This is a genomic window from Desulfohalobium retbaense DSM 5692, from assembly GCF_000024325.1.
Lineage (GTDB): Bacteria > Desulfobacterota > Desulfovibrionia > Desulfovibrionales > Desulfohalobiaceae > Desulfohalobium > Desulfohalobium retbaense.
The window spans coordinates 2,208,641-2,266,311 of the sequence record NC_013223.1 but is presented as its reverse complement, the minus strand read 5'-3'; the positions used below and the strand labels follow the sequence as shown (position 1 = coordinate 2,266,311).

General features: G+C 59.8%; 48 protein-coding genes and 1 tRNA gene (2 of these 49 running past the window's edge). 15 read left to right on the top strand and 34 right to left on the bottom strand.

All coding sequences use genetic code 11. The annotated features are described in order from the left end of the window. On the top strand, positions 1 to 2,680 hold the 3' portion of the coding sequence (locus DRET_RS09860) for a UvrD-helicase domain-containing protein (RefSeq protein WP_015752402.1). It extends 719 nt beyond the left edge of the window; only the last 2,680 of its 3,399 coding nucleotides appear in the window; the start codon falls outside the window, past its left edge; the stop codon is at positions 2,678 to 2,680. A gap of 6 nt (positions 2,681 to 2,686) precedes the next feature. On the opposite strand, the gene DRET_RS09855 is transcribed toward DRET_RS09860, so the two are convergent. The 4 genes from DRET_RS09855 to DRET_RS09840 form a co-directional block, all read right to left on the bottom strand. Beyond that, complete coding sequence (locus tag DRET_RS09855) at positions 2,687 to 3,241, bottom strand: HDIG domain-containing metalloprotein (RefSeq protein WP_015752401.1); 555 nt, start codon at positions 3,239 to 3,241, stop codon at positions 2,687 to 2,689. 22 nt (positions 3,242 to 3,263) lie between these two features. Continuing rightward, entirely contained in the window at positions 3,264 to 4,907 is a 1,644-nt protein-coding gene (locus tag DRET_RS09850; protein ID WP_015752400.1) for an ABC1 kinase family protein, read from the bottom strand. 8 nt (positions 4,908 to 4,915) lie between these two features. Then, positions 4,916 to 5,266: a phasin family protein gene (locus tag DRET_RS09845; RefSeq protein ID WP_015752399.1), complete on the bottom strand. Its 351-nt coding sequence runs from the start codon at positions 5,264 to 5,266 to the stop codon at positions 4,916 to 4,918. A 253-nt stretch (positions 5,267 to 5,519) separates the two neighbouring features. Further along, the gene (locus tag DRET_RS09840) at positions 5,520 to 6,284 is read right to left on the bottom strand and encodes an enoyl-ACP reductase FabI (RefSeq protein ID WP_015752398.1); all 765 of its coding nucleotides are present in this window, start codon (positions 6,282 to 6,284) and stop codon (positions 5,520 to 5,522) included. A 495-nt stretch (positions 6,285 to 6,779) separates the two neighbouring features. On the opposite strand from DRET_RS09840, the gene trkA reads away from it, so the two are divergent. The 9 genes from trkA to DRET_RS09795 all read left to right on the top strand — a co-directional run bounded on the left by trkA (position 6,780) and on the right by DRET_RS09795 (position 20,014). Beyond that, the gene (gene trkA, locus DRET_RS09835) at positions 6,780 to 8,141 is read left to right on the top strand and encodes a Trk system potassium transporter TrkA (protein ID WP_015752397.1); all 1,362 of its coding nucleotides are present in this window, start codon (positions 6,780 to 6,782) and stop codon (positions 8,139 to 8,141) included. Positions 8,142 to 8,143: 2 nt separating this feature from the next. Continuing rightward, complete coding sequence (locus DRET_RS09830; RefSeq protein ID WP_015752396.1) at positions 8,144 to 9,592, top strand: TrkH family potassium uptake protein; 1,449 nt, start codon at positions 8,144 to 8,146, stop codon at positions 9,590 to 9,592. Positions 9,593 to 10,044: 452 nt separating this feature from the next. Beyond that, positions 10,045 to 11,349: a sulfate adenylyltransferase gene (sat, locus tag DRET_RS09825; RefSeq protein ID WP_015752395.1), complete on the top strand. Its 1,305-nt coding sequence runs from the start codon at positions 10,045 to 10,047 to the stop codon at positions 11,347 to 11,349. 304 nt (positions 11,350 to 11,653) lie between these two features. Continuing rightward, complete coding sequence (aprB, locus tag DRET_RS09820; RefSeq protein WP_015752394.1) at positions 11,654 to 12,157, top strand: adenylyl-sulfate reductase subunit beta; 504 nt, start codon at positions 11,654 to 11,656, stop codon at positions 12,155 to 12,157. Positions 12,158 to 12,205: 48 nt separating this feature from the next. Beyond that, complete coding sequence (gene aprA, locus DRET_RS09815) at positions 12,206 to 14,209, top strand: adenylyl-sulfate reductase subunit alpha (protein ID WP_015752393.1); 2,004 nt, start codon at positions 12,206 to 12,208, stop codon at positions 14,207 to 14,209. A gap of 347 nt (positions 14,210 to 14,556) precedes the next feature. After that, the gene (locus DRET_RS09810; RefSeq protein ID WP_015752392.1) at positions 14,557 to 15,792 is read left to right on the top strand and encodes a CoB--CoM heterodisulfide reductase iron-sulfur subunit A family protein; all 1,236 of its coding nucleotides are present in this window, start codon (positions 14,557 to 14,559) and stop codon (positions 15,790 to 15,792) included. A gap of 4 nt (positions 15,793 to 15,796) precedes the next feature. Beyond that, positions 15,797 to 18,097 (top strand): hydrogenase iron-sulfur subunit, encoded by a 2,301-nt coding sequence (locus DRET_RS09805; protein ID WP_015752391.1) that lies wholly within the window; start codon positions 15,797 to 15,799, stop codon positions 18,095 to 18,097. A 12-nt stretch (positions 18,098 to 18,109) separates the two neighbouring features. Continuing rightward, positions 18,110 to 19,333: a quinone-interacting membrane-bound oxidoreductase complex subunit QmoC gene (gene qmoC / locus DRET_RS09800; RefSeq protein WP_015752390.1), complete on the top strand. Its 1,224-nt coding sequence runs from the start codon at positions 18,110 to 18,112 to the stop codon at positions 19,331 to 19,333. Between the two features lie 12 nt (positions 19,334 to 19,345). Continuing rightward, positions 19,346 to 20,014 (top strand): hypothetical protein, encoded by a 669-nt coding sequence (locus DRET_RS09795; RefSeq protein ID WP_015752389.1) that lies wholly within the window; start codon positions 19,346 to 19,348, stop codon positions 20,012 to 20,014. A gap of 415 nt (positions 20,015 to 20,429) precedes the next feature. On the opposite strand, the gene putP is transcribed toward DRET_RS09795, so the two are convergent. The 24 genes from putP to fusA all read right to left on the bottom strand — a co-directional run bounded on the left by putP (position 20,430) and on the right by fusA (position 47,046). Beyond that, positions 20,430 to 21,878, bottom strand: coding sequence for a sodium/proline symporter PutP (gene putP / locus DRET_RS09790; protein WP_015752388.1), 1,449 nt, complete (start codon positions 21,876 to 21,878; stop codon positions 20,430 to 20,432). Positions 21,879 to 22,070: 192 nt separating this feature from the next. Beyond that, on the bottom strand, positions 22,071 to 25,076 hold the full coding sequence (pruA, locus tag DRET_RS09785; protein ID WP_015752386.1) for an L-glutamate gamma-semialdehyde dehydrogenase: 3,006 nt from the start codon (positions 25,074 to 25,076) through the stop codon (positions 22,071 to 22,073). A gap of 40 nt (positions 25,077 to 25,116) precedes the next feature. After that, the gene (locus DRET_RS09780; RefSeq protein ID WP_015752385.1) at positions 25,117 to 25,584 is read right to left on the bottom strand and encodes an Lrp/AsnC family transcriptional regulator; all 468 of its coding nucleotides are present in this window, start codon (positions 25,582 to 25,584) and stop codon (positions 25,117 to 25,119) included. Between the two features lie 358 nt (positions 25,585 to 25,942). Beyond that, entirely contained in the window at positions 25,943 to 26,620 is a 678-nt protein-coding gene (rpe, locus tag DRET_RS09775) for a ribulose-phosphate 3-epimerase (protein WP_015752384.1), read from the bottom strand. Next, positions 26,617 to 27,114 carry a siroheme decarboxylase subunit alpha gene (ahbA, locus tag DRET_RS09770; RefSeq protein WP_015752383.1) on the bottom strand — a complete coding sequence of 166 codons (498 nt, stop codon included), beginning with the start codon at positions 27,112 to 27,114 and terminating at the stop codon, positions 26,617 to 26,619. Before ahbA ends, rpe begins: the two co-directional genes overlap by 4 nt. Positions 27,115 to 27,197: 83 nt before the next feature. Next, positions 27,198 to 28,289 (bottom strand): heme b synthase, encoded by a 1,092-nt coding sequence (gene ahbD, locus DRET_RS09765; RefSeq protein WP_015752382.1) that lies wholly within the window; start codon positions 28,287 to 28,289, stop codon positions 27,198 to 27,200. Between the two features lie 103 nt (positions 28,290 to 28,392). Further along, positions 28,393 to 29,370 (bottom strand): porphobilinogen synthase, encoded by a 978-nt coding sequence (gene hemB, locus DRET_RS09760; protein WP_015752381.1) that lies wholly within the window; start codon positions 29,368 to 29,370, stop codon positions 28,393 to 28,395. Between the two features lie 109 nt (positions 29,371 to 29,479). Continuing rightward, entirely contained in the window at positions 29,480 to 30,664 is a 1,185-nt protein-coding gene (gene ahbC / locus DRET_RS09755; protein WP_015752380.1) for a 12,18-didecarboxysiroheme deacetylase, read from the bottom strand. Between the two features lie 601 nt (positions 30,665 to 31,265). Then, the gene (locus DRET_RS09750) at positions 31,266 to 31,604 is read right to left on the bottom strand and encodes a hypothetical protein (RefSeq protein ID WP_015752379.1); all 339 of its coding nucleotides are present in this window, start codon (positions 31,602 to 31,604) and stop codon (positions 31,266 to 31,268) included. A gap of 10 nt (positions 31,605 to 31,614) precedes the next feature. After that, on the bottom strand, positions 31,615 to 32,580 hold the full coding sequence (locus DRET_RS09745) for a zinc-ribbon domain-containing protein (RefSeq protein ID WP_015752378.1): 966 nt from the start codon (positions 32,578 to 32,580) through the stop codon (positions 31,615 to 31,617). An 80-nt stretch (positions 32,581 to 32,660) separates the two neighbouring features. Beyond that, a complete protein-coding gene (locus DRET_RS09740; protein WP_015752377.1) occupies positions 32,661 to 33,167 on the bottom strand; it encodes a metal-dependent transcriptional regulator in 507 nt (168 codons plus the stop codon). A 161-nt stretch (positions 33,168 to 33,328) separates the two neighbouring features. Then, complete coding sequence (gene tsaB / locus DRET_RS09735; protein WP_015752376.1) at positions 33,329 to 34,090, bottom strand: tRNA (adenosine(37)-N6)-threonylcarbamoyltransferase complex dimerization subunit type 1 TsaB; 762 nt, start codon at positions 34,088 to 34,090, stop codon at positions 33,329 to 33,331. Next, complete coding sequence (rseP, locus tag DRET_RS09730) at positions 34,062 to 35,132, bottom strand: RIP metalloprotease RseP (protein ID WP_015752375.1); 1,071 nt, start codon at positions 35,130 to 35,132, stop codon at positions 34,062 to 34,064. The genes tsaB and rseP overlap by 29 nt, the downstream gene beginning before the upstream one ends. Before the next feature lie 9 nt (positions 35,133 to 35,141). After that, positions 35,142 to 36,371 carry a 1-deoxy-D-xylulose-5-phosphate reductoisomerase gene (locus DRET_RS09725; protein WP_015752374.1) on the bottom strand — a complete coding sequence of 410 codons (1,230 nt, stop codon included), beginning with the start codon at positions 36,369 to 36,371 and terminating at the stop codon, positions 35,142 to 35,144. Next, positions 36,368 to 37,219 (bottom strand): phosphatidate cytidylyltransferase, encoded by an 852-nt coding sequence (locus DRET_RS09720; protein ID WP_244147907.1) that lies wholly within the window; start codon positions 37,217 to 37,219, stop codon positions 36,368 to 36,370. The genes DRET_RS09725 and DRET_RS09720 overlap by 4 nt, the downstream gene beginning before the upstream one ends. Further along, complete coding sequence (uppS, locus tag DRET_RS09715; protein WP_015752372.1) at positions 37,176 to 37,871, bottom strand: polyprenyl diphosphate synthase; 696 nt, start codon at positions 37,869 to 37,871, stop codon at positions 37,176 to 37,178. The genes DRET_RS09720 and uppS overlap by 44 nt, the downstream gene beginning before the upstream one ends. Positions 37,872 to 38,074: 203 nt before the next feature. After that, a complete protein-coding gene (gene frr / locus DRET_RS09710; protein ID WP_015752371.1) occupies positions 38,075 to 38,629 on the bottom strand; it encodes a ribosome recycling factor in 555 nt (184 codons plus the stop codon). Between the two features lie 4 nt (positions 38,630 to 38,633). Next, positions 38,634 to 39,353, bottom strand: coding sequence for a UMP kinase (gene pyrH, locus DRET_RS09705; protein WP_015752370.1), 720 nt, complete (start codon positions 39,351 to 39,353; stop codon positions 38,634 to 38,636). Between the two features lie 47 nt (positions 39,354 to 39,400). Beyond that, a complete protein-coding gene (tsf, locus tag DRET_RS09700) occupies positions 39,401 to 40,261 on the bottom strand; it encodes a translation elongation factor Ts (protein ID WP_015752369.1) in 861 nt (286 codons plus the stop codon). A gap of 1 nt (position 40,262) precedes the next feature. Continuing rightward, positions 40,263 to 41,051: a 30S ribosomal protein S2 gene (gene rpsB, locus DRET_RS09695; protein ID WP_015752368.1), complete on the bottom strand. Its 789-nt coding sequence runs from the start codon at positions 41,049 to 41,051 to the stop codon at positions 40,263 to 40,265. Positions 41,052 to 41,243: 192 nt separating this feature from the next. After that, positions 41,244 to 41,993: a fumarylacetoacetate hydrolase family protein gene (locus tag DRET_RS09690; protein WP_015752367.1), complete on the bottom strand. Its 750-nt coding sequence runs from the start codon at positions 41,991 to 41,993 to the stop codon at positions 41,244 to 41,246. A 217-nt stretch (positions 41,994 to 42,210) separates the two neighbouring features. Next, complete coding sequence (locus DRET_RS09685; RefSeq protein WP_015752366.1) at positions 42,211 to 43,878, bottom strand: ribonuclease J; 1,668 nt, start codon at positions 43,876 to 43,878, stop codon at positions 42,211 to 42,213. Beyond that, on the bottom strand, positions 43,848 to 44,591 hold the full coding sequence (locus tag DRET_RS09680; RefSeq protein ID WP_015752365.1) for a lysophospholipid acyltransferase family protein: 744 nt from the start codon (positions 44,589 to 44,591) through the stop codon (positions 43,848 to 43,850). Before DRET_RS09680 ends, DRET_RS09685 begins: the two co-directional genes overlap by 31 nt. Positions 44,592 to 44,988: 397 nt before the next feature. Further along, positions 44,989 to 47,046 (bottom strand): elongation factor G, encoded by a 2,058-nt coding sequence (gene fusA / locus DRET_RS09675; protein WP_015752364.1) that lies wholly within the window; start codon positions 47,044 to 47,046, stop codon positions 44,989 to 44,991. Between the two features lie 295 nt (positions 47,047 to 47,341). On the opposite strand from fusA, the gene DRET_RS09670 reads away from it, so the two are divergent. From DRET_RS09670 to DRET_RS09660, 3 genes are all read left to right on the top strand, one after another. Further along, positions 47,342 to 48,319: a ParB N-terminal domain-containing protein gene (locus DRET_RS09670; protein ID WP_148214049.1), complete on the top strand. Its 978-nt coding sequence runs from the start codon at positions 47,342 to 47,344 to the stop codon at positions 48,317 to 48,319. Next, complete coding sequence (locus DRET_RS09665) at positions 48,316 to 49,443, top strand: SPL family radical SAM protein (protein WP_015752362.1); 1,128 nt, start codon at positions 48,316 to 48,318, stop codon at positions 49,441 to 49,443. Before DRET_RS09670 ends, DRET_RS09665 begins: the two co-directional genes overlap by 4 nt. A 159-nt stretch (positions 49,444 to 49,602) precedes the next feature. Continuing rightward, positions 49,603 to 50,487 carry an NAD(P)-dependent oxidoreductase gene (locus DRET_RS09660; RefSeq protein WP_015752361.1) on the top strand — a complete coding sequence of 295 codons (885 nt, stop codon included), beginning with the start codon at positions 49,603 to 49,605 and terminating at the stop codon, positions 50,485 to 50,487. A 767-nt stretch (positions 50,488 to 51,254) separates the two neighbouring features. On the opposite strand, the gene DRET_RS09650 is transcribed toward DRET_RS09660, so the two are convergent. The 6 genes from DRET_RS09650 to DRET_RS09625 form a co-directional block, all read right to left on the bottom strand. Then, complete coding sequence (locus DRET_RS09650) at positions 51,255 to 51,770, bottom strand: hypothetical protein (RefSeq protein WP_015752360.1); 516 nt, start codon at positions 51,768 to 51,770, stop codon at positions 51,255 to 51,257. Beyond that, a complete protein-coding gene (locus DRET_RS09645; RefSeq protein WP_425248166.1) occupies positions 51,767 to 52,636 on the bottom strand; it encodes an amidohydrolase family protein in 870 nt (289 codons plus the stop codon). Before DRET_RS09645 ends, DRET_RS09650 begins: the two co-directional genes overlap by 4 nt. Beyond that, positions 52,606 to 53,037, bottom strand: coding sequence for an acyl-CoA thioesterase (locus DRET_RS09640; RefSeq protein WP_015752358.1), 432 nt, complete (start codon positions 53,035 to 53,037; stop codon positions 52,606 to 52,608). Before DRET_RS09640 ends, DRET_RS09645 begins: the two co-directional genes overlap by 31 nt. Beyond that, positions 53,034 to 54,230, bottom strand: coding sequence for a 2,3-bisphosphoglycerate-independent phosphoglycerate mutase (gene apgM / locus DRET_RS09635; RefSeq protein ID WP_015752357.1), 1,197 nt, complete (start codon positions 54,228 to 54,230; stop codon positions 53,034 to 53,036). The genes DRET_RS09640 and apgM overlap by 4 nt, the downstream gene beginning before the upstream one ends. A 71-nt stretch (positions 54,231 to 54,301) precedes the next feature. Further along, the gene (locus tag DRET_RS09630; protein WP_015752356.1) at positions 54,302 to 55,594 is read right to left on the bottom strand and encodes a homoserine dehydrogenase; all 1,293 of its coding nucleotides are present in this window, start codon (positions 55,592 to 55,594) and stop codon (positions 54,302 to 54,304) included. Beyond that, positions 55,595 to 56,767 carry an aminotransferase class I/II-fold pyridoxal phosphate-dependent enzyme gene (locus tag DRET_RS09625; RefSeq protein WP_015752355.1) on the bottom strand — a complete coding sequence of 391 codons (1,173 nt, stop codon included), beginning with the start codon at positions 56,765 to 56,767 and terminating at the stop codon, positions 55,595 to 55,597. A gap of 380 nt (positions 56,768 to 57,147) precedes the next feature. Here DRET_RS09625 and DRET_RS09620 point away from each other — a divergent pair. Further along, positions 57,148 to 57,240, top strand: a tRNA-Ser gene (locus tag DRET_RS09620). Positions 57,241 to 57,349: 109 nt separating this feature from the next. Beyond that, positions 57,350 to 57,671, top strand: partial view of an ATP-binding cassette domain-containing protein gene (locus DRET_RS13090; RefSeq protein ID WP_015752354.1) — the 5' portion only. 1,103 nt of this gene lie beyond the right edge of the window; 322 of the gene's 1,425 nt are visible here — the first part of the coding sequence; it begins with the start codon at positions 57,350 to 57,352; its stop codon lies off the right edge, out of view.

The window sequence follows — 57,671 nt, the reverse complement described above, 5'->3', positions numbered from 1 at the left end:
CGAGGAACTGCTCGAACTGCTGCGGTACGCCGCCGCCAATCTCGAACGCGATGGGAAAACCTTGCTGGCAAATTGCCTGGGAGTTGAGGAATTTCCCGACCCGGATCCAGCCGCTTTGCCCTTTTGGCGTGACGTCTGTGATTTTCTGCTCACGGATAGCAACCAGTGGCGCAAATCGGTCACCAAAGGGCTCGGGTTTCCCGCCCCCAGCAGTGTTGGGACAGCGCAGAAGGCGCAAGCCAAGGACTCCAAGGAGCGGTGGCAGTCTCTGGTTGCGGATCTCGCCGATGAAGAGGGGCTTTTGGAGACCCTGCAGATGGTCCGGGGACTGCCGGAAGGCAACTACAGCGATGCACAATGGACCGTGCTCCAGGCCCTGTTGGCGGTCCTCAAACTCGCCACGGCCCAACTCCTGCTCGTTTTCCAGGGCGCCGGGGAAGTCGATTTTATCGAGATCGGGATGCAGGCCCGCCACGCCCTTGGCGAGCCCCAGGCTCCCACCGATCTGGCGTTGAGTCTGGACTACCGTATTCAGCATATCCTCATGGACGAATTCCAGGATACCTCCGTGACCCAATTCGAGCTTTTGGAGCGGCTCGTTGCCGGTTGGCAACCGGATGACGGGCGGACGTTTTTTGGGGTCGGCGATCCCATGCAGTCCATTTACCGCTTCCGCGAGGCCGAAGTCGGGCTGTTTTTGCAGGCCGCCCGCAACGGCATCGGCGATATCCCTTTGGAACCGCTGGTTCTCTCGGTCAACTTCCGTTCCCAGGCCGGGGTGGTCAACTGGGTCAACGCGGTCTTCCCGGACGTGATGCCGACCCAGCCGGAGGCGATGACCGGTGCGGTGCCGTACACCCCGTCGCAGACCATACGGGCAGCGAACGCGGAGCACGCCGTGTCCGTGCACCCCCGCCGCGCGGCAAATGAAGCGGCCGAGGCGGAGGAGGTGGCGGCCTCTATCCAGACAACCCTGGAGACGGTGCCCCAGCATGAGCGCATAGCTGTGCTGGCCCGGGCGGCAAATCATCTGGTCCCGATTGTCCAACGCTTGCGCCGCGACGGCATCCCGTTTCAGGCCGTGGATATCGATCCCGTGATCGAAAAGCCGGTTGTCAGCGATCTGCTCGCCTTGACCCGGGCCCTGGCCCGCCCGGCAGACCGTCTGGCCTGGCTCGCCGTGCTCAGGGCCCCGTGGTGCGGTCTCAGCGCAGGGGATCTCTGCACGGTGGCGCAGGAGTGTTCGGGGCCCTTGTGGCCGGCTCTCGAAGGGGCTGTTCAGGAGCAGACCGTTTCGGCCTCAGGGCAACACCGTCTGCAACGGGTTGTGGGGAGTCTGCGTCCTGTTTTGGAACAGCGCGAATACATCGCCTTCTACAAGGGGGTGGAGATGGCCTGGCACGCCCTTGGCGGGCCGGCGTGTTTGACAGATGCGGACGAGCAGGAAGCCGCGAGGGTGTTTTTTGAACTCCTCCGGCACCTCTCGACGGGCGGCAGAACCCCCTCCCCGGAGGAGGTGGAGGAAGGCCTCGCCAATCTGCGGGCCCGCCCGGAACCCGACGGGGCGGCACGGGTGCAATTGATGACCATCCACAAGGCCAAGGGGCTGGAATTCGAGACGGTGATCATCCCGGGACTTGGTCGCGGCACACCTCCGGTGGATCGGAGGCTGCTCATGTGGCAGGAGGTGCCGCGCGACACTGGCGGTGAGGACCTGCTGCTGGCACCGGTTCCGCCCACCGGCGGGAAACCCGAGGCGACATACAGGTATATCCAGCAATTGGAGAAGACCAAGACCCGTCTTGAGGAAGGGCGGGTGTTGTACGTGGCCGTGACCCGGGCCAGGGAGCGGCTGCATCTTTTCGGAGCTGCCAAACAGCGCGCCGACGGGACGCTTGCCCCCGTGTCCGGATCACTTCTGGAACTGCTCTGGCCTCATGTGAAGGACCGCTTTGAAGCGTGCCAAGGGGCGGCGGAGGACCAGGAGGGCGTTCAGCCGGAAGCCCAACAAGGGTATTGGCTCAGACGATTGCCCGCAAACTGGGAGGTGCCGGCAGTTCCGGTACGCGTGGGGGGCAGTGCGCGGGGAGTGGAGGGCCAGAGCCGGGTTGAACGCCCTGAGTTCGATTGGGCCGGCCGGACCGTGCGGCGGATCGGAACCGTGATCCATCGGTGGCTGATGCGGGTGGCCCAGGAAACGGAGCAGCATTGGCACGAGCGTTCTCTGGCCAGGTGTCGCGAGGCGTTCCGGCGCGATCTGGTCGGCGAAGGGGTCGTTGGTCCTGAGTTGAGCGCGGCGGTGGATCGGGTGGAGCAGGCCCTGGCGCAGATCCTGTCAGACCGGCGCGGGCAGTGGCTTCTTGCTTCCCACAGTGAGGCCCGCTGCGAGTATCCCTTGACCGGTGCCCTGGATGGAGAACTCCATTCAGTGGTCCTGGACCGCACCTTTGTCGATGGACAGGGGCAGCGCTGGATCGTGGATTACAAGGCGGGGAGGCACAGCGGCTCGGACCTGGAGGCATTCTTGGATCGTGAGCAGGAGCGCTACCGCGAGCAACTCGAAACCTACGCCCGCCTCGTGGCCTTGTGGGAAAAGCGGCCCATTCGTTTGGGGCTCTATTTTCCGCTTGTCCAGGGATGGCGGGAGTGGGCCTGGAAAGGGGAAGGGCAAGACACCTAACCGTTTTTATTCCAGTCCCACCTCAGGGGCGATCTCCTGGACCGCGGTGATCGCCAGCTGGAGGAAAGCCCCCTGTTCAAGGCCGATACGGTCGCATTCGGCGAGCCGTTCCCGACTGACATTGGCCGCGAAACTCTTGTCCTTGATTTTCTTTTTCAGACTCTTGGGTTTGAGCCCCTCCATTTTGTTCGGGCGCACCAGGGCGCTGGCCCGGACCAAGCCGGTCACCGTCTCGCCGCAGCGCAGGGCGAAGTCCAGGCGGGTCGTGGCGGCGACCCCGGTCATTTCGCTGTTGTGGGCCCGAATGGCCTGGAGGGCTTCGTCCGGCAGATGGTCCGCAACCATCTGCGCTCCGAGAACGCCGTGCTGCTCCGGCGTCTCTTTGGTCTGGGCGTAGTCGATGTCGTGGACCAGCCCGGTCAAACCCCATACGGTTTCATCTTCACCCAACTCCCGGGCGAGGTGGCGCATGACCGCTTCGGTTTCCAGGGCGTGGTGCAAAAGGTGTTCTTCTGAGGTGTGTTCCTTGAGCAGTGCCAAGGCCTGTTCCCGGTTGAACATGAGCGCTCCTTGATTGCTTGCGTCAATGGCGGCGGATGATGTCGATGATGAGCCAGAGCCCGAAGAGGGCGGAAAGAATGAAGCCGACGATCCCCAGGGCGGGGTATCCGAAAAGCAGGGGTTTGACGCCGGTGGTCACGATCATGGAGGACCCGATGATCATGGCTGCTGTCAGCAGGCCGAGGGTCAGCCGATTCGTGGCGGCCTGCAAGGTCTGCTGCAGCGAGGAGAGGTTTTCGTGGCGAAAGCGGATGGTGAAGGCGCCCTGTTCCATCTTCTCCAGGATGTTCCGGGTCTGGCGGGGCAGGTCCTTATACATGGCGCCGAAGTCGTGCATGCTCCGGCGCAGATTGCGCAGCAGCGTTCCTGGGCTGTACCGTTTGCGAAACAGCCGCTCCACAATGGGCCGAGCCTCGTTGATGATATTCAGGTCCGGGCAGATAAGGCGGGCGCTGCCTTCAGCAGTGACCATCGCCTTGACCATCATGGCCAGATCCGTGGTGATCTGGATGCGGTGCTGGCGCAAAAGGCCGGTCAATTCCATAAGGATTTGGCCGATCTGGATCTGGCCCAACGGAAGGCTGTGGTAGATATCGAGGATATCCAGAATCTCCCGTTCCAGGGCGTCCTTGTGCTCCAGCTCGCTGTGCCGGGCAAAGAGCAGCAGGGTTTCCAGGATACTGGAACTGTCCCGAGTGATGACCCCGCGGACCATGTCCAGGAGGCGCTGCCGGGTCAGCGGGGTTAACCGTCCGACCATGCCCCAGTCGAGCAGCGTAAAGTGGCCGTCGCGTTGGACGATGATATTGCCGGGGTGGGGATCGGCGTGGAAGAAGCCGTCCTGGAGCACCTGCTGCAGCGTGACCCGAATGCCTTGGCGGGCGAGCTGGTGGCGCTCTTTGTCCGGCAGGGTTCCGACCTCGGAAAGCAAATGGCCCTGGACCAGGTCCAGGACCAGGACTTTGGAGGTGGTCAGGTTTTCGCGCACCGCCGGGATGTGGGCGTATTGATTGTGTTCCAGATTGGCCCCGGCGATGCGGATATGGCGAGCTTCACGCCGAAAATCGAGTTCGCGCAGCAAAGACCGTTTGAGTTCGCGGACCAGGCCCGGCAGATCGTAAAACTGGAGAAATTCCACGTGCTCATGAAGTTGCCGGGCCAGGACATCCAGGATGTACAGGTCGCGCTGAACAGTGTTCTCGATGTCTGGGCGGCGGACTTTGACCGCGACTTCCTCCCCGGTTTGCCGCAGGGTCGCCTTGTGGACCTGGGCCAGGGAGGCTGCGGCCAGGGGCGTGGTGGCGAAATCCACAAAGAGTTCATCCAGCTCGACGCCCCATTCGGCTTCGAGTTGACGGCGGATGGGCGCGAAGGGGCCGGCCGCGACATCGTTTTGCAAGCGGCTCAGTTCCCGGGCCAGGGGGGCCGGGATGAGGTCTGAGCGCAGGCTCAGGATCTGGCCGAATTTGACGAAAGTTGGCCCGAGGTCTTCAAGCATGCGCCTGAGGCGTTCCCAGGTCCCCATTTTGGGAACTTCGGGCGTCTTATACGGTCTGAGCCGACTCGGGATGTCGAGTCGGCTCAGAATATCCCCGTAGCCATACTTGAAGAGGATAAAGACGATGTCCTTGAAGCGCCCCAGGTGGGCAATGGCGTGTATGTCCACGGGGATCCTTATTCGGGGGCGGCTTCTTCAGTGGCGGGTTCTAAACGTTCGACCTGAGCCTCGAGCTGTCCCAGGCGGCTTTCGACGCCCTTGAGTCTGGACTCAAGGGTCTCGACCTGGCTCTGGGTCGCGATGTGCAACCCTTCCAGGGAATTGGTAACCGCTTTGCTTATTTCGTCACGGATTTCGGCGAGTTCTCGTTCGCCGGTCGCGGCCATTTCTTCGGTGACCCGTCGGGCCTCCTCGCGGGTCAGCTCACCGCGTTCGACAAGACGCTGCATGGCCTCTTCGACACGGTCCTTGGTGATAAAGGCCGCGCCCAGACTAGCGAGAATGGAGCGTTTGAGGGTATCCAGCATACGGGCCTCCTTGCATGGCCAAAAGTTCAAACTTGTCCAGTAATGCGCAAAGACTACAGGCTGTCCCGGACGAGTGCAAGGGTGGGCGTTCAAGACAGCTTGGCACGACCGTGACTGTGAATCTGAAACGGGCCTGGAGCGGAATATGGACAAGCGAAAAGGTACCCGGATTTTCGCCTCTGCCGGGAATATCTCCAGACCTTGGCCACCATCCGGCCCACAGGGCACGGGGGCACGTTTTTTGCCCGATCTGCTAGAGACCCATGATATTGTAGCCGGAATCCACATAGAGGATGTCGCCGGTGGTGCCGCGGGAGAGGTCGGAGGCCAGATAGACTGCGGTGTTGCCGACATCCTCCTGGGTCACGTTGCGTTGCAGCGGAGCGCGCTGTTCGATGTGGTTGAGAATGGTCTTGAAACCGGAAATGCCCGAGGCAGCCAGGGTCTTGATCGGTCCGGCGCTGATGGCGTTGACCCGGACCTGCTTCTGGCCCAGGTCGACCGCCAGGTAGCGTACACTGGCTTCCAGCGTCGCTTTGGCCACGCCCATGACATTATAATTGGTCACGACTTTTTGTGAGCCATAGTAGGTCAGGGCCATGACCGAGGCCTCGGGGGTGAGTAGCGGTTCGAAGGCGTGGCACATGGCCACCAGGGAGTAGGCCGAGATGTTCATGGCGGTGGCAAAGCCTTCGCGGGAAGTGTCGAGAAATCTGCCTTTGAGGTCCTCGCGATGGGCAAAGGCGATAGCGTGGACCAGGACATCCACTTCACCCCATTTGTCGGCTACGATGTCTTTGGCCTGCTGGATTTCGGTGTCGTCGGTGACATCCATCGCCACGGTGAATTCGCCCCCCAATTCTTCGCTCAGGGGCTCAACCCGCTTTTGCAGGGCTTCGCCGGGATAGCTGAAGGCCAGGCGGGCGCCCTGGTCCTTGAAGGCCTTGCCGATGGCATAGGCGATGCTGCGGTTGTTGGCCACGCCGGTGATAAGGGCTTTCTTCCCTTGAAGTAGCATATACGGACTCCTGTGTTCGTGCTGCGGTGGAGGGCAAGCGAAAGCGGTGCCGCCATTTCTTCAGGGGCATCGCAATGGTCCTTGTTTGAAGGCTGCTCAGGTCGCGTTGTGTGCGGTTTGCGGGCTTCCGCGCAGCGACACTGACGAAAGGCAGCCATGGCCAGCCATACTTGGAGATGGTCCTTGAAGCAAGTCTTTGGCCTGTGGGCACCGTGTGGCTGGGATTGGCCCCTGCTTTGTATGCGGTGGCAGTATGTTTTAAGTTGTGCTGTTTCTCTTTTTTTTCCAGGCTTTTATAGAAAAATGGCGGCCCCGGGTCCGGATTCAGGTTGCCAAAGCAGATCCGGAAGCATACCACAGGGCTTCGTCTGGGCGGTCGTCCCGAGTCCGGTCGCGGTGCCGCGACAGGGGCGGGACCGCAGTTTTCAATTTGGCAGCCCCTGGAGCGTGAACGGTGCAAGAGGCACGGCGGCCAGGGAGGTGATTGGGGCGTGTATGCGTATTATCATCATCGGGGCCGGTGAAGTCGGCTACCATATTGCCAGCCGGTTGGCGTCGGAAGACAAGGATGTCGTGGTCATTGATATCAATGAAAAGGTGCTTGACCGGGTCTCGGAACAACTCGACGTCCAGACAGTGCTGGGCTCGGGGTCGAGTCCCAAAGTTCTGGAGAAGGCCGGGGTGCGGGATGCCGACATCCTGCTGGCCGTCACTGACAGCGACGAGATCAACCTGATCGCCTGCACCTTCGCCAATATCCTGTCCCCTGGCCTGCGCAAACTGGCCCGGATCCGGAATCCCGAATATACCGACTACCAGGAGGTCCTGGCCAAGGATATTCTGGATATCGATATGGTCATCAACCCTGAAGAAGAGGTTATCCGGACCATTGAACGCTTGATGGGGGCCCCGGGGGCTGTCGATATCAGTGATTTTTCCGAGGGGCGGATCAAGCTTGTCGGTTTGTGGGTTCGCGAGGACAGTCCCGTGGCCGGGACCAAGCTGTTCAACCTCCGTGAAAAGGTTGGGCACGAGCGGCTGATCGTCGCGGCTATCATCCGCAATGATCGCTTGATCATTCCCCAGGGCGATAACACGCTCAAAGACGGCGATCTCATCTACTTTGTCTGTGAGGACCAGTATCTGAACAAGGTGCTGACAGGCTTTGGCATCCATAGTGAGACCCTGCGCAACGTCCTGATTATCGGGGGCGGCAATATCGGATTCAAGCTGGCCAAGGGTCTGGAAAAACGCAACGTGCACGTCAAACTCATCGAAATCGATCGGGCCAGGTGCGAATTTCTGGCCGAGAATCTGAACCGGACTGTCGTCCTTCAGGGCGACGGCACGGACCAGGGCCTGCTGCTGGAGGAAAATGTCCGCAGCATGGATGTGGTGGTCACGGTGACCGGCGATGAAGAATACAATGTGCTCTGTTCGCTTTTGGCCAAGAATCTCGGGTCCAAGATGACCATCACCCGGATCAATAAATTCGCCTACCTCCCGCTGGTGCGCACTGTAGGTTTGGAAAACACCGTCAGTCCGCGCCTTTCTGCGGTCAACGCCATATTGAAGCACGTCCGGGAAGGGCGTGTCATTTCAGCCATTTCGATCAAGGAAGAAGCGGAAGCGCTGGAAGCCATCGCCCAGGACAAATCGGAACTGGTCGGCAAACCGATCAAGGACCTGCCCTTTCCGCAGGGGGCGATTGTCTTGTGCCTCATTCGGGGAGAGGATGTGATCATCCCTACCGGGGATTCGATCATCGAACCCAATGATCGGGTCATCGTCCTGTCGACCAGGCGCAATATAGCCCGGGTGGAAAAGGCGCTGACCGTCAAACTGGAGTATCTGTAACCATGCGCTGGGGGTACACGCTGCAGGTCGTCGGGCTGGTGATTCTCTTCACCGGCTTGTCCATGCTCGTCCCGCTGGGATTCGGATTGTACTACAGTGACGGCTCTGTTTTGCCCTTGTTGGAGTCGATCGCCCTGACCTGTTCCGTGGGCCTGGGGATGTACCTGGCGCTGCGCCAATACCAGGTCAAGGTCATGACCCACCGCGAAGGGATGGCTGTGGTCGCCCTCGGGTGGGCCGCGGCGGGCATTTTTGGCGGCATGCCCTATTTCTTCGCGGACATCTTCCCGTCCTTTATCGACTGCATCTTTGAGTCCATGTCCGGGTTTACGACGACCGGGGCCTCGGTTCTTTCCGACATCGAAGCTCTGCCCGAAGGCATCTTGATGTGGCGCAGCTTGACCCATTGGCTTGGCGGGATGGGGATCATTGTCCTCTCGCTGGCTATTTTGCCCTTTCTCGGTGTCGGCGGGATGCAGCTCTACAAGGCCGAAGTGCCGGGCCCCACCCCGGACAAACTGCGTCCGCGGATCAAGGACACGGCCAAATTGCTGTGGCAGGTCTATGCCCTGTTCTCTTTTCTGGAATTCATCCTTCTGCTCGGCGGGGGGATGGATGTCTTTGATTCCCTGTGTCACACCTTCGGAACCATGGCCACCGGCGGCTTCTCGACCAAAAACACCTCCATCGCCGCCTTCGACTCTGTCTATATTGATACGGTGATTATCGTTTTCATGTTCATCGCCGGAACCAACTTCGCCCTGCACCTCCAACTGCTTCGCGGGAAACCGCTGGCGCTGTGGCGGGACCCGGAGTTCCGGTTTTTCTTTCTGCTGATCTGCGTTTGCACGCTCTTGAGCACGGTCTTCGTGTACGGGGATATCTATGCCTCCTGGGGGCTTTCGCTCAGGCACGCGGCCTTTCAGGTCATCTCTATTGTGACCACCACCGGCTATGCCACCGCCGACTATGAACTCTGGGCGCCTCTGCCCCAGGCGCTTCTCGTTTTCTGCATGTTCGTCGGCGGCTGTGCCGGGTCCACAGGCGGCGGGATCAAAGGCATGCGCGTGATTTTACTTGTCAAACAGTCCTACCGGGAATTGATCCGCCTGATCCACCCCAGGGCCGTTGTTCCGGTCAAGCTCGGTGGACGCTCGGTCCCGGAAGGGATCCTCGGCGGTGTCTGGGGCTTTTTCATCCTCTTTTTGATGCTTTTTCTCCTCTCGGCCCTCGCCCTTGCGGCTATGGGCGTGGACATCATGACCTCCTTTGCCGCGGTGGTGGCCTGTATCGGCAATATCGGCCCCGGTCTCGGCGATGTCGGCCCCACGGACAATTATGCCTCCCTGCCGCTGGCTGCCAAATCTATCCTCTCCTTTTGCATGCTTCTTGGGCGCCTGGAAATCTATACGGTCATTATCCTTTTGGTCCCTGAATTCTGGCGCAAATAGTCCGTGATCCCCGATTCCTCCTTCTGCCCCCCCCCCCCCCCTCTCATTCTAAAAGAGGGCGGGGGAGGGGAGTGCCGAACGGGATACACTTCCTGCGCCGCAGCGGTCTTCCAATAGGATCAAGGTCAGTTGTCCCCCTCGAAAGGGCCCAAATGGCCAGCACATGGTCTGAAAAAGGGCTTGTGCAATAGCGCACAAGAGGGTATTGGGCATTCCAGAGGGTGCTTCCCAGAACCTCTGGGAGGCCCTGTTCGCTGTTCTCCGAATAAAATTTCTTTAAAATCGAGTGCTTATCCGTAAGCGGTCCTGGCTGAGGGCAGAGATTGATAAAAAAATCACAAAATCCCTGCTGGGGCTCTTGAAAGATGGGCACAATCTAAGTACATCGGAGTCAGCTCTTTTGGGGAAACACGGGTTGTATCGTCGAAACTTTGAATGGAGGTTATCGTAAGATGTCCAAATTGGTACCACCGCACGGAGGCAAAGGCCTGACCGAATGCCTGCTTGAGGGCGCGCAGCGCGAAGAGGAACTTAAGAAAGCCCAGGGGTTGAAGAAGATTGAAATCCATCCCCAGGAAAAGGGCGACCTGATCATGATGGGGATCGGGGGCTTCAGCCCGCTGACCGGCTTCATGACCCGCGCTGACTGGAAGTCCGTTTGTGAAAAATTTACCTTGGCCGATGGGACCTTCTGGCCCGTGCCGGTGATGCTCTCCGTTGGCAAGGACGACGCCGCGGACATCAAGGAAGGCGACGAGATCACCCTGGAGTGCGAGGGCGAGATCTACGCCACCATGAAGGTGGAAGAAAAGTACGCCATGAGTGAGGAAGACAAGAAGTGGGAAGCCGAGATGGTCTACAAGGGCAACGGCGAAGACTCCCAGGGCGACTTCCTCAAAACCGCCCTCGAAGACCACGTCGGTGTCCAGAAGGTCATGCAGCGCAAGGAATTCTGCCTGGCCGGCCCGGTGAAGGTCCTCTCCGAAGGTGACTATCCGACCAATCCGAAGTATCGTGGCTCTTATATGCGCCCGTCGGAAACCCGCAAGATTTTCGAAGAACGCGGGTGGTCCAAAGTCGCCGCGCTGCAGCTGCGTAATCCCATGCACCGCTCCCACGAGCACCTGGCCAAGATCGCCATCGACGTCTGCGACGGCGTGCTCATCCATTCCCTGATCGGGAACCTGAAGCCCGGCGACATTCCGGCTGACGTGCGCCTGAAGTGCATCGACACCCTTATCGACGGCTACTTCGTCAAGGAAAACATCCTTCAGGGTGGCTATCCTCTGGACATGCGTTACGCTGGTCCGCGTGAAGCCCTGTTGCACGCCACGTTCCGTCAGAACTACGGCTGCAGCCAGATGATCATCGGCCGCGACCATGCTGGCGTTGGCGACTTCTACACCTTGTTTGAAGCCCAGGAAATCTTCGATCGCATCCCGTATGCCACCGAAGAAGAGCGCTGCAATGTCGAGCCCGGCAAGGCGCTGCTGTGCGAGCCGATGAAGATCGACTGGACGTTCTATTGCTTCAAGTGCGACGGCATGGCCTCCATGAAGACCTGCCCGCACACGAAGGAAGACCGCGTCATCCTGTCCGGCACCAAGCTGCGCAAGGCCCTGTCCGAAGGCCAGCCGGTTCCGGATCACTTCGGCCGCGAAGAAGTCCTGAATATCCTGCGTGAATACTACGAAGGTCTGACCGAAAAGGTCGAGATCAAGATGCAGAAAGCCGCTTCCGGCGATGAAATGAAATAGATCGTCTCCGTCCCGGCGGCCTGGCTTGCCAGGCCGCCGGAGGGGACACCGGGACAATCCCCCGTGTGTGCTAATGTGAAATTTGCAACAAAGCGCGAAGGCGGCATTATAAGTCCCTGAAATTTCGGGTCTCATTGCTTGCGCTAAATTTCACTTTCTCCTTGACACCCCACTCAGGGGTTGGTAATTCGCTACACACGGTTGCTTTTGTAAAGGCGCCAAATAAAGAGCTGCCTTTCAATACGCTCCAGAAACTCGGAGTGTGGCAAGGTTCAGTTTAACACTTTAGAGGAGGTGGGACACCATGCCAACCTATGTCAATCCGGAAAAGTGCGATGGCTGCAAGGGTGGCGAAAAGACGGCCTGCATGTACATTTGTCCGAACGATCTGATGATCCTGGACGAAAAAGAAATGAAGGCCTTCAACCAGGAGCCTGAGGCTTGCTGGGAATGCTACTCCTGCGTCAAGATCTGCCCCCAGGGCGCGATCACCGCACGTCCCTACGCTGACTTCGCTCCCTTGGGCGGCACCAGCATCCCGCTGCGCAGCGCCGAGGACATCATGTGGACCGTTCAGTTCCGCAACGGCGAAGTAAAGCGCTTCAAATTCCCCATCCGTACCACTGCGGAAGGCTCCATCAAACCGTTCGAGGGCAAGCCCGAGCCGGGCGATTTGGACAGTGAACTCCTGTTCACCGAGGCCGAACTGCCCACGCCGAAGGAACTCCTGAACAAGCGTTTCGATTGTCAGGATGAAGACTTGACTCAGTGCTGGCTGGATACAGCCTGCGCCGGCGCCAACCGGTAGTTTCTTGTCTTTGCAATTGGATGCCCTGAAAATCAAGGAGGAGCAAGAATGCCTCAGATTCCTGTGAAAGATGAGCCCAAAGGTCTGCCGCTGGCAGAACCTGAAGTGGTAGAGATGGATGTCGATGCGTTGATTGTTGGTGGCGGAATGGGCTCCTGCGGAACGGCTTTCGAGGCTGTTCGCTGGGCCGACAAGTACGCCCCTGAACTGAAGATCCTGCTGCTCGACAAAGCCGCTCTGGAGCGCTCCGGTGCTGTGGCCCAGGGGCTGTCGGCTATCAATACCTATCTCGGCGACAATGAACCCGACGACTACGTCCGCATGGTCCGGACCGACCTCATGGGCATTGTCCGCGAAGACCTGATCTACGACCTTGGCCGCCACGTTGACGATTCCGTTCACCTCTTCGAGGAATGGGGTCTGCCGTGCTGGGTCAAGAAAGACGGCAAGAACCTCGACGGCGCCAAAGCCAAGTCCGAGGGCTTGTCCCTGCGCACCGGCGCGACCCCGGTTCGCTCCGGCCGCTGGCAGATGATGATCAACGGTGAGTCCTACAAGAACATCGTTGCCGAAGCCGCCAAGAACGCCTTGGGCGAAGACCGCTACATGGAGCGCATCTTCATCGTGAAGCTGCTCCTGGACGCCAATGAGCCTAATCGGATCGCTGGCGCCGTCGGTTTCTCCGCCCGTGAAAACAAAGTCTTCATCTTCAAGGCCAATGCCATCAACGTGGCCTGCGGCGGCGCCGTGAACGTGTACCGCCCCCGCTCCACTGGTGAAGGCATGGGTCGCGCCTGGTATCCGGTCTGGAACGCTGGTTCCACCTACACCATGGTGGCCCAGGTCGGCGGCGAAATGACCATGATGGAAAACCGCTTCGTCCCCGCCCGCTTCAAAGACGGCTATGGTCCGGTCGGTGCCTGGTTCTTGCTGTTCAAGGCCAAAGCCACCAACGCCAAGGGCGAAGACTACTGCCAGACCAATGCGGCCATGCTCAAGCCGTATCAGGATCGCGGTTACGCCGTCGGTGCGGTTATCCCCACCTGCTTGCGGAACCACATGATGCTGCGTGAAATGCGCGAAGGTCGTGGCCCGATCTACATGGACACCGCCACTGCGCTGCAGACCACCTTCAAGGAGCTCAACAAGCAAGAGCAGAAGCACCTTGAAAGTGAAGCCTGGGAAGACTTCCTCGACATGTGCGTCGGTCAGGCCAACCTCTGGGCGGCCATGAACATCAAGCCTGAAGAATCGGGCTCTGAGATCATGCCCACTGAGCCGTACCTGCTCGGTTCCCACTCCGGTTGCTGCGGTATCTGGGTTTCCGGACCCGACGAAGACTGGGTCCCTGAAGAATACAAGATCAAGGCTGACAACGGGAAGGTCTACAACCGCATGACCACCGTGAACGGCCTGTGGACCTGCGCTGACGGCGTTGGCGCCTCCGGACACAAGTTCTCCTCCGGTTCCCACGCCGAAGGCCGGATCGTTGGAAAGCAAATGGTCCGCTGGTGCGTTGATCACAAGGATTTCAAACCGGCTCTGAAGCAGTCTGCTGAAGAGCTGAAGAAAGAAATCTATCAGCCGTACTACACCTACCAGGAAAACAAAGACGTCTCCACGGATCCGGTGGTCAACCCCAACTACATCTCGCCGCGTAACTTCATGTTCCGCCTGACCAAGTGCACGGACGAGTATGGTGGTGGTTGCTCCACGTACTACACGACTTCGGAAGCTTTGCTGAAGACCGGCTTTGAACTCCTGGACATGATGGAAGAAGACTCCAAGCTCTTGGCTGCTCGTGACCTGCACGAACTGCTGCGTTGCTGGGAAAACTTCCACCGTCTCTGGACTGTCCGTCTGCACATGCAGCACATCGAATTCCGTAAGGAAAGCCGTTACCCCGGTTTCTACTATCGTGCTGAGTACATGGGCATTGATGACAGCAAATGGCGTTGCTTCGTCAACTCCAAGTACGATCCGGAAAAGGGCGAGACGACTCTGTTCAAGCGCCCCTACATCCAGATCATTCCCGATCCGATGTCCCCGTAGGACTAGTGGCTAGCGGCTGCGGGCCTCCGGGCCCGCAGCCCTTTTTTTATCCGCTGCTGGTCACATTGAGACGGGCACAAGGCTCCGTTGCGCCAGGACAGGACACAAGACATGCAGCGATAGACAAGGCGGCCGGATCGCTTGTAAGAGCACATCCAAGGCGGCGCCCGTAAAGGGTCAGAGCGATATCGTATATTGTGACTGGAATAGCTGGCTGGCGATTGGTGACGGACACCGCCTTAAAATGGTCTAGGCCTGAACTTGGACAAGCTGGGCGCTTGGAGTTTGGGCTTAGACCATTTTAAGCTCAATTGGTCCGGAAAAAGGTTTACCTAGGGAGGTAGCAAATGTCGAAAGCCATACTCGTTATCGGGGGCGGCTTTGCCGGAATCACGGCTGCTCTCGAGGCTGCGGAAGTCGGCCATGAGGTGTACCTCGTGGAGAAGGGCCCGTTTTTAGGCGGACGGGTGATGCAGCTGAACAAATATTTTCCCAAGCTGTGCCCGCCATCCTGCGGCCTGGAAATTCAGTTCCAGAGGATTAAGAACAACAAGAATATCAAGTGCCTGACACTGTCCGAGGTCACTGCTGTTTCTGGTCAGGCCGGGGACTACGAAGTCAAGGTCAAGGTCAAGCCCCGGCATACCGCCCCGAACAGCGTTGATCTCAGCGGCCTGGCGGCCAAGTTGAAGCAGTCGATCAAGGACGACTTCGAATTCGGTCTGGCTGCGCGTAAAGCGCTCTACATGGACGTGCCGTTCGCTTTTCCGCACCGCTATGTCCTCGACGCCGGTGCTTTGTCTGAGGAGGACCGCGCGATGCTCAAGGAGCATGAGGCCATTGACCTGGAAGCCCAGGAAAAGGATCTGACCCTCAATGTGGGCAGTATCGTGGTCGCCACCGGATGGAAGCCCTATGATGTGACCAACCTGGAAAATCTCGGCGCTGGTAAGCTGGACAACTGCATCTCCAACATGCAGATGGAACGCTTGGCTGCTCCGAGCGGCCCGACAAGCGGCCAGATTCTCCGCCCCTCCGACAACGCGGCCCCGAAAAAGGTCGCCTTCGTCCAGTGCGCAGGCTCCCGGGATGAAAACCACCTCAGCTATTGCTCCTATATCTGCTGCATGGCCTCCCTGAAGCAGGCCCAGTACCTGCGGGAGCAATATCCGGACAGCGAGGTGACCATATACTACATCGATCTGCGGACCCCCGGGCGTTATGAAAATTTCGCCAAGAAGATCCTGGACGACCCCAAGGTCCATGCCGTCAAGGGCAAGGTGGCCGAGGTGGAACTCGACGATGCCGGCGAGGATGTCTGGGTGACCGTGGAAGACGCCGTCTCCGGGGCCAAGGGACAGGAAAAATACGACATGGTGGTGCTGGCAACCGGGATGCAGCCGAGCTTGGCCGGAGAGAAACTCCCGTTTGCTCTGCAACTGGATGAAGAAGGCTTTGTCACCGGCAATGAGCAGGGGATTTTCGCTGCGGGATGCGCCAAGCAGCCGCTGGATGTGATGAAATCTGCGCAGTCGGCTACCGGCGCCGCGATGCAAGCGATCCAAACGGTGAGAGGGAGGTAGTCACATGGCCGAGAAGATCGGTATTTACTTTGACGAGGCGAGCGTCAATGGCATGGTCAACTTTGATGCCCTCGCGCAAAAGTTAGCGAACAAGTGGGGCGATACCTGTCCCGTGGTCAAATCACACCCGAACCTGGCCTCTGACGAAGGCCGGAAGCTGATTCAGGCGGATATCGATGCGGGAACCATCGATGGGGTCTGTATTTGCGGGACTTCGCCGCGGATGGATTGGGATCTCTACGATTTCGGTTCAAACGTGGTCGTTGATCGGGTCAATCTCCGCGAAATCTGTGTCTATGCCTACCGCAACCCGGACGGATCCGAACTCGATCCCAGCGCTGAGCCGCCGGAATTGCTGCAGGAGATGGCCCGCGATTATATCAATATGGGCGTGGTCAAACTGCGCAACATGAACATCCCCAATGCGGAGGAACTCGACTCCGTCAAGCGGGTCCTTGTCCTCGGCGGCGGCTGGAGCGGATTGACCGCCGCTGTCAATGCGGCTCAGGCCGGCTATGAAGTCGTGGTGGTCGAAAAGGACAAGCAGCTTGGCGGCTATGCCGGTAAAATGCACAAGACTATCCCCTTTGCCGCGCCGTATGCGCAGGCCCATGAGACCGGGGTCGAACAGAAGATCAGCGCTGTTCAGGGCAACGACAAGATTACGGTCTATACCGGCAGCAAGCTCGAAAAAATTGCCGGACAGCCCGGGGATTTCGAGGCCACCTTGAACACCGGATCCGGTCAGGAAACGGTCAAGGTCGGCGCAGTCGTCGTGGCCACCGGTTGGGCCGCGCAGGATGACAAGTTCCTGGCTCCGTTCGGATATGGCTCTCTGCCCAACGTGGTGACCTCCATGCAGGTCGAGGAGATGGCCAAGGAAGGGACGATCAAACGTCCCAGCGATGGCAAGACGCCGCAAAGCGTCCTCTTTTTGACCGGCTTTGGGGACAAGCTCGAGCAGTTCGCCGAAGAGGAAAAGGCCCAGGCCGAAGCGGAAGCCAAGAAGGCCGAGCAGCCCAGCGACGATGATGAACCGGCTATTGCCGAAGAGTTCAAGAAGACCGAATCCTATCGGCACCTGCCCTATACCTCGGAGATCACCTCTCTGACCGCGTTGAAGCAGGCCCGGTACGTTCGCGAAATGGCTCCGGCCTCGATGGCCTACATGGTCTATGAGCACATGATGGTCCCTGGCGTGAATGAGCTCTACTACAAGTCCGCTCAGGACGATCCGGGCATCATGCTGACCAAAGGTGATATCGGGGCCATCAAGGAAGGACCGGATGGCAAAGTCCAGGTCGAGGTCTTCAACACCCTTATTGGCGAAGACATCCTCCTCGAAGTGGACATGCTCGTGGTCCCGACCGCCATGGTTCCGACGACGGCCCTCGAACCGGTGATCCAATTGCAATACCGCCAGGGCGAGGCGTTCCCGGATCTCGAACTCTTCGACGGCTTTGCCGATTCGAACTATATCTGCTTTCCCTACGAGACCCGGCGGACAGGCATCTATGCCGCCGGCTCCGTGCGTCAGCCCATGACTCTGGCCACATCAGAGACCGATGCCCTGGGCGCGGCGCTGAAATCGATCCAATGCATCGAATCGGTCAACCGGGGTATGGCTGTCCATCCGCGCTCCGGGGACATGACCTATCCGATCTTCAACTTCACCCGGTGCACGCAGTGTAAGCGGTGCACCGAAGAGTGCCCCTTTGGCGCCTTGGACGACGACGAAAAGGGAACGCCGTTGCCGAACCTGGCCCGGTGCCGCCGTTGCGGGACCTGCATGGGCGCTTGCCCGGAACGTGTCATTTCCTTTGACAACTACGGTGTCGGACAGATCGGCTCCATGATCCGTGAGATCAACGTTCCGGATGAGATGGAGACCGAAGGTCCCCGCATCCTGGTTCTGGCCTGTGAAAACGATGCCTATCCCGCTCTGGACATGGCTGCCATGCGCGGCAAGCATTGGTCGCCGTATGTCCGTTTCATCCCGGTCCGCTGCCTTGGTTCGGTGAACACCATCTGGGTGGCTGATGCCATGGGCAAAGGGATCGACGGTGTCCTCCTGTTGGGCTGCAAATACGGTGACGACTACCAATGCCACTTCGTCAAAGGAAGTGAGCTCTGCAGTCGCCGGATGCAGAACATCGGGGAAACGCTGGATCGGCTCGGTGTGGAGAAAGAGCGCGTGGTGCAGAAGGAAGTCGCTATCGACGACTACAATATCGTGCCTGAGCTCATAGATTCATTTGTGGACTATGTGACCGCATTGGGACCGAATCCGTACAAGGGCTTCTAGAAGGAGAGATATATGTCCGAACCCGTGAAAATTCAGCCGGATCTGGATTTTATCAAGGAGCTGCAGGAGGTCGGGGGCGACACCCTGAAGAAGTGCTACCAATGCGCGACCTGTAGCGTTGTCTGTCCCTTGTCGCCCATTGACAAGCCCTATCCCCGCAAGGAGATGGTCTGGGCCCAATGGGGACTGCGTGACAAACTTCTTAACGATATCGATATTTGGTTGTGCCACAATTGCGGACAGTGCTCTGATCTCTGCCCGCGGGGCGCCAAGCCCGGTGACCTGCTGGCCGGATTGCGCAATATGGCCTACCGCAAACTCGTCGAGCCAACGATTCTGGGCAAGTGGATGAGTTCGGCCAAGTATCTGCCGCAACTGATCGGGATTCCGGCGATCATTTATCTGATCATCTGGATCATCCGCGCCGGGATGCTCGGCACCGCATTCCCGCTCAACGAACAGGGCAACGTCGAATACGGCGTCCTTTTCCCTGGTGATTACACCATCGACACCGTTTTCGGGTTGGTGGCCCTGTTTGTGATCTACACCTTCTACAAAGGGATACGAAAACTGATCGCGTCATTCCAGGATCAGCCCAAAACCTTTGTCATTGGCTATGAGCCCAAGGGCATCTGGGCCTCGCTGTGGGATACGGTCAAAGATGAAATCGTCACCCATCGCAAATGGAAAGATTGCGGAGAGGATTCCGAGGCCGACGAGCAGAAGTTCAAGGGCCACTTGTTGACCTTCTACGCGTTCGTGGCCTTGTTCATTGTCACCAGTGTCGTGGCTGTGACCCATTGGGGCGGCAAGATCATTCCTTTCCTGGCTCCCATTGGACACACCCCGATGCCGTTGTGGCACCCAGTCAAGATTCTGGCCAATGTCGGCGCTATTGCCCTCCTTGTCGGCCTGACCTACTTGACCAAACGCCGCTTGAACCAGGACCCGAACAAACACGCCTCGACTTTTTATGACTGGTATCTGCTTGGCGTGATCTGGGCCGTGGCAGTGACTGGGGTTTTGTGTGAACTGCTCCGTCTGGCCGGCGTGGCTGGTCTGGCGTACCCCATGTACTACCTGCACCTGATCTCGGTGTTCATGCTTATCGCGTACCTGCCGTGGTCAAAATTGGGGCACATGGTCTATCGGACCGCCGCCCTGGCCTATGCCCGGCATATTGGCCGACTGCCCATGGCTTCTGAGAGCCAAAAGAAAAAAATATTTGTCATCTAAAAGGAGGCTGACATGGCTGAAGCTCGTAAAGTATTTCCCATGCAGACGTTCGTGTCCTACATGCGGGGCAAACCGGGCAAGTACAACAAGGATGTCCTGGAGCTCCTGAGCTTCATGACCCAGCAGGAGGTCACTCCGGAGACGGCCCCGCTGGCGTCTGGTTTGACCAAGGCCTGGATCTACGAACAGCACCCGGATCTGACCCGGCTCAAGAAACAGGACATCGCCGAATACGGGGAAAACGTTTCGGTCATGCCGCTTCCTGCCGAAGCCATGGAAGAGGTCAAAGTGGTTTTCGACAAGGTCGCTGGATACAAGCAGACCATTGCCGACCAGGAAACCCATATCAAAGACCTTGAGGCTTTGAAGGAAGGCAATGGCAAGAAGATCGCTGCCCTGGAAAGCAAGGTCAGCGATTATGAAAAGCAGATGAAAAACGAAGGCGAGAAGCAGATCATGGCTTCGGCCAAGAAGGTCGAAGATTACCTGGGCAAGGTTGACGATTTGCTGGCCAAGATTGAAGAAGTCAAAAAGCACGGAGTGGTGTCTGTTTCCGGTGACGCGACCGCTGGCGACGCCGCTGCGGCCGGCGGTGACACCGCTTCTTCCGGCTCCGGTGAGCCTGAAGCCGATTTTGGTTTCGGTTCCAGCTCCGGTGGCGGAGACGAGTTCGGCTTCTAAAGCTCACTCAATCGCCTTTTGGCGTATTCAGCCCGGCAGGTATGGCCTTACCTGCCGGGTTTTTTTTGTCCTGTTTGCGTTCTGTCTCCCGTGCCCACAATGGGAGGCGTGCGGCTACACAGTCGCAGGGCGTCACCGAGAAGGTCAGACATGACCGCAGTGGGCTGTCCGGTTGTACTCAATGCAACGGGTCGGTCCATAAAGAGCAAAACTTCGGAAGCGGCCGTATATCCACAAATCCGGGAGCATCTCCCCGGGGACAGTTGGTCTCGTTCCGGCTGGATGCCCCCGCTGGGAAGTACCGAACGGCTCCTGCCTGTGCCCGGACGGAGAAAAGCCGGACCTGCAGAACAGATCCGGCTGTGGAGAACTTGGTGTGGCAGAGGATAGAGCTCGGCTCAGTGGTCGCCAGCAATCAGACGGAGTCGAAAACCTCAGTGACGGATTTGCCGGGGGCTTTGTCCAGGAGGCTGACGATGATAACGGTCAGAGCACAGAACAGAAACCCGGGCAGGATCTCGTAGAGATCAAAAAGGCCACCGGTCATGTGCTTCCAGACGATGACGGTCACAGCGCCGACGATCATCCCGGCCAGGGTCCCGTTGCGGGTCATGCGCCGCCAGAACAGGGACAAAATGACCACCGGGCCGAAGGCGGCGCCAAAGCCGCCCCAGGCGTAGGCCACCAGGTCCAGGACCTTGCTGTTCGGGTCGGCCGCCAGGGAGGTCGCGATCAGGGCCAGGATGAGCACGGACACCCGTCCGATCCAGACCAGTTCATTTTGCGGGGCTTCCTTGCGCAGGATCTGTTTGTAAAAGTCTTCGGCAATAGCGCTGGAGCAGACCAAAAGCTGGGAGTCGACGGTGGACATGATGGCCGAAAGAATGGCGGCCAGCAGGATGCCGGCGATCCAGGGATTGAAGAGGGCCTGGGTCAAAGCGATGAAGACGGTTTCTGAATTTTCCAGCGGACTGCCCACATAATAGGCGATGCCGGCAAAACCGGTGAAAATGGCCCCGAAAAGGCCCAGAACCATCCAGGTCATGCCGACCATCTGCGCCTTGGGCACGTCCTTGGCCCGCCGGATGGCCATGAAGCGGGCCAGAATATGGGGCTGCCCGAAATAGCCCAGTCCCCAGGCCATGAGAGAGATAATCGACAGCAAGGTCATGCCGGAAAAGGCGTCCACATATTTGGCGTCGACATGCGCGACCTTGTCGACCACGGTGCCCCAATCGCCCATTTTGGCGATCACGACGGCCGGAACCACCAGCAACGCGATAAACATCAGCGTTCCCTGGAGAAAGTCGGTCAAGCTGACGGCCATGAACCCGCCGAGAAAGGTGTAGGCCACGATGACCAGGGCCCCGACCCACAGGGCGAGCTGGTAGTTCAGGCCAAAGGTTTTCTCGAAAAGGATGGCCCCGCCGACCAGGCCGGAAGAGACGTAGATAGTGAAGAAGATGAGAATCACGATGGCCGAGATGACCCGCAGGATGCGCGAGGAATCGCCGAAGCGGTTTTCCAGGTAGTCGGGCAGGGTGATCGCGTCACCGGCCTTTTCCGTATAGGTCCGTAATTTCTTGGCCACGAACTGCCAGTTCAGATAGGCGCCAATGGACAAGCCGACAGCGATCCAGATGTTGTTCATCCCTCCGGCGTACATGGCCCCGGGCAGACCGAGCAACAACCAGCCGCTCATGTCCGAAGCCCCGGCGCTCAAGGCGGCCACTGCCGGGCTGAGTTGGCGTCCGCCGAGGATGTAGTCCGAGAGGTTTTTGGTCCGGTAGTAGAAAAAAATCCCGATGGACATCATGACAATCAAGTAGACGACAAAGGAGGTAAAGGTGGGCACACTCATCATGTGTCATTCCTCCTGTGCAGTACGAGATTGATCAGGGACAAAACGATCACCAGCGGCATGGGCACAAGCAACCAGAACCAGGTCGCCGCGGTCAGTGAATAGGTTTCCATGCAAGCCTCCTCGGTAGTCAGAAGTGGATAGAATGAATCGCCGGACGGTTCCCCGTCGCGCCCGGCGGACCTGTGTGGCGGATTAATCGAGCCAGTCGTCGCCTTCGATGATCGGGGCAAAACCGCGGCGCATGGTGTTCTCCGTGGCCGTGCGCGGGTCCATGAACTGCAACAGATAATCCGGACCGCCCGTTTTGGAGCCCACGCCGGAAAGCTTGAAGCCGCCGAAGGGGTGGCGCTCGACCATCGAGCCGGTGCTGCCGCGGTTGAGGTAGAGATTGCCGACGCGGAATTCGGTTCTTGCCCGGTCCAGGTGCTGGGGACTGCGGGAGAAGACGGCCCCGGTCAAGGCGTAGGGGGTCGAATTGGCCCATTGCAGGGCCTGATCGAAGTCCTTGACCCGCATGACCGCCAGGACAGGCCCGAAGATCTCTTCCTGGGCCAGACGGTGTTCCGGGGTGATGTTTTCGACAATGGTCAGTGGGGCATAGGAGCCGGTGTCAGGATGGTCGTCCCGTTTGAGCACGACATTGCCCTCTTCTTCGGCCAGGGCCACGGCCGCATTGACCTTGTCCTGCTGGCCTTTGTCCACCACCGGTCCCATAAAATTGCCGGGATCCTCGGCCGGTCCGATGGGTAAGGATTGTGCGGCCTTGGTCAGCCGGTGCATGAATTTGTCGTAAATGGAATCCAGGACAATGACCCGCGAACAGGCTGAGCATTTCTGGCCCTGGTATCCGAAGGCGGAGTAGATGATATCGGCTACAGCTTCGTCTAGGTCGGCATCGTCGTCGACAATGATCGCATTTTTTCCGCCCATCTCGGCGATGACTTTTTTGACGTGTTCCTGGCCGGGCTGGAGCCTGGCGGCCCGCTCGATGATCCGCAGCCCAACGTCCAGGGAGCCGGTGAAGGCCACCAGGGCGATGTCCGGATGGTCGACCAGATAGTCGCCGATAACAGAGCCCCGGCCGGGTACGAAATTGAAGACCCCGGGGGGGAGTCCCGCGTCGCGGAAAATCTGGCACAAGGTGTGTCCGACGACAGAGGACAGGCCGGCGGGTTTATAGAGCACACAATTGCCGGTCACCAGTGAGGCGGCACTCATGCCGCAACTGATAGCCAAAGGGAAATTCCAGGGGCCGATGACTGCGGCGATACCCTTGGATTGGTAGAAATAGTGGGTCAATTCACCTGGAGCCTTGCCGGTGCGCCGGGGGCGACCGAGCCGGATCATGTCCCGGGCGTAGTACTCCATGAAGTCGATGGCTTCGGCCACGTCGCCGTGGGCCTGATTCCATTGCTTGCCGACCTCCAGGATCTGCCAGGCGCTCAGCGTGTGGATATTCTTGCGAGCAATGTCGGCGGCGCGAAAGATGTACTGGGCCCGGTCTTCAGGGGCCAGATCCCGCCAGGCCGGCAGGGCTTCGTTGGCCGCGGCGATGGCCTCGTCGATCTCCCGGGTCGAGGCCTGGCATACGGATCCCACGACTTCCCCGGGGTCGGCTGGATTGAGGGAAGGCAGCAGGTCTTCGGTGGTCACTTCCTGGCCGTTTATGTACAGAGGATAGGTCCGGCCCAATTGCCGGCGGACCTCGGCAAGCGCCTCAGGGTAGGCCACCCGTTCGGATTCCTTGGTGAAATCCGGAGCCGGCTCATTGCGAAACGGTTCTGAGGGCGACAGTGGCGGTGGTGCCGGGGTCTTTTCCCGGCTCAGAGGGCCGGACTGGGCCAAAAGCGCGGGATCTTCCAGCAGGTGGTCGACATCTTCGTGGTCAGCGAAACTCTGCTTGAGGAAGGATTCGTTGGCCGTGTTTTCCAGCAGTCGGCGCACGAGATAGGCCATGCCCGGGATGAGTTCGCCGTAGGGACAATAGAGCCGGACGCGCTTGGCGACGTTGCGCAATCCTTTGCGCACTGGTTCGGCCATTCCGTAGAGGACCTGAAATTCATACTGTTCTTCCGGAACGCCGAGTTCCTCAGCCATCTCCTGGGCCGCGGCGATGGACCGGATGTTGTGCGAACCGCAAGCGTAGTGGCAGATGTCGGAATTGCGGAGGATGGTCGCTGTCTGGCGTTCGAAGGCGGCGTCGGTCTCGTGCTTGTTGATGTAGACCGGAATGTCCCAGCCGTGCTGCTTGGCCAGGACCGTCTCGTAATCCCAGTAGGCGCCTTTGACCAATCTGATGGAAATGGGGAGGTGTTCTGTCCGTGCCCAATGCAACAAGGCATCAAGGTCCTGATCCGTGTCCAGAAGATAGGATTGCAGCACAATGGCGATGTGCGGGTACTCCCGGAATTTTTCGTGGGAGCGCAACCGCTTGAAGACTTCCAGGGTGATGTCCTTGTACTTGTACTGCTCCATGTCGATGCAGACGTGACACCCCATGGCCATGGCCTTGTCCAGTACCGGCATGAGCCGGTCGAAAATGGCCTGTACCGTGTTCTCAAAATCCGAGGGTCTGGCCTGGGAATACAGGGCCGAGGGCTTGATGGAGATATTGGTCAGCGGGGCGTGTCCCCAATCCCCGCTGTTCCCGCCCAGGCCTTTCCAGCTTTTGGCTTCCTGGGCCAGGGCGTCCATGAGGTGGAGATAGTTGGTCTGGTATTCTACCCCCTCCTCTTCACTGACCGTTGCTTCTCCCAGGATATCCACAGTGAAGGCGAAGCCGTCTTTGCGGAGTTTGTTGAGGTTTTTGATGGCCTGTTTGGTGTTCTCGCCGATGATGAACTGTTTGGCCATGCCCTCGATATTGCTGCGGATGGTCTTGGTCATGACCTTGCCGGCCAATCCCTTGCCCATTCCGGCGCCTTTGGCCCCCCACTTGAGCACAGCCGGGATCTCCTGGTCCTCGGCCACGAAGTATTCCTGGATATGCCGGTTCAGGGACTCGGTGGTATTGAGATAGGGCAGAACATCGACGAAGCGGAACAATTGGATCTTGAACTGCTCATTGCGCATCGCCCAGTCCATGACCTTGCCGGTCCACCACCCCTTATTAAAGACAGTCGGAGCTTCCCCACTGATACTTTGAAAGAATTCCCGGCCACGGGCCTTGATTTTCGGGTTCAGGGTCTGCATGTCCATCTCAGCGGTTCCTCCTTGGGTCGGGGTTGCTCGCCTCACGCTAGGAAGCCGGATGAGGTTCCGGCAGCGGCAGGGGGGCCGATTCCTTGATCGGCGTGAGGACCAGGACAGTATGGGTGTAACTGACGCCTTCTATGGCGCCGAAACGTTGCAAGAGTTGGCCGAGGGATTCGTTGTCCGGGACATGGACTTTGACGAGATAACAGTCGGGGCCCGCGACATGGTGGACTTCTTGAACTTCGGGGAGTTGGGCGAGGTTGCGGCCGGTCTGGGTGCTCCCGACCCGCTCTTCAGAACCGACGCGGATAAAAGCAGTCAGAGCCAGGCCGAGCTTTTTGGCATTGAGTTTGACTTCATAGCCCTGGATGACGCCGCGTTTTTCCAGTTTGCGGATCCGTTCCAGGACAGCCGAAGGCGCCATGCCGATCTGACGGGCGATGGAGGCATTACTGGCCCGGGCATTTTCCTGCAGGATATGCAGAATGTGTCTGTCAGTGTCGTCAATCATTCGCCTGAATACTCCTTTTGCTGAACTACATTCGAAACATTGGCAAAGTCAAGAAAACGTGTTTTGCTGGCGCTCGCTTCAAGCGGACGGGAAACATGGAGCAAGGGCTCTTCGCAATATTGATTCCCCGTGTTGGGGCCATTGGGGGGAAGGCATAGGAGAAAGGGGAGCTGTTCAACGACAAAAGGGGTGCCTGCGTTTCTTGAACGCAAGCACCCCTTTTCCTAATCGTATGGAGCGCAAATGGGGGGCAAAGCAAGGTATTGCCCAGCTCTCAATGGGAGGCGGCGGCGAAAAAACAATCCTCTTGGTCAGACAGGCTGAACGTCTGCCCGCTTTGCCGCCTTGATCGTCTCCGTTAGGCTGGCCCGCCTTTGCCCTGCATCCGGGCCATGAAGGCTGCAAGTCCCTCCTGGTAGGAGGGGTGTTTGAAAAACGCCGAACCAGAGACCAGGGTATCGGCCCCGGCGGTCACGATTTCGGCGGCGTTGGCCGTGGTCACGCCGCCGTCGACCTGAATTCGGGTCCCCAGTCGTCGGCTGTCCAGACGGTGGCGCAGCCCCCGGATCTTGTCCAGCGAAAAGGGGATGAAGGACTGGCCGCCAAAGCCTGGATTGACGCTCATGATGAGGACCATGTCCAACTGGGGCAAAAGATAGTCGATCTGCTCTAAAGGCGTCGCCGGGTTGAGTGCTACGGCGGTCTGACAGCCAGCCTCGGCGATCTGGGAGACCACTCGCTCGAGATGGAGGCAGGCCTCGGCGTGGACGCAGATCAGATCGGCGCCAGCTGCGGCAAAGGACTCGATATACCGGCCCGGATCCTCAATCATGAGGTGGACGTCAAAAAAGAGGGAGCATTTGGGCCGGGCCGCTTTGATGACAGGAGGACCAAGGGTGATATTGGGCACGAACATGCCGTCCATGACATCCCAATGGACCCAGGGCACCCCGGCCTGTTCCAGGGCCTGGAGTTCTTCGGCCAGGCGCGCAAAGTCCGAGGACAGCAACGACGGGGAAACGATACACGGATTCATGGCGCCTCTCCGGAGTTGGCACCGCCCTGCGACGATGCGGTGGTCTCTTCCTGCATGGGAAAATCGACTTTGATCTTGAACATGTTCTCGGCAGGCAGATTGAGAATGGGGACCCCGGTGGCGGCGGTGATGTCCTCAAGCGTGGCCTGGATCGCTTCCCAGGAGGGGGCGATGAGCGTGAACCAGACGTTGTACTGGTGCCGACGGCGGTAGTTGTGGGTCACGCCGGGATGGCGGTTGACCTCGGCGACAAAGGTCTCGAAATCCGCATCACTGACGCGGGCGGCGCACAGGGTGCTTTTCCATCCCAGCTTGCGGGAATGGAAATTGGCCCCGATGCGACGGATAACGCCGTTTTGCTTCAGCGCTCGCACCCGGGCCAGGGTTTCGGCCTCGGTCAACCCCACTTGCTGTCCGATACTCTCATAAGGTCTTGAGACCAAGGGAAAACCGGTCTGAATAATGTCCAGGATAAAACGGTCGGTCGTGTCCATAGCGTTCCGATATGCGGCCTAAAGGTGGATGGAAAAGCTTTGGCTACGGGTTCGTCCCGGGTTGTGCCGGATTCTGGCCCGGATCATCCCTGAGAAACGGGCTCCTCGCGCAACCGCTGTGGAGTGTAGGAGCACAGCGGTTCTTCAGCGAGGTAGTCGCCGCGCATGGTCTGGGCCCGGGCCCGGCAGCCACCGCAGACTTTATGGTATTCGCAGACGCCGCACTTGCCGGTGTAGGCCTGCGGCGTGCGCAGATTCTGGAACTGGGGCGAATTGGCCCAGATTTCCGGAAAGGGGGTCTGCTTGACCTGGCCGCAGTCGAGATCGAGGTATCCGCACGGCTGGACCTGACCGGTGTGCGAAATAAAGCAGAAACCGATCCCGCCCAGGCACCCCCGGCTCACGGCGTCGAGCCCGAAGTTCTCAAAGGTGACCTCGACCCCTTCTTCCTTGGCCCGTTGGCGCAGGATCCGGTGGTAATGCGGGGCGCAGGTGGCCTTGAGCTGCATGTCGGTGGTCTTACGAAAATCGTAAAACCAGTTCAGCACCGATTCGTATTCTGCTGCGGTGATGATTTCTTCTTTCAGGTCCGCGGCCCGCCCGGTGGGAACGAGGAGGAAGATATGCCAAGCCACCGCTCCCAGCCGCTGGGCCAGCTGAAAGATATCCTTGAATTGGCCCATATTGTTGCGGGTGACCGTGGTGTTGATTTGAAACGGGATCCCCGCGGCCTTGAGATAGTCGATGCCCTGCATGGCCTGGTCAAAGGCGCCGGGGGTGCCGCGGAAGGCGTCGTGGCTGGCGCTGTCCGGACCGTCAATGGAGATGGACACGCGTTCAATCCCGGATTCAGCCATCTCCCGGGCGTTGTCCGGGGTGATCAAGGTCCCGTTCGGGGCCATGACGCAGCGCAGGTCCTTGGATTTCGCGTGGCGGACCAGGTCGAAGAGGTCGGGACGCAGCAGGGGCTCCCCGCCAGTGAAGATAATGATCGGACTTCCGGTCTGGGGGAAGGTGTCGATCAGGTTTTTGGCCTCGCCGGTGGTCAATTCGCCAGGGTAGGGATCCAGATGGGCCTCGGCCCGGCAATGTTTGCAAGCAAGGTTGCACGACCGGGTGACTTCCCAGGCGATTAAGCGCAAATCAGGTACAGAGGCATTACCGTGGTGCGTCATTGGACTGCTCTCAAATCCCGGCGTTTGGGTCCTGGATTCCCGGCAGGGAAACCTGGTCGCCAGCGGCCGGTGTGGGGCTGGGGTGCGGCGGTATTTCAGCGGCTCAGGACAACCAGTCCAGAGCCTGTTCCGCAAAATAGGTCAGGATCAGATCAGCGCCGGCCCGTTTGATGCTTGTCAGGGATTCCAGGGCCACGGCCTGTTCATCGATCCACCCCTGCTGGGCAGCCGCCTTGATCAGGCTGTATTCGCCGCTGACGTGATAGGCGGCCAGGGGAAGTGTACTGCGCTGCCGCAGTTGACTCAGAATATCGAGGTAGGCCAGAGCCGGTTTGACCATCAGAAAATCAGCGCCCTCAGCGGTGTCCGCCTCGGCTTCGCGGAGCCCTTCCCGAGCGTTGGACGGATCCATTTGATAGGTCTTGCGGTCGCCGAATTGCGGCGCGCTTTCCGCCGCCTCCCGAAACGGGCCGTAGAAGGCCGAAGCGTATTTGACCGCATAGGACATGATCGGTGTCTGTTGAAAACCGGCGGTATCCAAAGCGAGCCGGATGGCCTGAACCCGTCCGTCCATCATGTCCGAGGGGGCGACGATGTCCGCTCCGGCCTCGGCGTGGGAGACAGCGGTGGCAGCCAAGAGTTCCAGGGTCGGGTCGTTGAGGACCTGCTGGCCGTCCACGAGACCGCAATGGCCGTGCGAGGTGAATTCGCAGAGGCAGACGTCAGTGATGACCGTCAGCTCCGGCACGGCAGCTTTGAGGCGGCGGACCGCTTCCTGGACGATGCCCTCCGGGGCATAGGCTTGAGACCCTTGCGGATCCTTGGACTCAGGGATGCCGAAGAGCATGACCGCGTGGAGGCCGTTGTCCACGGCCTGACTCACCCGGGCCGTCAGGGCCTCCAGACCGAGTTGGTGCTGGCCGGGCATGGACCCGATAGGCCGGCTGGCGTGCCGGTCGCCCTCGGCCACGAAATAGGGCTGAATCAGGTCTTCGGGCCGGAGCACGGTTTCGCGGACCAGGGCTCGCATTGTGGCCGTCTGTCGCAAACGACGGCCTCTGAAGAAGTCTGTTTTCGCCATGAGATGCGCCTTTGTGACCACGTTTGGCTACATATTCAAGGAAGCCCGTCCGACCAAGCCGAACGGGACGCGCAGCCCATCTCCACGTTCGGGGCGGGGCGCCGCCCGGCTAGGAGATGCCGATTTCTTCGTCCGTCAGATAGCAGGCCGGGTCCTGGGCCCAGATATCTCCGTAATAGGCCTCGGCCCGGGCGCGGAAGTTGCCGCCGCAGATGTTGAGATATTGGCACTTGGCGCAGCGTCCGCCGACATGGGCCTTTTTGTCCTTGAGCTTGTGCAGCAACTCAATGGAGGGGTCGGTCCAGATCTCGGAAAACGGCCGCTCCAAGACATTGCCGAAGGTGTGGATGCGCCAGAACTGGTCGGCGTGGACCTGTCCGTCCCAGGAGATGCACCCGATACCACGGCCGGAATTGTTGCCTTCGTTGAATTGGAGCAATTCCATGACCTGTTTGGCCCGTTCCGGATTTTCCTGCAGCAGACGCTGGTAGACGTAGGGGCCGTCGGCATGGTTGTCCACAGTCAGGACCTCTTTGGGAAGCCCGTCGTCGAACAGGGCCTTGGTTTCGTCCATGATCAGATCGACCAGACGGCGGGTCTGCTCGTGGGTCAGGTCTTCCTTGATCAGTTCCGAGCCGCGCCCGGAGTACACAAGGTGGTAAAAACAGACCCGGGGGATCTCCTTTTCCCTGAGAATGTGGAAGATGGTCGGGACTTCTTCGAAATTGCGCTTGTTGACTGTGAAACGCAGGCCGACCTTGAGCCCTTCGGCCTGGCAATTGTCGACCCCTTCCATGGCTTTTTTGAAAGCGCCCGGCACACCGCGAAATTTGTCGTGCGTGGCTTCACCGCCGTCCAGGGAGATGCCGACATAGGACAGGCCGATGGATTTGAGTTCCCGGGCCTTGTCCTTGGTGATCAGGGTGCCGTTGGTGGAAATGACCGCGCGCATGCCTTTGGACACGGCGTAAGAGGCGAGTTCTGGCAGGTCTTTGCGCACCAGGGGTTCGCCGCCGGAAAAGAGCATGACCGGGGCGCCGAAGGCAGCGAGGTCGTCGATGATCGCCTTGCCCTGGTCGGTGCTGATTTCGTCCTTGCCCTCGGGGTCGATGGCTTGGGCATAGCAATGCACGCATTTGAGGTTGCACCGTTGGGTCATGTTCCAGACCACCACCGGTTTTTTGTCCTCGGAGAATTGCAGGAGGTGCGAGGGGAGTTTTCCGGATTGGCGGCCATAGCGCAGGGCGTCGGACGGTTCGATGGCGTCACAATACAATTTGGATATTCCGATCATATGCATAACCCACTTTGGGCTAGAGGTTCTATCGGCGGGCCTTGCGGCACCAACCGTTTTGCTGTCGTCGACAAGAAGCGAAGTCCCTCCCCGGAAATCGGCCGTGTGTCCGATCTTGTACCACTCGCTCTCCCGGGGGAGGGACGGGGTGGGACGGTGCAGGCAGCGGCTGAGGCTCACGCTGCACGGCGATCAAAAAACTCAGCACCGTATGCCACGAGGAGGTGCAAAAGTCCATGCGTTCCGGGCCGTACGCCCCCCGGAAGGCCGTGGTGAACAGGTCCATTTTATGGTTCTTTGACGGATCCTGTGGATTTTTGGAGTTTGCCGTCACTTCTATGTGCCCACTTTCGGCCCGGTATTTTCTCAATCCCGCCAAAGGGGGATCCTTGCCCCCTCCGGACTCTCAAGTAAAGCAGAACTCCAGGTGTCGAAGATGGCCCTTGTTGCATCAAAATCCGCCAGGGAGCATTCAGTTCGCGGTCCGGTTTCCCCCTTTTGGCGGGACCAAGAAAATGTGCGGGCCTTTCGCTCGAAGCACACAGAAGAGACAGCAAACTTTTGCGTCTGAAATTCCATGCCCTGTGACGAAGAGCCCATTTTATTGGACCCGGTCCGTGGGCGGCGGTACGGTTTCCAGGCTGTGCATCAGCATCTGCCGCGAGCGCTGGAGACTGTCGCGTAACTCCAGCCGTTTTTGCAGCGATAAATGGCGGAACCGGCGCTGGGCGGTCAATTCCTGAAGCTGGTGCATTTCCCGTTCGATGCGTTGCAACCGGGTCTGGAACTGGCTGTCGCCGGGCCAGACTCCCCGGGCCATGCCGATGAGCTCAAGCATTTCTTCGGTGGCGCGCCGGAACGCGTCCGGGGAGGTTTCCCGTTTGAGGCGCCTGCGGTTTTTCAGCCAATGTACCAGGGAACGCAGTCGCGAGGCCACCACACTGTCCCCCCTAGACTATGGACTGGAGCACAACCAGGACCACAGACAATCCCGCCAGCAGCAGAAACGGCAGGAACATGGCCAGCAGAACCCGCCCGAGGCTGGTGCGGTGGACGCAACTCAGGCCGATAATGGTGCAGACCATGGCCCAGACGCCGCCGAGCATGGGGCCCACAAGGGGAATGACCGCCAGGACAAACGGGGCGCTGCCGTAGGCGACGGTGCGAAAGGTGCCCTGGAAGCCGGCCTCCCCGGCGCGCAGGGCGATCAGACACGCGTGATTGATTCCGGAGACAAAAAAAAGGATACAGGTCAAAAACAAGGGGTAAACGATCAGGATAAGGGCTGATCCGACGCCGGCGACCCCCATTTGCGACCCTTGGCCCATTTGGGGGGCGATGCCCGCGAGTTGCCAGAAAAATTGGGCCAGGGCCTGGACCTCGGCGATGAGCAGGTAAAAGACCAGCGGCATGCTGAGTCCGTTGGCCACAGGCATGTGGGAGAAAAAGCGGCGCGGGGAGAGCATGGCCCGGGTGATGGTCAGGCGCAGCCCGGTAAAAAAACCGTGTTCTTCGAGGTTCTCCCAGGGGACCTCCTCGGGATTCGGCATGGGGTCGGTATCGGGTTCAGGCTCGGCATTGAGCGCTTCCAGCGAGGCCCAGATGTCCTCGCGGGGAGGAGCCTCCTGTTCAGACGCCTCCTGCTCAGCCGGTTCCGGCGCGGTCTCGGGTTCCGGTGTCTGGGAGTCTGTTTCAGCCGCTGAGGGCGGTGGGACGGCGTTTTCCGGGGACGGGGCCTGGGTCTCCGGGGAAGGCGTGTCCGGCTCGGTGTGCTTCACCGTTTCTTCAGACGGCTCGAGATCCCGAAACGGAAATTTGTGACCGCATTTGGGACAAGTGGCCATACGGGCCCGGGCCGGAATTTTGGTATCGGGAACGTTACGGACAAACGCGCATTTCGGACATTGTATTTCCATCCAAAACCTCATTGGCAGGTGTTTGTATTGAGCGGGAGCTGGTGGTTCGTGGCCGGTCGCCCTAAGGCAGCCCTGGGATGTTACGACTCGCCGTGCTCGTCTTCATAGGTCTCCAGGCAGTGGCGCAGACACGGGCTGCAATTTTCGCAACGCCCCTTGTGCTCACAAAATCGGGTGAAGGCCTGGAGCCAGTCCGGCCCGGTCCGGGGGCATTGCTGGACAAATTTGATAAAGGCGATCAGCCGTTCCAGGGTTTCGTCGTCGATGTCGTGTTCCAGGCGGCAGGCGTTGGCCTCGGCCACTTCCGGAGCAAGTTGGAGAAAGGTCTGGAGGAATTCGGCCAGGACCCGGTGGCGGTGGACCACCTTGGTGGCGACACGAAACCCCTCCGAGGTGAGCGTGACAGCGCTGTAGGGCTGGTAATTGACCAGCCCCTTTTCGGACAAGCTCTGCAGGGCCCCGGTGACCGAGGCGCGCTGGACATTGAGATTGCTGGCGATGTCCTTGGGACGCGCAGCCTTGTGCTCCGATTCCAGGAGAAAGATCGTCTCCAGATAGTCTTCCAGTGTGGGCGAAAGTTTGGCCATGGCCTGCTCATCCAGGGGCTGTGAATTACGAACAACGGGACCCAAAATACGTGATTTGCGGGGCGAAGAAAAGGGTGTGCTTCCGGGATGCTTTTCGGGGGAGCTGAATGGTTTGTGGCGCCTCTGGCTCGCTCTCCTGGACAGGTGCGAAACCGGCGAATTCAGCTCAAAAAATCCGGGATACTTTGGCGGGCGGCATCAGGATCGAGTCCCCGTTTGCCGGCGATGGTAGACAGGTTGTCTTCGGCGTCCGAGGCGCGCAGATACAGTGGAGAGGGGGGCGTTTGTGTGAATTCAGCCTCTTCGGCCAGCCGCAGCAGGGTCTGCGGGTGGGGGTGGTCCCAAGCGGCAGGCAGGAACACGGCGTCGGGAAGCGCCTCGGTCCACTGTTCAGGGAAACGTCGCAGCCCGCTGCCGACAAGCGTCAGCGCCGTTTCCCGGCGTTGGAGATACCCCAGGGCCGTGTCCAGTGGTGCCGGAAAGGGCGCACAGAACGGTTCGCCCTGAACAGGCGTGAATCCCTGAAGGTAGACCATCCGCTGGCGGGCGTGGGTCGCCACCCACAGCTCACTCGCAAGCAGGGGGGCTACGGAGGCGGCGATGGCGGGCAAATAGTCAATACCGGCCAGGGGAAGGCCGCTGCCACGGGCAAGTCCCAGAGTGGTGGCCAGGGTCAGGCGGAGTCCGGTGAACCCGCCCGGTCCGCGGACACAAGCGATCCCCCGCAGGGCTGCAAGGTCGAGTTCACAGGTAGCAAGCCCCTGGCGCACGGCCGGAGCGAGATAGGGCATGGCCCGGCCCGGGGTTTGCAATTCCTGGCTCCAGAGCAGCCCCGAGCCAGAGCCCAGGGCGACCTGGAGGCGCGACTCGGTGCCGTTGATGACCAGAATGGTCTCAGCTGGTGAACAGACGCTGCAAGTCATTGTAGATAGCCAAGCCCATCAGGGCCAGAAGGAGGGAAAGACCGATCTTGTTGACCACATGCTGCCATTTCGGATCCAGGGGGCGACCGAGAACCGTCTCCACTAAGTAAAACAGGAGATGGCCTCCATCGAGCACCGGGATCGGCAAGAGATTCAGCAGACCGAGGTTGATGCTGATCAGTGCGGTCAAGGCCAGCAGTTGGACGAGCCCTTGTTCAGCCTGCTGGTGGACCATTTGCGCGATGAGGATCGGGCCGCCGACGGTCTCCAGGGGAATGACCCGCTCGACAAGCTTGACTAAACCCTCGCCGGTCAATTTGACCAGTTGCCACGTCTGCTGATTGGCGGCGGTGAACGATTCCAGCGGCCCCATATCGATCCGTGTCGTCTTGCCGGCGGCGATGATCCCCACGATGGGAACTTCGGTCTTTTCTCCGAAAATGTTTTCCCGGGTCTGCAAGGTCGGTGTCATGCGCAGGGTGCGCTGGGTTTCCTCGCGCAGGATTTGCAGCTCTAGCGGGGCCGTACCGTGGGCCTGGATCCGCTGGGCGACGTCGCTCCAATACTCGACCGGCTGACCGTTGATAGCGAGGATGTGATCGCCGGCCCGCAGCCCGGCCTCGTAAGCCGGGCTCTGGTCCCGGACCTCGCCGATGACCGGCAACATGGCCTGCTGGCCGTACGAGGCGAAGATGATCCAGTAGATGAGCACGGCCAGGATAAAATTGAAAATCGGGCCGGCGGCGACGACAAGCATGCGTTGCCAGGGAGGGCGGCGGGCAAAGCTGTCCTGGGAGGTGAATCCCTCGGGGAGTTCAGCGTCCGGGGATTCCCCGACTAATTGGACGTAGCCTCCCAAAGGGACGCTTGCGATCCGGTAATCGGTGCGCCCGAGCCTGAATCCGGTTAAGCGGGGTCCGAATCCGAGGGAGAATGTCCGCACACCGACGCCCAACAGGCGGGCGGCGGTGAAGTGCCCGAGCTCGTGGAAAAAGATAAGCAGCCCCAAAACCAGGGCGATGGCGATAATACTTGTGAGCATACCGGTTCTCTATGCGCTTGGTGCAGAAAAATATTGCGCGGCAAAGGATCGGGCCTGTTTTCGGGCCCAATCGTCGACAGCGTGGATGGATTCGAGATCTGTTACCGCACTGGGAGTATGGGCTTGCAGGGTCCGTTCCAGCAAGCGGGCGATGTCCAGATAGGCCAGTTCGCGACGCAGAAAAAGATCCACGGCGATTTCGTTGGCGGCATTGAGCACGATCGGGAAGCTCGGGCCGTTGGCCAGGGCCTCACGCGCCAGGGCCAGACAGGGAAACGTCGATTCGTCGGGCTTTTCAAAATGCAGTCCGCTCAGGCGTGTCAGATCCAGTGGCTCAAGGTCGAGATCCAGCCGGTTTGGATAACTCAGGCAATGGGCGATGGGAATCTGCATGTCCGGCACCCCGAGGTGGCCGAGCAGGGAGCCGTCGCGGTATTCAACCAAGGAGTGGATAATGCTTTCAGGATGGACCACGACTTCGATGCGGTCCATATCCACACCAAAGAGATAGGCAGCCTCAATGCATTCCAGTCCTTTGTTCATCAGCGTCGAGGAGTCGATGCTGATTTTGGCTCCCATGGACCAATTGGGATGGGCCAAGGCCTGATCCGGAGTGACCCGGCGCAGCTCTTCTCGCAAACGGCCTCGGAACGGACCGCCCGAGGCGGTCAGAACAAATTTGCGCACGTCGTGTGGATCGTGGCCAGCCAGGGCCTGGAACATGGCGTTGTGCTCGGAATCCACCGGCAGGAGACAGGCTCCGGAGGCCGTGCAGAGTTCGCGCACCAGAGTCCCGGCCAGGACCAGGGATTCCTTGTTGGCCAGGGCCACAATCTTGCCGGCTTTGACGGCGGCCAGGGTCGGCGGCAAGCCGGCTGCTCCGACTTGGGCGCACAGGACCAGTTCGGCTTCGGAAAGGGCGGCCATCTCCTGGTAGCCCGGGTTGCCCACCATCCATTGCGGCCGGTAATCTGCGGGAAGAAGGTGGCGGACCTCCTCCCGGACCGTATCGTCAAGGACTCCCAGGACAGACGGTCGCCACTGCCGGGCCTGCTCGGCGAGCAGGTTCGCGTTGGTCGCTCCGGCCAGACCAAGGACCTCGAACGTGTCCGGGTGTTGGGCCAGGACCTTCAGTGCACTGCAGCCAATGGAGCCGGTGCTCCCGAGGACAATAACCTTTCGAGGTCCGGTGCTCGGAGCGGGGTCCAGCCGTGATATGTATGTGGCAGAGGTGTTCATAGGAAAAGGGGCAGGAAGATTGTCACGGCGGCGTACACCGGTAAGACCAGAAGGAGGCTGTCGATGCGATCGAGCAGGCCGCCGTGTCCGGGGAGCAACCGTCCGGAGTCTTTTATTTGAAGTTTGCGTTTCAGGGCGGATTCAAAAAAATCGCCGAATTGGGCGGCAATGTTCAGTACTGCCCCGACCCAGATCCAATGATACCAGGCGGCATCGCCAAAGGCGAGCCCCAAAACAAGGCTCAGGGTGATGCACAGCCCCAATCCCCCCATACTGCCCATCCAGGTCTTCTTGGGACTGATCACCGGCCAGACCTTGCGTCGTCCCCACCAGCATCCGGCATAATAGGCCCCGGTATCGGAAGCGAAGGTGGCCAGCAGGACCAGGACGATCTCCAGCGGGTGCAGATGGATGAACAATTGGAGAACGCCGGGGATATACATGAGACCAATGCTGAAGATCATGCCGTCGGCCGGCTGGGCCGACTCCGCATCCCGGGCGTACTGGGTCAGAAAGAAGAGGTTGCCGGCCCACAGGGCGAGCAGAAACGGCAGAGCCGCCGGATTGGGGGAGGCCGCCTGCCAGGCGATGACCAGTCCGCCAAGGACAATGCCGCCAGCTTTTCGCAACGGGTGGTCCGGCCAGAAAAAGGAATAGAATTCCCAGAGCCCGAAGACGCTGACAAGCCCGACGAGCAGCCCGATGACCACCGGCCCGGAGGCGATAGCCCAGGCCAAAAGCGGCAATAGGACAAGCGCGGTCAGCAGCCGTTGGATATGCGAACTCAAAAAAGACATGGGGTGCCTACCGTATGCTTCCGAAGCGGCGCTGCCGCTGCTGGTATTCATGCAAGGCCGCATCGAGCTCGTGCTCGTCGAAATCCGGCCAGAGAACCTCGGGAAAAGAAAATTCGGTGTAGGCGCACTGGAACAGGAGGTAGTTGCTGAGCCGTTTTTCTCCGCTGGTGCGGATCAGGAGGTCGGGATCGGGCTGTCCTCCGGTGTACAGCCGCTGCGCGAACTGCTCGACAGTGACCTCCTCCGGCGCCACCTGCTGCTGGAGCAATTCGCGGCAGACGCGGAGAATCTCCTCCCGGCCGGAATAATTCAGAGCCAGGTTGAGCGTCATCGCACGACCGTCGGCGGTTTGGCGGCAGACGTGTTCGACTGCCCGCCGAGGGGCGGCCGGCAAACCCTTGAGATCTCCAAGGATGTTGAGCCGTATTCCTTGTTCTTTGAGGTCCTGGACCTCGCGCCGTAAAAAGCGGACCAGGAGATCGAACAGGAAATTGATCTCCTCCTTGGGGCGGGCCCAGTTCTCCCGCGAGAAGGTGTAGAGCGTGACATAGGGGATCGCCCGTTTGCGGCAAGCGGTCACGATCGCCTTGGCGCTCTGGGTGCCCGCCTTGTGTCCTTCACTGCGTGGCAGACCGCGCTGGCGGGCCCAACGGCCGTTGCCGTCCATGATGATGGCCAGATGCTGGAGAGGGGGTGAGGTCATAAACTGGACCGGATAGCGGGCCGTTGAAAATCTCCCAATGGCAGACAGCTGCAATACGTTCAAACTCGTACGTACGGATACGTATGCTGTGACCTTGAGCGTTTTGTCGCCGTCCCTTGGGATTTTTGAACGACCTGCATTATAAGGAATTTTTCAATAGTCAGATAGGGCATCCAAAGCGGGGGCGTGACGCCCCCGCCTGGTTAGATTTCCATGATCTCTTTTTCTTTTTCCGTCAGCGTCTTTTCGGCTTTGTCGACGAATTCATCGGTGAGCTTCTGGATCTTTTCCTGCCCCCGGTGCATGTCGTCTTCGCTGATGGTCTTGTCGTTCTTTTGCTTCTTGAGTTCTTCGTTGGCGTCACGCCGGATGTTGCGGATGGCGATCTTGGCGTCTTCTGTGTGCTTCTTGGCGATCTTGACCAGTTCCTTGCGGCGCTCTTCAGTCAAAGCCGGGATATTGATGCGGATGATCTTGCCGTCGTTGACCGGATTCAGGCCGAGATCCGATTGCATGATGGCCTTTTCGATATTCTCGAAGCTGCTGCGGTCCCAGGGTTGAATGGCGATGGTCCGAGCGTCCGGAATGGAAATGGACGCCAATTGGTTCAGCGGTGTCGGCGTGTTGTAGTAGGAGACCTGGATTCCATCCACAAGGGATGCCGAGGCGCGTCCGGTCCGTAGACGGGAGAACTCCTTTTCCAGGTTCGTGATGGCTTTTTCCATGCGCTTTTTGGCGTCGGTAAAAATGCTCTCCATACTCTTAGCCTCCTTGCACCAGCGTGCCCACGGCCTCGCCGGCGGTGACCCGCTGGATGTTGCCCTTTTCAAACAGATCAAAAACGATGATAGGCAGGTCGTTGTCCATACACAGGGAGATGGCTGCCGAGTCCATGACCCGGAGCTTTTCCTGCAAGACCTGGATATAGGTCAGGGTCTTGTATAAATGGGCTTCCGGAAATTGTTCGGGATCCTTGTCGTAGACCCCGGCGACCCGGGTTGCCTTGAGCAGGGCCTGGGCCCCCAGTTCCATGGCTCGCAGGGCCGCCGCAGTGTCCGTAGTGAAATACGGATTCCCCGTCCCGGCGGCGCAGATAACGACCCGACCCTTTTCCAGGTGCCGGATGGCCCGCCGGCGGATGTACGGCTCGGCAACTTCGCGCATGGTTATAGCTGACATGACCCGTGTGGACAATCCCAGTTTTTCCAGGTTGTCCTGAACGGCTACCGCGTTCATGACCGTGGCCATCATCCCCATGTAATCGGCTGCCGAGCGTTCCATGCCCTTGGCCGAGCCGGAAACACCGCGGAAAATATTCCCCCCGCCGATGACCAGGGCGACCTCAGCTCCCTGTTCGACGACATCCACGATTTCCTGGCTTATGACCTTGATCGTGGTGGGGTCGATCCCGAAATTGTAAGGTCCAGCCAACGCTTCGCCGCTGAGTTTGAGCAAGACCCGTTCGTACTTCATTCGCGTCATACGCCACCCCAAAAAAAACGGGCCGTGAGGCCCGTTTTCGTGCTTCGTTATTCTGTTTCTTCTTCGTGGTCCTCGCCGAGGCCGAGTCGGACGAACGAGCCGATGGTGATCTCGTCGCCGAGTTCCTTGCCCACTTCCTGGAGCAGATCGCGGATCGTTTTGGAATCGTCCTTGATGTAGGGCTGCTCCAAGAGGCAGACCTCTTTATAGAATTTCTTGATCCGGCCTTCGACGATCTTTTCGGCAATGTGTTCAGGCTTGCCTTCGTCCTGGGCCTGCTTGAGGAAAATGGCTTTTTCCTCTTCGATATTTTCCTGGGGCAGATCGTCGGGGCTGATGCTCAGCGGAGTGACCGCGGCGACCTGCATGGCAATGTTCTTGCCCAGATCGGCCATGGCCTGGTTTTGCGCGGCTTCCGATTTGGTGCAGCGCAGTTCGACCATGACGCCGATTTTGCCGTTGGCGTGGATGTAGGAACCGATCAGGCCGGCAGGGGCTTGGACCTTCAGGACTTCACTGCGCCCCGGCTGGATGTTTTCCCCGATGACCCCGACGAATTTCTTGATCTCTTCGTCGGCGTTGGCGGGCAGTTCGCCGTTGGTGGCGACTTCCTGGGCCAGGTCCTTGGCCATGCTGATGAACTGATCGTTGCGGGCCACGAAATCGGTTTCGCATTTGAGTTCGAACAGGGCTCCGCTGGTGCCGCCGTCCTGGGTGGCGAAGGTGATGAGCCCTTCAGAGGTGGAGCGGCCGGCCTTTTTCTGGGCCTTGGCCAGTCCCTTTTCCCGCAGAGCGGTGAGCGCGGCGTCCATGTCGCCATCAGCCGCCTGCAGGGCCTTCTTGCAGTCCATCATTCCGGCCCCGGTTTTTTCCCGGAGCTCTTTGACCATTTGGGCAGTGATATTCATTTTAGGCTTCCTCCTCGCTCTTCTCGACGCTTTCGGCAGCGACCTGCTCTTCGGTGGCAGTCTGTTGCGGTGCTTCTGTGAGTTGTTCTTCCGTGGGCTGCTCGTCGCGGCGTGCCAAGCCTTCGAGGCAGGCGTCAGCCACGCTGGACACAAAGAGCTTGATGGCCCGGATGGCGTCGTCATTGCCGGGAATGACGTAGTCCACCTGATCCGGATCGCAATTGGTGTCAGTCACCGCGACAATGGGGATGCCGAGTTTGCGGAATTCGCGGATGGCCAGTTCTTCGCGCTTGGGATCGATGACAAAAGCGACCTGGGGCAGGTCTTCCATGTCTTTGATCCCGCCCAGGGCGGCCTGCAATTTATCCAATTCGCGCTGCATCCCGGCGATTTCTTTTTTCGGGAACCGGTGGATGGATCCGTCTTCGAACATGGTCTCCAGATGCTTGAGCCGTTCGATGCGGTGCTTGATGGTCTGGAAGTTGGTCAGCGTGCCGCCCAGCCAGCGGTTGGTGACATAGAACATGCCACAACGCTGGGCGTCTTCGGCCACGGCCTCCTGGGCCTGGCGCTTGGTGCCGACAAAGATGATTTTTCCGCCGTTGGCGACCGCGTCCACGATGACGTCGTGGGCCTGACGGAATAGTTGGACCGTCTGTTGGAGGTCGATGATATGGATCCCCTTGCGGGCGCCGAAGATAAAGGGGCGCATTTTGGGGTTCCAGCGGCGGGTCTGGTGTCCGAAGTGGACACCGGTTTCCAGCATCTGCTTCATTTTGATGTAAGCCATAGATTCTCCTTGCAAGTGGGTTAGCCTCCACTCCGACCTCGTGGTCCTCACCTTTGGATCCCGACCGACCGGGACACCCACCAATAGGGTCGGAGTGTGCGATTTTGAAACGAGCCCTCTTAAACCATCTTGGTCTTGCTGGCAACCCCTTTCACAAGGGGCTGAGGGCCGGGGGCTGGGAGGGCCGCCCGATTACTGCTTCAGAGCGGTTTCGGCGGCGACGGTGTTGCTCAAGGTGCCCACACCGTCAATGCTGACCTCAACGCGGTCGCCGGGAGCCAGCGGTCCGATGCCGGGCGGTGTGCCGGTCAGGATCACATCGCCGGGCAGCAGGGTCATGCATTCAGAAATGAAGGCCACCAGCTGCCAGGGTGACCAGATCATGTCCCGGGTCCGGCTCTTCTGGCGGACGTTGCCGTTGACCCGGGTCTGCAGGGCCACGTCGTCTGGCGCGGGGTATGCGGTTTCGATCCACGGTCCCAGGGGGGCAAAGGTGTCGAATCCTTTGGCCCGGGCGTAAAGGCCGTCCCGGCGTTGCAAGTCCCTGGCTGTGACGTCATTGGCGCAGCACAGCCCCAGGACATGCTCGGGGACCTCTTCCGGCCGCAGGCGGCGGCAGGCCCGCCCGATGACCACAGCGAGTTCACCTTCAAAATCCACCCGCGACGACGCCTTGGGCAGGATTATGGATTCTCCCGGACCGATGACCGCCGAAGAGGGCTTGAAAAAGATCTGCGGTTCCTCGGGCACGGTCATGCCGAGTTCCCTGGCATGCTCAAAATAGTTCAGTCCGATGCAGACGATTTTGCCCTGTTGCACCGGAGCCAGAAGTTCGGCGCGGTGCAGTGGCAGTTTGGGGCTGCCGTCGGTGGGCACCAGGAGGGTCCCCTCCAGACGGGCCTCGAATTCGTGCCCCGCATGGCGGGCGCGGACAAGGCGCATGTGGTCCTCCTTGGGTCTGGTTGTCGCTGTATGGGCAGAATTGTTCCCTGAAAATCGGTCGGCAGCTGTGGGCGCAGGTAAATCCTGGATCCGGAAACCGTTGCCGACCTTGCGCCAGGCCGGGGGAAGGCGTGGCGATATCCAGCGCCTTTGCCTGGCGATACGCGGTCCGGAGGCGGTCCCCCGGACCGGCTTGCTTGCTTTGCTGGGGGCTCGGCTAGACCGTGATCACCAGGGGAACGATGACCGGGTCGCGGTCCAGAACCTTGCGGAAATGGCGGCGAAGAGCCGATTTGATCCGGTTCTCCATTTTCTGGGACGCCCCTTTGGGCATGTTCGCATAGACGTCGAGCATGACCTCTTTGGCGTCGTCCAGGACATGGGAGAAGTGGCGCTCGAAGACGAACCCTTTGGACTGGACCTGGGGACCGAGAATGATCTCCCCTGTGGCCTCTTCGATGACCAACAAGGCCACGACCATCCCCTCATCGCCCAAGAGCCGGCGCTCTTTGAGAATGGTCCGGCCGACATCGCCAACCCCCTTGCCGTCGACCAGCACCGATTCGACCCCGATGGGATCCTCGAGCCGGACTTCTCCCTTGAACAGGGTCACGGGTTGGCCGTTTTCGAGCAGAAAACACCGTTCCGGGGCCACGCCGCATTCCCGGGCGAGTTCGATATGCTTGTGCAGATGTCGGTATTCGCCGTGGACCGGGATGAAGAATTTGGGATGCACTGTTTCCAGCATGGTCCGCAATTCTTCCTTGTGGGCGTGCCCTGAGGCGTGAATGGCCTGGACCTTTTCGTTCAGGACCTCGGCGCCGAGTTTGTAAAGCTTGTTGATGACCTTGGTGATGGCCTTGGTGTTGCCCGGAATGAAGCGCGAGGACATGACCACCAGATCGCCCTTGTGCACGCGCAGTTGCCGGTGGTCGCCCTCGGCCAGACGAGTCAGCGCGGACATGGGTTCGCCCTGGGACCCGGTGACCAGGAGGACGACCTTGTCGTCGGGAAGGTGGGCCAGGTCTTCGAGGCTGACGAAGTCCTCGTCAGCGAATTCGAGATAGCCCAGTTCGCGGGCGGTTTCGATATTGACGTTCAAGCTCCGGCCGCTGACCGCGACTTTGCGGCCGTAGCGGTGGGCGAGTTCGAATATCTCCTGGATCCGCTGCACGTGGCTGGAAAACAGGGTCACCAGGATGCGGCCGTCAGCCTGGGTGAAGATGTCATCGAGGGAGTCGCGGATCTCACGCTCGGTCAGGGCGTAGCCATCGCGTTCGACATTGGTCGAATCCGACATGAGCAGGGTCACCCCGCCGGCGGCGAAATCGCCGAAGGCTTCCAGATCGGTGGCGTGTTCGCCAAGGGGATTGCGGTCGATCTTGAAGTCCCCGGTGTGCACAAAACGGCCGACCGGGGTTTCAATTCCCAGGCCGTACCCCTTGATGATCGAGTGGCAGACGGGAAAGAAATGGAAGCGGAAATCTCCGAGTTCAGCGCTCTGGCGCGGCTCCATGGGGCACAAGGTGACCGTGTCGGCGAGGTCGTGCTCCCGGAGTTTGTTGCGGACCAGGGCCAGGGTGAACGGGGAACTGTAAAGCGGGACTTCTGGCATCTCCTTGAGCAGCCAGGGTAAGGCACCGATATGGTCCTCGTGTCCGTGGGTCAGGACCACCGCTTTGAGCTTGTGTTTTTTTTCCAGCAGGAAATCGAAGCGGGGAATGACCACGTCCACACCAAGATGGACCTCATCGGGAAACATCAGCCCGCAGTCGATCAGCACCGCCGAGTCAGCGGTTTCCAAAAGCATGCAATTGAGCCCTATCTGGCCCAGCCCGCCCAGAGGCGAGAGGGTTACCCAGGGCGTGTCGTTTTTTTCAGCCATTGTTCAGTCTCCAGAAAACGGTTGTTCATGTACTGCCATAAATCGGTTTTTAAACGGTGTCTCTCCTTGAGAGAGTCATATCCTTGAGTGGGGAAGGGGGGCAGGACCCGGACAAAGACCGTGCGCCGGAAAAGCCACGGCGACCCCTTGGGGTGGGCGTCTTTGGTCCCGTTGATGACCACCGGCACGATGGGCAGGCCGCTTTTCATGGCCAAAACAATGCCGCCGATCTTGAACGGTCCGAGTTCCCGGTGTCTCGTCCCTTCGGGAAAAATGCACAGCGTGCGCCCGTCCCGGGCCTTGCCGGCCGCGCGGTCGATACTGCGCATGCCTTCTTTGTGGTTTTCCCGGCTGATGGGAATATGGCCGAGTTTGGCCATCGCCCAGCCAAAAAATGGAATGCGAAACAAGGTGTCCTTGGCCAGAAACCGGATGGTTTGGCGGGGCATAAGGGCGATCAGCAGCGGGATATCCAATTGACTTTGGTGGTTGGCAATCAGGATGCAATTGCCGGACACGGCTTCCGGGGCGATCTCCGCCTGGACCTGGACAGGAGAGAGGCGGAGCGCCAGTTGGGCCCACCTTTTTTCCAGCTCCTGGCAGACGCGGCTTGTGCCGGGAAACAGGCTCAGGACCAGAACCGCCGTGCTCGCAAGTAGGGTGAATGGGAGGAAGACCAGATAAAAAAAGAAATTATGTACAATCAGTGCCATGCGGTGCCAGATATTGCGGCGTTTGTGCCTTGTGCGGGCGGTATTGTCGGTCTCCGAACGGCCTCACCTCAATCGTGTCAATTTACCTGAATCTCCAGGCAAGGACAAGGTTGAGCTGACCCCTCCGGTCTAGCCTGGTGCAGCGCAGGCGCAGCGGATCCTCTGAGATGTGAACCGGTTCCAGGTTTGGCGCCACAGCCCTGAAAAAAAAGAGAATCCTCACCAATTCGTTCGAAGTCGGAACCGTTGTCTATTGCGTACCTGGGACATGGCAGTCAGGGCCGGAGGGAAAGTGGGGGGAGATGAAATAGTTGGTGGTGCGGCGACAGGGCAGCAAAAAGGCCCCTGCCTGGAGCAGGGGCCTGGAGTTTGGCACAGGAAGACAGACGGAGCAGGATCATTCGGTCTGCTGGTTTTCGGCAACCACTTTTTCCTCGATGTTCGAAGGGCATTCGGAGTAGTGGTCGAATTCCATGGTGAACGTGCCCTGGCCTCCGGTCATGGAGCGCAGGTCCGGGGCGTATTTCAGGACTTCGGCCATCGGCACATGGGCGGTGATTTCGGTGATGCCCTGGGTGGTCTCGTATCCGAGGACCTTGCCCCGCCGGCTGGAAAGGTCGCCGATGATGTCGCCCATATATTCCTCAGGCACGGCGATATGCATTTGGACCACCGGTTCCAGGAGTTTGAGACCAGCCTGTTCCGCGGCCTTTTTGAAGGCCATGGAGCCGGCGACTTTGAAGGCCATTTCTGAAGAGTCGACGCTGTGATAGGAGCCGTCGTACAGAGTGACTTTGAAGTCGACCACAGGTGCGCCAGCCAGAATTCCTTTCCCGGCTGTTTCCTGAATCCCCTTGTCCACAGCCGGGATAAAGGTTTTGGGAATGACCCCGCCGACGATGGCGTCTTCAAATTCATACCCGGCGCCGCGTTCGCGCGGTTCGACGCGGATCCAGCAATCCCCGAACTGGCCGCGGCCGCCGGACTGCTTCTTGTACCGGCCCTGGACGTCGGCCTTGCCTTTGAACGTTTCGCGGTAGGGAATCTTGGGCGTATTGAGCTGGACTTCGACCTTGTAGCGCCGCTTGACCCGTTCGATGGCGGTCTCGATATGCAACTGGCCCATTCCGGACAGGAGCATGTCCCCGGTCTCTTCATTGCGGTCGAGATGCAGGGTGATGTCTTCATCGAGCATTTTGTGGATGGCGCCGAAGATCTTGTCTTCATCCCCTTTCTCTTTGGCGGCGATGGCATAGGAGAGCAGCGCCGGAGGCAGATCCGGTTTGTTGAGCACAAAGGGAGCCTCAGGAGCGCAGAGGAGGTTGCCGGTGGCGGTGTCCTTGAGCTTGGCCACTGCAACCAGGGCGCCGGGACCCACAGCGGTCTTGCACGGGGTCTGGTGTTTGCCGAGCAGATATTGCAGGTGGCCGATTTTCTCCTTGCTCTCTTTTTCGGGGTTGAGCAATTGGACGTCGGGAGACAATGTGCCTGAAAGGACGCGCAGGATACTGAGCTGGCCGGAAAACGGGTCGACAATGGTTTTGCAGACGAAGCAGGCCGTGGGTTCGTCAGGGCTGGACGGCCGGGTCTCCCCTTCGGTACCTGTCCAGGCAGCGCGTTCCAGGGGCGATGGTAGCAGGTTCTGGATGAGGTTGAGTATCAAGGTGCCGCCTTTGCCTGAGGCAGCGGCGGTGGCGCAGACCGGGACGATGGTCCGGTTGCAGACCCCGATGTGCAGTCCCTTGCGGACATCGTCGTCGGAGAGTTCCCCCTCTTCCAGGTATTTCTCCATGAGTTCGTCGTCGCTTTCGGCAATGTTTTCCAGGGTGATTTCCCGGATTTCTTCGACCTGGTCGGTCATCTGGGCCGGGATTTCGCCCTCCTTGACCGAACCGTCGTCTTCGAAGAAGAAAGCCTTTTGGCCCAGGACGTCGACCACGCCCCGAAAGTCGCTCTCCGCGCCGATGGGCATATAGGTCAGCACGGGTTTGATCCCCAGAATCGAAGAGAGCCCGTCAAAGGTCTGGTCGAAATCGGCCCGCTCACGATCGATTTTGTTCACCGCTATGATCGCCGGCAATTCGGCCTTCTGGACTTCAGACCATAATTTCTTCGTCAGAGGCTTGACCCCGTCCACCGCATCGACCACAAAGACCACGCTGTCTACGGCTGTCAACAGGTAGGGCAGATCGCCGACGAAATTGGTGTCGCCGGGCGTGTCGATACAGAAGTGATCGTTTTTCTGCCAGGTGTAATGGGCGAAAGAGGGCTGGATGCTCCCAACACGCTTCATTTCTTCGGGTTCGTAGTCCAGTACTGAACTCCCCTTGTCCACCTGCCCCAGTCGGGTCGTAGCATTGGCCTGAAAAAGCAGCATTTCGGCCAAAGAGGTTTTCCCGTTGCCGCTGTTGCCTACCAAAGCGAAGGTTCTTTGTTTCTGGAGCGTTTCCTGCATTCCTGTCTCCCTTACGAAGTTGCGGGGTAGCGATGAAGGGCCCTCTCGACGATATTTTTTTTCTCTCAAGAGTTTAGACCTATAGAGAGTGGGCTTGAATGATGTCAAGACGGTCCTTGATTTTGATCAGGTAACCAGTCGTGGTCCGGGAATTCTTTCGGTCTTTCGCTGTGTATCCGGACAGGGGGCGCCCGTGTCCGGATACGGGTCTCGTGGTGGCAGTGCCGGAGTTTTTCGAAAAATAGCGTCCACAGGGGGCACCCCGATGGAGGCGCAGCAATCAATGGTGGAATCAATGCGTGAACAACGAACCTGCCAGGTGGTGGATCCGGGTCAACTGGATTGCAGCGGCAGTTGGCTGCGGAACAAGGTGGAGCCGGAGCCAGCCCTGGTCGAATCCCTGCAGACAATTGGGCAGCTTGAGCCGATCCTGATGTTTTCCGAGGCGGGCCGGATGCGCGTTTTGCATGGCGGGCAGCGGGTGCTGGCCTGCCGCGTGCTCGAACAACCGGTCCTTGCTGTCAAAACCGCAGCGCCCGAGACGGTGCTGGAGGCTGCCCTGATCCATTTGGCCGCGAATTGGGGGCGGGGTCTCAGCGAGGACCAGCGACTCCTCTATCTGCGGGCGGTGGACGGGAGCATTTCCCGGCAGCGGTTGCAGACTGAGCTTTTTCCGGCCCTTCAGGTCGCGGCGCAAAGCCGCCAGGGACGGTGCCTGCAGGCCTGGCTGGACCTGGAACCCGAATGGGACGACTGTCTGGCAAAGGGCTTTGCCCCTCTGGATATCGCTCCTCTTGTCAGCCGGTTGAGCGCCGGGGAGCGCCAGGTCCTGCTGCCCTGTTTTCAAAACCTGCGCTGGTCGAAAAATAATGCCGTGCATCTGGTCCAATGGTTGTGGGAAATCCGGGCCCGGGATCAAATTGGGCTCGAGGCGCTCTGGGCCGAGCTTGATCTGTCGGGGCTTTTGGATCTGGCCCAGGACTGGTCCCCCAAAGACCGCATTCAGCGCATTCTCGAAGCGGTCCAGGCCAAGCGGTATCCGCATCTCAGCGCCATGCGCGAGCGGGTTCAGACCACAAAGCAGCGGCTGAGCAAAGGCCATTTCTGGAAGGTGGACCATGATCCGAACTTTGAGAGCACAGCTGTTGTTCTCTCCCGGCGGCTGCGCCGCGAGGAGGACCGGGAGACCGTTGCCGCGGAATTGACAGCCCTGTGCCAGTCTTCCGAATGGGGTGCATTGTGGGCGGCCCTGTCCGGGGAGGCAGAGGTATGAGCGCCGCGATTTCGCCTCCGGCGCAGTTGCCCTCCTGGTTGCAAACGATCAGCGAGGTGGTGGTCGATCCCTCGGTGCGCACCACCCCGCTGGCCGCCAGGGTGCGTGAGCGACTGCCCCATGTGCGTTGGACGGTGCTTGACGAGGACGGTGCTGTGCCGGCGTGGGGACAGGAGGAACAGGTCGTCTATCTCAAGCACTACAAGGGCCGCTTCCTGCGTTTTTGCCCCGGCACTAAGGCCTACCGGTGTTGCGGGTACCGGATCGTGCATATCGGAGAGAATTGTCCCCTGTCGTGTTCCTACTGTATTTTGCAGGCGTATTTTCAGGACCGGATGCTCAAGGTCTGGGCCAACCAGGAGGACCTGTACACCGAACTCGACCGGGCCTTTGCCGCTAATCCGGACAAGCGGTACCGGTTGGGCACTGGGGAGTTCACGGACTCGCTGGCCCTGGAACCGCTCACCGGGTACAGCCGTGATCTGGTTGATTTTCTGGGGCGCTATCCCAATGTCTGCCTGGAACTCAAAAGCAAAGTCATCGATCTGAGTTGGATGACGGCGGTCCGAGATCCGCGCCGGGTCCTGCCGGCGTGGTCGCTCAACGCCCCGGCGATCCACGAAGAGCAGGAACACAGGACGTCGACACTCACGGAGCGGCTGGAGGCAGCGCGCGAATGCGTCCGCCACGGCTTTCGGGTCTGTTTGCATTTTGATCCGATCATCCGTTATCCGGGATGGGAAACAGGGTATGACCGTATCGTGGATATGATTTTCGAGTATCTCCGCCCTGCGGATATTGCCTACATGAGTTTGGGGTCATTCCGCTGTATGCCGGAGCTGAAATCGATCATCGATCGTCGCCACCCCCAGGCGCGGTATATCTACGACGAATTTATCACCGGAGCGGACGATAAATTGCGCCTGCTCAGACCTCTTCGCGTCGAACAATTCCGGCGCATTGTCAGCCGGCTCCAGAAATGGGGGATGCGGGAGCAGCTCTATTTCTGCATGGAGTCTGATACCGTCTGGCAGCAGGTCTTCGGGTATACCCCTCGGCAACTCGGGGGGCTGCAAAACCATCTGCTGCGCCGGAGTTTTGGTGAGGAGTCGGATGCCCTGTAAGCGGTCCGGCGGGGCCCTTGAAAATCCAAAGAGGTTTCAGAAAAAGAACCTTTGGCATGGGGTTCTGTCTCTGGCAGGTGCGTGGGGTGGCACAGCCGTGCGAGACGGTTTTTTTTCACAGTCCAGTTGCGTTCGACAATAATCAAAGGAGAGAGCCATATGGCTGTCCAGAAAGTAGGTTGGATCGGGACCGGTGTCATGGGCCGGTCGATGTGCATGCATTTGTTGCAGGCGGGCTATGAATGTGCGGTGTACAACCGGACCAAATCCAAGGCCCAGGATCTGCTCGATGCCGGCGCCACGTGGTGCGAGACTCCGGCGGAAGTGGCTTCGCAAAGCGAGGTCGTTTTCAGCATTGTCGGCTTCCCCCCGGATGTGGAGGAGACCATGTTCGGGCCCCAGGGGGTCCTGGCCGGGGCCGCTGCGGGTACTGTGGTTGTGGATATGACCACCTCCAAGCCGGCACTGGCCCGCCAGATCGCGGACAAGGCGGCCAAAAAGGAGGTCCTCAGCCTGGATGCGCCGGTGTCCGGAGGCGATCTCGGCGCCCGGAAGGGGACGTTGGCGATCATGGTCGGCGGGGAAAAGACGGTCTACGAGCAGGTCCGGCCGCTTTTCGAGATTCTCGGGGAAAATATCGCCCACATGGGGCCGGCGGGCTCGGGCCAGGACACGAAGATGTCCAACCAGATCCTGATCGCCGGAACTATGATCGGTGTGGTCGAATCTCTGCTCTACGCCTATCGGGCCGGGTTGGACCTCGATCAGGTCATCGACGTTATTGGCACCGGGGCAGCGAGTTGCTGGTCGATCAATAATCTCGGCCGGCGCATCGTTCAGGGGGATTTCGCCCCGGGCTTTTATATCAAGCATTTTGTCAAGGATATGGGCATCGCCCTGGAAGAGGCCCAGCGGATGAACCTTTCCCTGCCCGGCTTGGCCCTGGTCAACCAGTTTTATGTCGCGGCCCAGGCCCAGGGGCTTGAAAATCTCGGCACCCAGGGGCTCTACCGGGTGCTGGCTCAGCTGAACGCCCAGGAATAACGAGCTTTTGCCTGCAGATAACGCAGCCCGTGACCCGATCTTGCGTCGGGGCACGGGCTGCTTTTTTTTTTGGAGAAGGCCGAACGGTATCGCCTGTTGAGTGGGAACTTTCGGGTAACAGCTTCCAGGCCTGGTTCAAAACTCCAGAACCGTTTGGGGGACACGGCGGGTTGGTTGTGGCTGGCCTCAGGGACCCGGTTCTGAGATTTTGCCCTCCGGCCTGGAAAAACTCGCTCTAAGGCAGCCTACGACTCCTGCCAGCCGGGAACCGGATCGGCTACGAGGACAATTTTGCGAATATGTCGTGTTGCCAAGAGGGGTGCCGGCAGGAGTGAACGCTGCCTAGTGAGCTCAGACAGCTTCCAGGCCGGGTTCAAAACTCCAGAACCGTTTGGGGAACACGGCGGGTTGGTTGTGGCTGGCCTCGGGGACCCGGTTCTGAAATTTTGCCCTCCGGCCTGGAAAAACTCGCTCCCAGGCAGCCTACGACTCCTGCCAGCCGGGAACCGGATCGGCTACGAGGACAATTTTACGAATAAGTCGTGTTGCCAAGAGGGGTGCCGGCAGGAGTGAACGCTGCCTAGTGAGCTCAGACAGCTTCCAGGCCGAGTTCAAAACTCCAGAACCGGTTGGGGGAACACGGCGGGTTGGTTGTGGCTGGCCTCGGGGACCCGGTTTCTGAAATTTTGCCCTCCGGCCTGGACGAATTCGCTCCAAGGCGTTGCCCCCCCCCTTGAGAACCGGAGGTGCGGGGGGGAGTTTTCCTTTTATCCCTGTTTGGCCATCTGGCGCTTGGGGCAGGAGTTTTCCAGAAAGCAACTCTCACAGCCGCCGGCATAGGGCATGGGGGTGAGAATGCCGTATTTGGCGCTCAAAACGCCTTGGTTGGAAAAGCTCAGGCCGATTTTTTCCAGGGAACGCTTGAGGATCTTGTTCGGTTCCGGGACCGGAGCGCAACCGGCCCAGCCAGCATCCGGCAGGAGTTCATTGACCGCGGCCATGATCACGGCTTGGCCCACGGTCTGTCGCTGATAGGAGGAATGGGGGGCGTCCGTCCATTCGGCGTCGGCCTTGGCTTCGAATTGTTCGTCGAGATAGACGACCAGGTACCCTTTTTTTTCTCCCAGCTGGTACACGTTGAGATGGGAAAAGGCCTCGTGCCAGAGGGTTTCGAGGTCCTGAGCGCTCTGGGCGTCGATGCGCCGTTGTCCGGAAAGGAGCATATAGGTTTCCAGGTCGAAAAACGGCGTCACCCGTAAGGGCGTAGCGGGAAGGTGTTTCATGATGTGTGTCTCGAGAGTTCGTCTGTGGTTTGAGATGCGGGGGAGAGGATGCCAGCGAACAGTTCGGCCGCGTTGCGCCACAACTGTTCCCACTCCTGTTCCCGGAATTGGAGACGGGAGTTGAGCAGGACCGTCTCCTGGCCTGGGTCAAAAAGCGGATAGTCGCTGCCAAACAGGAGGCGTTCTCTGGGGTGCCGGGAGACGATGGTATCCAACTGCTCCTGGGGTATGAACGGCAGCGCCGAAGACGTGTCGAGATAGACGTTGTTCCCGGCCAGATGGGCGATGACCTCATCCCAATGGAGATAGCCGCCGAAATGGGCCGCGATCAGGGACAGGCCAGGAAAATTGCGGTGCACATTTGCCACCTTGCGGGGACTGGAGGGATTGCGCTCCGGCGGCAGGGTGTCACCGACATGGAGCATGCAGATAAAGCGGCCCTCCAGGGCCTCGAAAATCGGCCCCATGCGCGGGTCGTCGAGCCCGATGCCCTGAAAGTCGGGATGGAGCTTGATGCCGGCAATGCCCGCTGCCTCTAACCGGTCGAGCTGTTCGGGCCAGCGGGGGAAATCGGGGTGGACGGTGCCAAACGCAATGACTTCCGGGTAGCGACGCTGCAACGCAATGGCCCAGTTGTTGGCCGGGATAACCTGGTCGGGGCTGGTCGCCGCGTTATGGACAACCACCCGGTCCAGACCGGCGGCATGGATGCGCTGCAAGAGATCCTCGATCCGCCCGTTGCCCACGGCCGGGATGCCGTAATGGGCTTCCAACTGGGCCAGGACCTTGTCGGCGATTTTGGGATGGAAGGCGTGGGTGTGGACGTCGCAGCGGATCATGGGCTGAGTACGATGGTTTTGAGCCATTGGGGCACCGGCATGGGCCGGCCGCTGGGATTGGTGCAGGCATGCTGGGTGGTCCCGGTGGCCATGAGGACGTTGCCGCGGCTTGTGTTGTGGATGTGGTAGACAAAGGTCAAGGAGGCCCGGCGCCATTCGCTGATCCCGGTGCGTACCGCGATTTGGTCCTCGTAGCCGGCTGGGCTGCGGTAGCGACAGTGGGCTTCGCGAACCGGCAAGGCGACTTCGCGGGCTTCGATCTCCTTGTAGCTCATCCCGTGTTCGCGAATGAAAAACGAGCGTGCCTGTTCGAACCAGTGCAGATAATTGGCGTAATAAACCACGCCCATAGCGTCGGTTTCGCCGTAGGAGACACGGTGGACCCAGGTGCATTCCGGCTGGGGAAAAGCGTTTGTCTCGGCGCTCATTTCAGATCGGCGATGGTTTTGAGGACAAACGGCAGCAGGTCCTCTCCCGCGGACAGGCTGAGTTCGGCGCTGTCGGCCGTGGCTTCGGTGAACGTGCTGTGCGCGGTGTTCGGGCGCAGCCCCGGCCCGGAGAGCAGAAAGGGGACAGGATCGCTGGTGTGGGTGCGTTCCCGGACCGGTGTGAGGTGATCGCAAGCGACCATGAAATAGGCGGTCTGCCCCAGAGCCTGGCGCAGGGGCGCGAGAACGCGGCTGTCAAAGCGGGCGATGGCCTCTTGCTTGGCCTCGGGGTCGCCCGCGTGACCGCATTCATCCGGGGCCTCGACATGGAGGTAGACAAAATCGCCCTGGTCGAGAAATTCCAGCGCGGCCTCGACTTTCCCGGCGTAGTTGGTGTCCAGCAGACCAGTGGCCCCAGGCACTTCCGCCACGTCCATCTGGGCGGCGCGTCCCAGTCCCTTGACCAGATCCACAGCCGATACCACTTGGCCCTTGAGGCCGAACCGTTCACTGAAATCGGGCAGATGCAGCGACTTGCCCTGGCCCCAGGGCCAAAGGGCCGTGGCGGTTCCGCCCCGGCTTGCCAAACGTTCGGCCGAGGAGGCAAGCAACGTCTTGAGCGCCGGACTGGAACCAAAAGCCTCGAGATCAGCGCCAATGGGCTGGTCGAGGATATCGTGGGGCGGGCGGATGGCGAGTTCAGCTTCCGGACTGTCCGCACCCCCTTTTTGGACCAGGAGATGGCGGTACTGGATGCCGGGGACGAGTTGCCAGGTGCTGTCGCCGAAGGTCTCGTTCAGTTCAAGGATCATATCCCGCGCCGTGGCCGTATCGATATGGCCAGCGGCGTAATCGCGCAGGACCGCTTCCGGCGTCCACCCATCGGTGGTGACCAGGTTGAGCCGCCAGACAATGTCGTTGGAGGCGAGCGTAAGTCCCTGGGCCGCGGCTTCGATGGGCCCCCGGCCGGTGTGGTACGTCCGCGGGGGATACCCGAGCAGGGCCATATTGGCCACGTCTGAGCCCGGGCCCATGCCCTCGGGGATGGTCTGGGCCTGCCCCTGCAGACCGTTGGGGCAGAGCGCGTCCAGTTCCGGGGTCTCCGCGGCTTCGAGGGGAGTCTTTCCACCAAGGGAGGGGACGGGATAATCGCCCATGCCGTCGGCAATACAAAAAACGATTTTGGGAAGCATACCACCTTCCTGGAGTCGACAGTTGAACAAAGGCCGGCCCTGTTCCATGTCCGGCGGGTCCGCCCCGAAGATCAGCTCAGGATCCGGTAGTGCACGGTCGGGGCGCAGACGAAACTGAGTCCGTCAATTTCACTGAGTGCGTCACGGACATCCTTGAGTTGAGCGGCGTGCGAGAAGAAGACCACCGGGACGCCGCCACCCTGGGGCTCCTGCTTTTGCACCGCCTGGGCGATGCTGATGTTGCGCTCGCCCATGATGCCGGAAATCGTCGAGAGGACACCTGGGCGGTCCTTGACCGTAAAACGGAAATAGTGCCGGAAAACCGTCTGTTCCGGGGCCAGAATCTGGGCCTTGGGCAAGGATTCTTCGATGAACCCGGTGTTGTTCGGCGCTGTTTTGCGGGCCAGGGCCATGATGTCCGCCAGGACCGCACTACCGGTGGGGAGATCACCGGCGCCCTGGCCGTAGAGCATGATCGGTCCCACGGCGTTGCCGTCGAGCAGGATGGCGTTATACGGGCCGTCGACCTTGGCCAGAATATGGTCTTCCTTGATCAGGGCCGGAAAGACGCCGGCCTGGAGATGGCCGGAACGGTCTTTGACCTGGGCCAGCAACTTGATCCGGTAGCCGAAGTCGCGGGCCATTTCGATGTCAAAGGGGTGCATGCCGGTGATGCCCTGCACCGGAAGGTCGTGCAGAGGATAGTCCTGGCCGTGGGCCAGGCGGATCAGCAGGCAGAGTTTGTGGGCCGCGTCCATACCCTCGATATCCAGTTCGGGATCGGCTTCGGCGTACCCTTTGTCTTGGGCAAGGCCGAGGGCATCGGTGAAGTCCATTCCTGTGGCCGTCATCTCTGAGAGGATGAAATTGGCCGTGCCGTTCAGGATCCCGGTCAAGGTCTTGATCTTGTTGCCGGCGAGGCTCTGCTTGAGTGTCTCCACAATGGGAATGCCGCCGGCCACGCTGGCTTCGTAGTACAGGCCCAGCTCCTGACGGTTGGCCAGGGCGAACAGTTCCGGTCCGCGCTCGGCCAAAAGGGCCTTGTTGGCGGTGACCACGGGCTTGCCTTTTTCTAACGCACTGCGGATCAGCTGGTACGGGGCCTCAATGCCGCCCATGAGTTCGACGACGATGTCGATCTCCGGATCATTGACCAGTTCCTCCATTGAGGTGGTGAACGTGGTCTTCGGCCCTGGCGGGAAGGCGCGGCCTTTGTCGAGGTTGCGCACCAGGACTTTTGTGATGCCCAGGCGTTTGCCGAGGCGACGCGCGATCCAGTCGCCGTTTTCCTCCAGGATGCGGGCCAGGCCGGTGCCGACGGTACCGTAGCCGGCCAATCCCAGTTTGACCATGTCGTGTGCCATTTATCCCCCGATAACTTTTTTCAAACCGCGAATGGCCTGTTTGGTCCGATGTTGATTCTCAATAAGGGCGAAGCGGACGTGCTGGTCGCCGTAGTGACCGAATCCGAGTCCGGGTGAAACAGCGACCTTGGCCTCTCTGAGCAGGAGTTTGGCGAATTCCACCGAGCCCATGGACCGGAATTGCTCGGGTATCTGGGCCCAGAGGAACATGGTCGCCTGCGGCGGTTCGACTTTCCATCCGATGCGGTTGAGTCCGTTGACCAGGGTGTCGCGCCGTTCGCGGTAGACGTCGTTGATTTCCTGAACGCATTGCTGGTCTTCATTCAGGGCGATGATCGAGGCGATCTGGATCGGCTGGAAGATACCGTAGTCCAGATAACTTTTGATCCGGGTCAGAGCATGGACCATTTCTTTGTTGCCGCTGCAGAATCCAACGCGCCAGCCCGCCATGGAGTAACTTTTGGACATGGAAAAGAATTCCACGCCGACATCCTTGGCCCCCTCGGCTTCGAGAAAACTCGGGGGCCGGTACCCGTCAAAGGCGAGGTCGGCGTAAGCCAGGTCGTGGATGACGTACATATTGTGTTCTTTGGCGAAATCCACGATTTTCTGGAAAAAGGCCTTGTCCACCACCGCTGTCGTCGGGTTGTGGGGGTAGGAAATGATCAGCAGTTTCGGCTGCGGCCAGGTCTGCTTGGTGGCCATGAGCAGATCGTTGAAAAAGTCGCGGTCCTTGGCGATGGGGATGCGGCGGACGTCCGCCCCGGCGATGATGGATGCGTAGGTGTGGATGGGATAGGTCGGGTCCGGAGCAAAGACGACATCACCGGGGCTGAGCATGACCAGGGCCAAGTGGGAGAGTCCCTCTTTGGCGCCCATCGTGACCACGGTTTCGCTGTCCGGGTCGATATGCACGTCGTAGCGTCTGGCGTACCAGTCCGAAATAGCCCGGCGCAGGTTGGGGATGCCCCGGGATGCGGAATAGCGGTGGTTGACGCATTTCTGGGCGGATTCGCACATTTTGTCCACGATGTGCTGTGGGGTGGCCAGATCCGGGTTCCCCATGCCCAAATCGATAATGTCGTCCCCCTGACGCCGCAGCTGCATCTTGAGTTCGTTGACCACGGCGAAGACATAGGGAGGCAAACGGTCCATGCGTGGGAATTGGTGCATAAACGACTCCTTCTTGGAATAAAACCCGGCTCCGGTAGTCCGGTTCTGAAATGGCGCCCCGACCTGGAAAAAAAACGTTTGGGGGTGCAGACTCCTGTTCGCCGGTGGTGCCTCCCGCCTCTGGATTCCAGGGCGTGAGTTCCGGAATCAGGCGCGGAGCCGCCAGGGGTCACCGCCTCCCAGCCGGTGCGGGCAGCGTCCAGGCCGGGATCAAGGCTTCAGAACCAGGGGAAAGGATCGCCTTCATGCGCGGATTCAGGTGTAAACTCCAACAATAGCCGCGAAAATATCCGGCTGTCAAAGGATGTGCCCGTGTGCCGGGCGGTGGCAAAACGGGTTGACTTCAGGCCGGGAGACAGCTACACACTACTCCTTCTTGCGGAGAGGTGGCCGAGTTGGCTGAAGGCGCTCGCCTGCTAAGCGAGTAACGGGTTAACCCCCGTTCGAGGGTTCAAATCCCTCCCTCTCCGCCATATTTGCTCAAAATCCCGGTCTGGTGCAGGCCGGGATTTTGTGTTTGGGGCCGATTTCGGACGATGCCGCAGCTCGTTGAGCGCTGCTTGGAGAAAAAGGGCTACACAAGTGCAGAAGAGTGATCAGTGCCGTCCATGGTTGCGCCTGGCCGGAGCCCGGGTCCGTCTGGGCAGCACGACCGTGCTCACCGGTCTGGATTGTGCCCTGTATCCCGGCGAACATGTCGTGGTTACCGGAGCCAATGCCGCGGGCAAATCGACGTTTTTGCGATTGTGCGCCGGCCTTGTCTGGCCGACCGATCCGGCGTGCCGGGAATATATCCTCCAGGGCCGCAGGACAACGAGTCCGCTTCCGGTGCGACACCACGGCGCCTGGGTGGCTCCGGGGCAGCAACTCGCCTACCAGGGACGACAGGCCCGGGTCACGGTCT

Coding starts and splice junctions, on each gene's coding strand:
- DRET_RS09690 (WP_015752367.1), bottom strand. CDS start 41,993: ATGCGCCTTGTCCGCGCCCGCCATGCGGGGCACGAATTCGAGGCCCGT.
- DRET_RS09795 (WP_015752389.1), top strand. CDS start 19,346: ATGGCTGAAGCTCGTAAAGTATTTCCCATGCAGACGTTCGTGTCCTAC.
- rseP (WP_015752375.1), bottom strand. CDS start 35,132: ATGCTCACAAGTATTATCGCCATCGCCCTGGTTTTGGGGCTGCTTATC.
- frr (WP_015752371.1), bottom strand. CDS start 38,629: ATGGAGAGCATTTTTACCGACGCCAAAAAGCGCATGGAAAAAGCCATC.
- rpe (WP_015752384.1), bottom strand. CDS start 26,620: ATGAATCCGTGTATCGTTTCCCCGTCGTTGCTGTCCTCGGACTTTGCG.
- DRET_RS09720 (WP_244147907.1), bottom strand. CDS start 37,219: ATGAATACCAGCAGCGGCAGCGCCGCTTCGGAAGCATACGGTAGGCAC.
- putP (WP_015752388.1), bottom strand. CDS start 21,878: ATGATGAGTGTGCCCACCTTTACCTCCTTTGTCGTCTACTTGATTGTC.
- DRET_RS09780 (WP_015752385.1), bottom strand. CDS start 25,584: ATGATTGACGACACTGACAGACACATTCTGCATATCCTGCAGGAAAAT.
- DRET_RS09650 (WP_015752360.1), bottom strand. CDS start 51,770: ATGAAACACCTTCCCGCTACGCCCTTACGGGTGACGCCGTTTTTCGAC.
- aprB (WP_015752394.1), top strand. CDS start 11,654: ATGCCAACCTATGTCAATCCGGAAAAGTGCGATGGCTGCAAGGGTGGC.
- sat (WP_015752395.1), top strand. CDS start 10,045: ATGTCCAAATTGGTACCACCGCACGGAGGCAAAGGCCTGACCGAATGC.
- fusA (WP_015752364.1), bottom strand. CDS start 47,046: ATGCAGGAAACGCTCCAGAAACAAAGAACCTTCGCTTTGGTAGGCAAC.
- DRET_RS09840 (WP_015752398.1), bottom strand. CDS start 6,284: ATGCTACTTCAAGGGAAGAAAGCCCTTATCACCGGCGTGGCCAACAAC.
- pyrH (WP_015752370.1), bottom strand. CDS start 39,353: ATGACGCGAATGAAGTACGAACGGGTCTTGCTCAAACTCAGCGGCGAA.
- rpsB (WP_015752368.1), bottom strand. CDS start 41,051: ATGGCTTACATCAAAATGAAGCAGATGCTGGAAACCGGTGTCCACTTC.
- DRET_RS09640 (WP_015752358.1), bottom strand. CDS start 53,037: ATGAGCGCCGAGACAAACGCTTTTCCCCAGCCGGAATGCACCTGGGTC.
- DRET_RS09855 (WP_015752401.1), bottom strand. CDS start 3,241: ATGTTCAACCGGGAACAGGCCTTGGCACTGCTCAAGGAACACACCTCA.
- DRET_RS09830 (WP_015752396.1), top strand. CDS start 8,144: ATGCGCTGGGGGTACACGCTGCAGGTCGTCGGGCTGGTGATTCTCTTC.
- tsaB (WP_015752376.1), bottom strand. CDS start 34,090: ATGACTTGCAGCGTCTGTTCACCAGCTGAGACCATTCTGGTCATCAAC.
- tsf (WP_015752369.1), bottom strand. CDS start 40,261: ATGAATATCACTGCCCAAATGGTCAAAGAGCTCCGGGAAAAAACCGGG.
- ahbD (WP_015752382.1), bottom strand. CDS start 28,289: ATGACGCACCACGGTAATGCCTCTGTACCTGATTTGCGCTTAATCGCC.
- DRET_RS09725 (WP_015752374.1), bottom strand. CDS start 36,371: ATGAACACCTCTGCCACATACATATCACGGCTGGACCCCGCTCCGAGC.
- apgM (WP_015752357.1), bottom strand. CDS start 54,230: ATGCTTCCCAAAATCGTTTTTTGTATTGCCGACGGCATGGGCGATTAT.
- uppS (WP_015752372.1), bottom strand. CDS start 37,871: ATGACCTCACCCCCTCTCCAGCATCTGGCCATCATCATGGACGGCAAC.
- DRET_RS09670 (WP_148214049.1), top strand. CDS start 47,342: ATGCGTGAACAACGAACCTGCCAGGTGGTGGATCCGGGTCAACTGGAT.
- DRET_RS09645 (WP_425248166.1), bottom strand. CDS start 52,636: ATGGCTCAAAACCATCGTACTCAGCCCATGATCCGCTGCGACGTCCAC.
- hemB (WP_015752381.1), bottom strand. CDS start 29,370: ATGGCGAAAACAGACTTCTTCAGAGGCCGTCGTTTGCGACAGACGGCC.
- DRET_RS09810 (WP_015752392.1), top strand. CDS start 14,557: ATGTCGAAAGCCATACTCGTTATCGGGGGCGGCTTTGCCGGAATCACG.
- DRET_RS09685 (WP_015752366.1), bottom strand. CDS start 43,878: ATGGCTGAAAAAAACGACACGCCCTGGGTAACCCTCTCGCCTCTGGGC.
- aprA (WP_015752393.1), top strand. CDS start 12,206: ATGCCTCAGATTCCTGTGAAAGATGAGCCCAAAGGTCTGCCGCTGGCA.
- ahbA (WP_015752383.1), bottom strand. CDS start 27,114: ATGGACACGACCGACCGTTTTATCCTGGACATTATTCAGACCGGTTTT.
- DRET_RS09665 (WP_015752362.1), top strand. CDS start 48,316: ATGAGCGCCGCGATTTCGCCTCCGGCGCAGTTGCCCTCCTGGTTGCAA.
- DRET_RS09660 (WP_015752361.1), top strand. CDS start 49,603: ATGGCTGTCCAGAAAGTAGGTTGGATCGGGACCGGTGTCATGGGCCGG.
- qmoC (WP_015752390.1), top strand. CDS start 18,110: ATGTCCGAACCCGTGAAAATTCAGCCGGATCTGGATTTTATCAAGGAG.
- DRET_RS09740 (WP_015752377.1), bottom strand. CDS start 33,167: ATGGCCAAACTTTCGCCCACACTGGAAGACTATCTGGAGACGATCTTT.
- DRET_RS09630 (WP_015752356.1), bottom strand. CDS start 55,594: ATGGCACACGACATGGTCAAACTGGGATTGGCCGGCTACGGTACCGTC.
- DRET_RS09845 (WP_015752399.1), bottom strand. CDS start 5,266: ATGCTGGATACCCTCAAACGCTCCATTCTCGCTAGTCTGGGCGCGGCC.
- trkA (WP_015752397.1), top strand. CDS start 6,780: ATGCGTATTATCATCATCGGGGCCGGTGAAGTCGGCTACCATATTGCC.
- DRET_RS09625 (WP_015752355.1), bottom strand. CDS start 56,767: ATGCACCAATTCCCACGCATGGACCGTTTGCCTCCCTATGTCTTCGCC.
- DRET_RS09680 (WP_015752365.1), bottom strand. CDS start 44,591: ATGGCACTGATTGTACATAATTTCTTTTTTTATCTGGTCTTCCTCCCA.
- DRET_RS09805 (WP_015752391.1), top strand. CDS start 15,797: ATGGCCGAGAAGATCGGTATTTACTTTGACGAGGCGAGCGTCAATGGC.
- DRET_RS09745 (WP_015752378.1), bottom strand. CDS start 32,580: ATGGAAATACAATGTCCGAAATGCGCGTTTGTCCGTAACGTTCCCGAT.
- ahbC (WP_015752380.1), bottom strand. CDS start 30,664: ATGATCGGAATATCCAAATTGTATTGTGACGCCATCGAACCGTCCGAC.
- pruA (WP_015752386.1), bottom strand. CDS start 25,076: ATGGACATGCAGACCCTGAACCCGAAAATCAAGGCCCGTGGCCGGGAA.